The organism is Pantoea sp. E956-1, from assembly GCF_982223955.1.
Genome location: NZ_CEUYZP010000009.1, coordinates 113063 through 170733, shown reverse-complemented (window position 1 = coordinate 170733; position 57671 = coordinate 113063). Strand labels below are relative to the sequence as shown.

General features: G+C 55.8%; 53 protein-coding genes (2 of these 53 running past the window's edge). 36 read left to right on the top strand and 17 right to left on the bottom strand.

What is annotated here, in order from left to right:
- The 3 genes from AC0T7J_RS19610 to pspG form a co-directional block, all read left to right on the top strand.
- On the top strand, positions 1-973 hold the 3' portion of the coding sequence (locus AC0T7J_RS19610) for a conjugal transfer protein TraF (protein ID WP_473796117.1). Its footprint begins 278 nt before the window's first position; only the last 973 of its 1251 coding nucleotides appear in the window; its start codon lies beyond the left edge, outside the window; its stop codon occupies positions 971-973.
- Between the two features lie 107 nt (positions 974-1080).
- A complete protein-coding gene (dusA, locus tag AC0T7J_RS19605; protein ID WP_473796114.1) occupies positions 1081-2073 on the top strand; it encodes a tRNA dihydrouridine(20/20a) synthase DusA in 993 nt (330 codons plus the stop codon).
- A gap of 180 nt (positions 2074-2253) precedes the next feature.
- Positions 2254-2520 (top strand): envelope stress response protein PspG, encoded by a 267-nt coding sequence (pspG, locus tag AC0T7J_RS19600; RefSeq protein ID WP_473796111.1) that lies wholly within the window; start codon positions 2254-2256, stop codon positions 2518-2520.
- Positions 2521-2730: 210 nt separating this feature from the next.
- Here pspG and AC0T7J_RS19595 read toward each other — a convergent pair whose 3' ends face one another.
- On the bottom strand, positions 2731-3714 hold the full coding sequence (locus AC0T7J_RS19595; protein WP_031591790.1) for a quinone oxidoreductase: 984 nt from the start codon (positions 3712-3714) through the stop codon (positions 2731-2733).
- Between the two features lie 96 nt (positions 3715-3810).
- On the opposite strand from AC0T7J_RS19595, the gene dnaB reads away from it, so the two are divergent.
- The 6 genes from dnaB (at position 3811) to AC0T7J_RS19565 (ending at position 8779) form a co-directional block, all read left to right on the top strand.
- The gene (dnaB, locus tag AC0T7J_RS19590) at positions 3811-5217 is read left to right on the top strand and encodes a replicative DNA helicase (RefSeq protein WP_010252197.1); all 1407 of its coding nucleotides are present in this window, start codon (positions 3811-3813) and stop codon (positions 5215-5217) included.
- A 129-nt stretch (positions 5218-5346) separates the two neighbouring features.
- The gene (locus AC0T7J_RS19585) at positions 5347-5826 is read left to right on the top strand and encodes an Lrp/AsnC family transcriptional regulator (RefSeq protein ID WP_010252196.1); all 480 of its coding nucleotides are present in this window, start codon (positions 5347-5349) and stop codon (positions 5824-5826) included.
- A gap of 241 nt (positions 5827-6067) precedes the next feature.
- Positions 6068-6682 carry a YitT family protein gene (locus tag AC0T7J_RS19580; protein WP_473796106.1) on the top strand — a complete coding sequence of 205 codons (615 nt, stop codon included), beginning with the start codon at positions 6068-6070 and terminating at the stop codon, positions 6680-6682.
- 41 nt (positions 6683-6723) lie between these two features.
- Positions 6724-7917 carry an amino acid aminotransferase gene (locus AC0T7J_RS19575; RefSeq protein ID WP_473796201.1) on the top strand — a complete coding sequence of 398 codons (1194 nt, stop codon included), beginning with the start codon at positions 6724-6726 and terminating at the stop codon, positions 7915-7917.
- A gap of 119 nt (positions 7918-8036) precedes the next feature.
- Positions 8037-8456, top strand: coding sequence for a secondary thiamine-phosphate synthase enzyme YjbQ (locus AC0T7J_RS19570; protein ID WP_473796103.1), 420 nt, complete (start codon positions 8037-8039; stop codon positions 8454-8456).
- The gene (locus tag AC0T7J_RS19565; protein WP_473796101.1) at positions 8456-8779 is read left to right on the top strand and encodes an MmcQ/YjbR family DNA-binding protein; all 324 of its coding nucleotides are present in this window, start codon (positions 8456-8458) and stop codon (positions 8777-8779) included. The genes AC0T7J_RS19570 and AC0T7J_RS19565 overlap by 1 nt, the downstream gene beginning before the upstream one ends.
- 51 nt (positions 8780-8830) lie before the next feature.
- Here AC0T7J_RS19565 and AC0T7J_RS19560 read toward each other — a convergent pair whose 3' ends face one another.
- The gene (locus tag AC0T7J_RS19560) at positions 8831-9895 is read right to left on the bottom strand and encodes an NAD(P)-dependent alcohol dehydrogenase (protein ID WP_473796099.1); all 1065 of its coding nucleotides are present in this window, start codon (positions 9893-9895) and stop codon (positions 8831-8833) included.
- A 233-nt stretch (positions 9896-10128) separates the two neighbouring features.
- Positions 10129-12957: an excinuclease ABC subunit UvrA gene (gene uvrA / locus AC0T7J_RS19555; RefSeq protein WP_010252182.1), complete on the bottom strand. Its 2829-nt coding sequence runs from the start codon at positions 12955-12957 to the stop codon at positions 10129-10131.
- A gap of 225 nt (positions 12958-13182) precedes the next feature.
- Between uvrA and ssb1 the strand changes: the two genes are divergently transcribed.
- Positions 13183-13746, top strand: a complete 564-nt coding sequence (gene ssb1, locus AC0T7J_RS19550) for a single-stranded DNA-binding protein SSB1 (RefSeq protein WP_010252180.1) — start codon at positions 13183-13185, stop codon at positions 13744-13746.
- Positions 13747-13816: 70 nt separating this feature from the next.
- On the opposite strand, the gene AC0T7J_RS19545 is transcribed toward ssb1, so the two are convergent.
- Positions 13817-14338 (bottom strand): isochorismatase family protein, encoded by a 522-nt coding sequence (locus AC0T7J_RS19545; RefSeq protein WP_473796094.1) that lies wholly within the window; start codon positions 14336-14338, stop codon positions 13817-13819.
- A gap of 120 nt (positions 14339-14458) precedes the next feature.
- On the opposite strand from AC0T7J_RS19545, the gene AC0T7J_RS19540 reads away from it, so the two are divergent.
- Positions 14459-15286 (top strand): AraC family transcriptional regulator, encoded by an 828-nt coding sequence (locus AC0T7J_RS19540; RefSeq protein ID WP_473796090.1) that lies wholly within the window; start codon positions 14459-14461, stop codon positions 15284-15286.
- A gap of 77 nt (positions 15287-15363) precedes the next feature.
- Positions 15364-16323 (top strand): DMT family transporter, encoded by a 960-nt coding sequence (locus AC0T7J_RS19535; RefSeq protein WP_473796087.1) that lies wholly within the window; start codon positions 15364-15366, stop codon positions 16321-16323.
- A 923-nt stretch (positions 16324-17246) separates the two neighbouring features.
- Here AC0T7J_RS19535 and AC0T7J_RS19530 read toward each other — a convergent pair.
- Complete coding sequence (locus AC0T7J_RS19530) at positions 17247-17642, bottom strand: transposase (RefSeq protein ID WP_473796084.1); 396 nt, start codon at positions 17640-17642, stop codon at positions 17247-17249.
- Positions 17643-18167: 525 nt separating this feature from the next.
- On the opposite strand from AC0T7J_RS19530, the gene AC0T7J_RS19525 reads away from it, so the two are divergent.
- Together AC0T7J_RS19525 and AC0T7J_RS19520 are read left to right on the top strand one after the other, a co-directional pair.
- Complete coding sequence (locus AC0T7J_RS19525; RefSeq protein WP_473796081.1) at positions 18168-19424, top strand: MATE family efflux transporter; 1257 nt, start codon at positions 18168-18170, stop codon at positions 19422-19424.
- Positions 19425-19432: 8 nt separating this feature from the next.
- Positions 19433-20383, top strand: coding sequence for an ATP-grasp fold amidoligase family protein (locus AC0T7J_RS19520; RefSeq protein WP_031591771.1), 951 nt, complete (start codon positions 19433-19435; stop codon positions 20381-20383).
- Positions 20384-20449: 66 nt separating this feature from the next.
- Here AC0T7J_RS19520 and AC0T7J_RS19515 read toward each other — a convergent pair whose 3' ends face one another.
- Complete coding sequence (locus tag AC0T7J_RS19515; protein ID WP_013359796.1) at positions 20450-20731, bottom strand: YjcB family protein; 282 nt, start codon at positions 20729-20731, stop codon at positions 20450-20452.
- A 254-nt stretch (positions 20732-20985) separates the two neighbouring features.
- The gene (gene soxS, locus AC0T7J_RS19510) at positions 20986-21411 is read right to left on the bottom strand and encodes a superoxide response transcriptional regulator SoxS (protein ID WP_283546509.1); all 426 of its coding nucleotides are present in this window, start codon (positions 21409-21411) and stop codon (positions 20986-20988) included.
- Between the two features lie 100 nt (positions 21412-21511).
- On the opposite strand from soxS, the gene soxR reads away from it, so the two are divergent.
- The 4 genes from soxR to AC0T7J_RS19490 all read left to right on the top strand — a co-directional run bounded on the left by soxR (position 21512) and on the right by AC0T7J_RS19490 (position 26203).
- Positions 21512-21997, top strand: coding sequence for a redox-sensitive transcriptional activator SoxR (gene soxR / locus AC0T7J_RS19505; protein WP_473796076.1), 486 nt, complete (start codon positions 21512-21514; stop codon positions 21995-21997).
- 39 nt (positions 21998-22036) lie between these two features.
- Entirely contained in the window at positions 22037-22702 is a 666-nt protein-coding gene (locus tag AC0T7J_RS19500) for a glutathione S-transferase family protein (protein WP_473796198.1), read from the top strand.
- Between the two features lie 357 nt (positions 22703-23059).
- A complete protein-coding gene (locus AC0T7J_RS19495) occupies positions 23060-24409 on the top strand; it encodes an NCS2 family permease (RefSeq protein ID WP_473796073.1) in 1350 nt (449 codons plus the stop codon).
- 144 nt (positions 24410-24553) lie between these two features.
- Positions 24554-26203 (top strand): Na+/H+ antiporter, encoded by a 1650-nt coding sequence (locus tag AC0T7J_RS19490; RefSeq protein WP_473796070.1) that lies wholly within the window; start codon positions 24554-24556, stop codon positions 26201-26203.
- Positions 26204-26247: 44 nt separating this feature from the next.
- Here AC0T7J_RS19490 and AC0T7J_RS19485 read toward each other — a convergent pair whose 3' ends face one another.
- Positions 26248-27150: a LysR family transcriptional regulator gene (locus AC0T7J_RS19485; RefSeq protein WP_010252153.1), complete on the bottom strand. Its 903-nt coding sequence runs from the start codon at positions 27148-27150 to the stop codon at positions 26248-26250.
- A gap of 103 nt (positions 27151-27253) precedes the next feature.
- On the opposite strand from AC0T7J_RS19485, the gene AC0T7J_RS19480 reads away from it, so the two are divergent.
- The 3 genes from AC0T7J_RS19480 (at position 27254) to AC0T7J_RS19470 (ending at position 29049) form a co-directional block, all read left to right on the top strand.
- Positions 27254-27679, top strand: a complete 426-nt coding sequence (locus AC0T7J_RS19480) for a CidA/LrgA family protein (RefSeq protein WP_010672051.1) — start codon at positions 27254-27256, stop codon at positions 27677-27679.
- On the top strand, positions 27672-28367 hold the full coding sequence (locus AC0T7J_RS19475) for an LrgB family protein (RefSeq protein ID WP_473796065.1): 696 nt from the start codon (positions 27672-27674) through the stop codon (positions 28365-28367). The genes AC0T7J_RS19480 and AC0T7J_RS19475 overlap by 8 nt, the downstream gene beginning before the upstream one ends.
- A 136-nt stretch (positions 28368-28503) precedes the next feature.
- A complete protein-coding gene (locus AC0T7J_RS19470; RefSeq protein WP_010252147.1) occupies positions 28504-29049 on the top strand; it encodes a YfaZ family outer membrane protein in 546 nt (181 codons plus the stop codon).
- Positions 29050-29132: 83 nt separating this feature from the next.
- On the opposite strand, the gene AC0T7J_RS19465 is transcribed toward AC0T7J_RS19470, so the two are convergent.
- From AC0T7J_RS19465 to acs, 3 genes are all read right to left on the bottom strand, one after another.
- Positions 29133-30788, bottom strand: coding sequence for a cation acetate symporter (locus AC0T7J_RS19465; RefSeq protein ID WP_022625224.1), 1656 nt, complete (start codon positions 30786-30788; stop codon positions 29133-29135).
- Complete coding sequence (locus AC0T7J_RS19460) at positions 30785-31114, bottom strand: DUF485 domain-containing protein (RefSeq protein ID WP_031591760.1); 330 nt, start codon at positions 31112-31114, stop codon at positions 30785-30787. Before AC0T7J_RS19460 ends, AC0T7J_RS19465 begins: the two co-directional genes overlap by 4 nt.
- Before the next feature lie 140 nt (positions 31115-31254).
- A complete protein-coding gene (acs, locus tag AC0T7J_RS19455; RefSeq protein WP_010252142.1) occupies positions 31255-33210 on the bottom strand; it encodes an acetate--CoA ligase in 1956 nt (651 codons plus the stop codon).
- Positions 33211-33794: 584 nt separating this feature from the next.
- On the opposite strand from acs, the gene gltP reads away from it, so the two are divergent.
- The 6 genes from gltP (at position 33795) to AC0T7J_RS19425 (ending at position 41059) form a co-directional block, all read left to right on the top strand.
- The gene (gene gltP / locus AC0T7J_RS19450) at positions 33795-35096 is read left to right on the top strand and encodes a glutamate/aspartate:proton symporter GltP (protein ID WP_473796060.1); all 1302 of its coding nucleotides are present in this window, start codon (positions 33795-33797) and stop codon (positions 35094-35096) included.
- Between the two features lie 217 nt (positions 35097-35313).
- Positions 35314-35589: a type II toxin-antitoxin system RelE family toxin gene (locus AC0T7J_RS19445; protein WP_010252139.1), complete on the top strand. Its 276-nt coding sequence runs from the start codon at positions 35314-35316 to the stop codon at positions 35587-35589.
- A 119-nt stretch (positions 35590-35708) separates the two neighbouring features.
- A complete protein-coding gene (locus AC0T7J_RS19440; RefSeq protein ID WP_033780420.1) occupies positions 35709-36083 on the top strand; it encodes a helix-turn-helix domain-containing protein in 375 nt (124 codons plus the stop codon).
- 837 nt (positions 36084-36920) lie between these two features.
- On the top strand, positions 36921-37832 hold the full coding sequence (gene murQ, locus AC0T7J_RS19435) for an N-acetylmuramic acid 6-phosphate etherase (protein ID WP_473796055.1): 912 nt from the start codon (positions 36921-36923) through the stop codon (positions 37830-37832).
- A complete protein-coding gene (gene murP / locus AC0T7J_RS19430) occupies positions 37832-39286 on the top strand; it encodes a PTS N-acetylmuramic acid transporter subunit IIBC (RefSeq protein ID WP_473796052.1) in 1455 nt (484 codons plus the stop codon). Before murQ ends, murP begins: the two co-directional genes overlap by 1 nt.
- Before the next feature lie 228 nt (positions 39287-39514).
- A complete protein-coding gene (locus AC0T7J_RS19425; protein WP_473796050.1) occupies positions 39515-41059 on the top strand; it encodes a methyl-accepting chemotaxis protein in 1545 nt (514 codons plus the stop codon).
- Positions 41060-41068: 9 nt separating this feature from the next.
- Here AC0T7J_RS19425 and AC0T7J_RS19420 read toward each other — a convergent pair whose 3' ends face one another.
- On the bottom strand, positions 41069-42046 hold the full coding sequence (locus tag AC0T7J_RS19420) for a cupin domain-containing protein (protein WP_473796047.1): 978 nt from the start codon (positions 42044-42046) through the stop codon (positions 41069-41071).
- Between the two features lie 105 nt (positions 42047-42151).
- On the opposite strand from AC0T7J_RS19420, the gene AC0T7J_RS19415 reads away from it, so the two are divergent.
- The 5 genes from AC0T7J_RS19415 (at position 42152) to AC0T7J_RS19395 (ending at position 45870) form a co-directional block, all read left to right on the top strand.
- A complete protein-coding gene (locus tag AC0T7J_RS19415; RefSeq protein WP_473796044.1) occupies positions 42152-43339 on the top strand; it encodes an MFS transporter in 1188 nt (395 codons plus the stop codon).
- 212 nt (positions 43340-43551) lie between these two features.
- Positions 43552-43761, top strand: coding sequence for a YdgH/BhsA/McbA family protein (locus tag AC0T7J_RS19410; RefSeq protein ID WP_086904998.1), 210 nt, complete (start codon positions 43552-43554; stop codon positions 43759-43761).
- 202 nt (positions 43762-43963) lie between these two features.
- Entirely contained in the window at positions 43964-45016 is a 1053-nt protein-coding gene (gene yncE, locus AC0T7J_RS19405) for a 7-bladed beta-propeller protein YncE (RefSeq protein ID WP_473796040.1), read from the top strand.
- A 208-nt stretch (positions 45017-45224) separates the two neighbouring features.
- Positions 45225-45578 carry a type II toxin-antitoxin system RelE/ParE family toxin gene (locus AC0T7J_RS19400; protein ID WP_473796037.1) on the top strand — a complete coding sequence of 118 codons (354 nt, stop codon included), beginning with the start codon at positions 45225-45227 and terminating at the stop codon, positions 45576-45578.
- Positions 45571-45870 (top strand): helix-turn-helix domain-containing protein, encoded by a 300-nt coding sequence (locus AC0T7J_RS19395; protein WP_022625233.1) that lies wholly within the window; start codon positions 45571-45573, stop codon positions 45868-45870. Before AC0T7J_RS19400 ends, AC0T7J_RS19395 begins: the two co-directional genes overlap by 8 nt.
- A gap of 47 nt (positions 45871-45917) precedes the next feature.
- Here the strand turns inward: AC0T7J_RS19395 and sbmA are convergent, their stop codons facing one another.
- Positions 45918-47159: a peptide antibiotic transporter SbmA gene (gene sbmA, locus AC0T7J_RS19390; RefSeq protein WP_473796034.1), complete on the bottom strand. Its 1242-nt coding sequence runs from the start codon at positions 47157-47159 to the stop codon at positions 45918-45920.
- A 276-nt stretch (positions 47160-47435) separates the two neighbouring features.
- On the opposite strand from sbmA, the gene AC0T7J_RS19385 reads away from it, so the two are divergent.
- The 3 genes from AC0T7J_RS19385 to AC0T7J_RS19375 are packed head-to-tail and all read left to right on the top strand — an operon-like array spanning position 47436 to position 51278.
- Positions 47436-48170, top strand: coding sequence for a gluconate 2-dehydrogenase subunit 3 family protein (locus AC0T7J_RS19385; RefSeq protein WP_473796031.1), 735 nt, complete (start codon positions 47436-47438; stop codon positions 48168-48170).
- A gap of 2 nt (positions 48171-48172) precedes the next feature.
- Entirely contained in the window at positions 48173-49957 is a 1785-nt protein-coding gene (locus AC0T7J_RS19380; protein ID WP_473796028.1) for a GMC family oxidoreductase, read from the top strand.
- 10 nt (positions 49958-49967) lie between these two features.
- The gene (locus AC0T7J_RS19375) at positions 49968-51278 is read left to right on the top strand and encodes a c-type cytochrome (protein WP_473796195.1); all 1311 of its coding nucleotides are present in this window, start codon (positions 49968-49970) and stop codon (positions 51276-51278) included.
- Between the two features lie 46 nt (positions 51279-51324).
- Here the strand turns inward: AC0T7J_RS19375 and AC0T7J_RS19370 are convergent, their stop codons facing one another.
- The 4 genes from AC0T7J_RS19370 to AC0T7J_RS19355 all read right to left on the bottom strand — a co-directional run bounded on the left by AC0T7J_RS19370 (position 51325) and on the right by AC0T7J_RS19355 (position 57349).
- Entirely contained in the window at positions 51325-52734 is a 1410-nt protein-coding gene (locus tag AC0T7J_RS19370) for an MFS transporter (protein ID WP_473796025.1), read from the bottom strand.
- Between the two features lie 183 nt (positions 52735-52917).
- Positions 52918-54435, bottom strand: coding sequence for a p-aminobenzoyl-glutamate transporter (gene abgT / locus AC0T7J_RS19365; RefSeq protein WP_473796022.1), 1518 nt, complete (start codon positions 54433-54435; stop codon positions 52918-52920).
- A gap of 161 nt (positions 54436-54596) precedes the next feature.
- A complete protein-coding gene (locus tag AC0T7J_RS19360) occupies positions 54597-56039 on the bottom strand; it encodes a M20 family metallopeptidase (protein ID WP_137228226.1) in 1443 nt (480 codons plus the stop codon).
- The gene (locus AC0T7J_RS19355) at positions 56036-57349 is read right to left on the bottom strand and encodes a M20 family metallo-hydrolase (RefSeq protein WP_473796018.1); all 1314 of its coding nucleotides are present in this window, start codon (positions 57347-57349) and stop codon (positions 56036-56038) included. The genes AC0T7J_RS19360 and AC0T7J_RS19355 overlap by 4 nt, the downstream gene beginning before the upstream one ends.
- A 114-nt stretch (positions 57350-57463) precedes the next feature.
- Between AC0T7J_RS19355 and AC0T7J_RS19350 the strand changes: the two genes are divergently transcribed.
- Positions 57464-57671 carry the start of a LysR family transcriptional regulator gene (locus AC0T7J_RS19350; protein WP_473796015.1) on the top strand. Its footprint extends 689 nt past the window's final position, so the window shows 208 of its 897 coding nt (coding positions 1-208); it begins with the start codon at positions 57464-57466; its stop codon lies off the right edge, out of view.

Sequence of the window (57671 nt, the reverse complement as noted above, 5' to 3'; positions counted from 1 at the left end):
CATCACCGATACCGTAGATCGCTACCGCGATGTGCTCGGTAATTTAACCTTCGCTGATTATCTGCGTGGCTATCCTGAAGTGCGCGCCGCCTCAGGCGATGTCGCTAATAAGCTAAGCGATTTGCGCGGTAACAAAGCAGACGGTAACGCCGGGCTTGCCCTGGCCGTCACTATCCCTAACGAGACGCTGCCTTTCGCCTTTATCACCAAAGCCTATGGTTCAGCGCACGTGCGTGCCAATGTGGTCCAGAGCGATATCGATTATCTGCGCGGTGTGGCTAACGGCACAGTGCTGCCGCGTCCTGGCGATCAAAATAATCTGCGCTCCAGCGCGAATGGCTTAGCGGCGCTGGTCACCGATTATGGTGTTGCGGTGGCGCATGAGTTCACCATCGGCGGTCAGCCAGTATCGGTAGGCGTGACACCGAAAGTGCAGAAAACCTGGCTCTATAACTACACCGCCAGTATTTACAACTACGACAAAAGTGACATTAATAACAGCCAGTATCGCAGCACCGACACCGGCTTTAACGTTGATGCCGGTCTGGCGACCACCTTTGCTGAAAACTGGACGCTGGGTGTCACCGGACAGAACCTGGTTTCGCGCGATCTGCAGACCAAAGAGGTCAATGGTTTCCGCGACACCTACCAGATTCGCCCGCTGGTCACCACCGGTCTGGCCTGGGATAAAGGTCCGTTTACCGTGACGGGCGATGTGGATCTGACGGAGACCAAACGCTTCAAAACTCAGGAGAACAGCCAGTATGCGGCAGTGGGCGCGGAATACCGCGTACTTGACTGGCTGCAGCTGCGTGCAGGTTATCGTGCGGACATGCGTTCTAACGACGAAAATGTCGCTACGGCCGGTTTTGGTCTGTCACCGTTTAACAAAGCCGTACATCTGGATCTGGCGGGCTCTGTGGGAGCTAACAACACCTGGGGCGCGATGATGCAGCTGGGCTTTAACTTCTAAGCGCGTTATTCAGACTGTTCGGGGGCGGGCGATGCACTATCGCCCGCCCTTGTGTTATCCTTGCACAGAATTACATCACCCCTTAATTACCGGATTGTCTGCGCTTCATGCCTAATTTCTCTTCGCAACGTTTCTCTATCGCCCCTATGCTCGACTGGACCGATCGTCACTGTCGCTATTTTCATCGTCAGCTGACCGGTGACACGCTGCTCTACACCGAAATGGTGACCACGGGCGCAATCATTCATGGCAAAGGGGATTACCTGGCTTACAGTGAGGCTGAGCATCCGGTCTCGTTGCAGCTTGGCGGTAGCGATCCGGCGGCACTGGCGCAGTGCGCGAAGCTGGCAGAGCAGCGCGGCTATGATGAAGTGAACCTTAATGTCGGCTGTCCCTCTGATCGCGTGCAGAATGGCCGTTTCGGCGCCTGCCTGATGGCCGAGGCGAATCTGGTCGCAGATGCCGTTAAAGCAATGCGCGACGTGGTTTCCATTCCGGTCACGGTGAAAACCCGTATCGGTATCGATGAGCTGGACAGCTATGAATTCCTGACCGATTTTATCGGCACGGTGGCGGGACGCGGTGAGTGCGAGACATTTATCATTCATGCGCGTAAAGCCTGGCTCTCCGGCCTCAGCCCGAAAGAGAACCGCGAGATTCCACCGCTGGATTATCCCCGCGTCTATCAGCTGAAACGCGATTTTCCGCAACTGACCATCGCCCTCAATGGCGGCGTGAAAACCCTGGAAGAGGCACAGACCCATCTGCAACACCTTGATGGTGTGATGATGGGACGTGAAGCCTACCAAAACCCTGGCATTCTGGCGCAGGTCGATCAGACATTGTTTGGTCGTCAGCATCCGGCGGCGAATCCGGTTGAAGTGGTGCGCGCCATGTATCCCTATATTGAAGCGGAACTGGCTAAGGGGACTTATCTGGGACATGTCACGCGCCATATGCTGGGTCTGTTCCAGGGGATCCCGGGCGCCCGCCAGTGGCGACGCCACCTGAGCGAAAATGCCCACAAACCCGGTGCCGATGTCCGTGTGCTGGAAGCGGCGCTGGCGCTGGTCGCCGATAAGATCCCGCAGGAAGCCTGACACCTCATCTGAATCCGAAAAAACCCGCTCTGAAGGCTGGTTTTTTTTACGCCACTATGTGGTTTTCCTCACCAGGTCGCGCTCTTCTGTTTATCTCTTATCAGCTGAAAATCAATGAGTTAACTGTTGGCACGTTTTTTGTAATAACTATAACAATCGGAATCAAAAAGGAGCGCTGACGTGGAAATTTTATTCGTATTAGGGTTTTTCCTGATGCTGTTGCTGACCGGCGTTTCGCTGTTTGGCGTGCTGGCGGCACTGGTGGTTGCAACCATCGTGATGTTTGTCGGTGGACTGTTTGCAATTGTTATTAAAGTGTTGCCGTGGCTGGTGCTGGCGGTGATTGCAGTCTGGCTGCATCGTGCCTTTTTTGGCGACAGCGATGAGCGAGCACGTCGCAAGCTGCGGCGCAAGATCAACAGGTTAGACCGCAAAGGCTGGCGCTAAATGCGGTGAAGATCACAGTGTGAGAGATTGGTCAGGGCTGATCTGCAATTAAACATATTTTTTACTTATGTTTTCTGGCAGGATGCCTGTCGTCAAATCGATGTGCCATCGACTCGACATGAATTCATCGCCGCTGTCCCTACACCAGCGCGAACAAAAAATAAAAAAAGAGAAGGGCTTCCCGCGGGAGGCCCTTTTTGTTGCTCACTATTATGGAATTAAGAGACAGGAGCCCTGCGTGGCGCGGCTCTCCAGCATCTGGTGCGCTTTGCTGGCCTCTTTCAGCGCAAACTTCTGCTGCTCCGGCACATCAACTTTAATCGCGCCGCTCGCCAGCAGCGAGAAAAGCTCGGCACTGGCGGTTTCCAGCTCCTGGCGGTTGGTGATATAGCCAAACAGTGAAGGGCGGGTCACAAACAGTGAGCCTTTCTTATTCAGAATGCCGAGATCAATTCCGGTCACCGGACCCGAAGCATTGCCAAAACTGACCATCAGCCCATGACGGCGCAATGAGTCCAGCGATGCTTCCCAGGTATCTTTGCCTACGGAGTCATAAACTACGCCCACTTTTTTCCCGTCGGTCAGTTCGCTGACGCGTTGCGCAATATTCTCTTCACGGTAGTTAATCGTCGCCCAGGCGCCGGCCTTTTTCGCCATCGCTGCCTTTTCTGCTGACCCGACTGTTCCAATCAAATGGGCACCCAGCGCTTTTGCCCACTGACAGGCAATTAACCCGACGCCGCCCGCTGCGGCATGAAACAGGAAGGTCTCACCGGCGCTGATTTTATAGGTCTGGCGCAGCAGATATTGTGTAGTCAGCCCTTTAAGGTAGCTGGCGGCGCCCTGCTCAAAGCTGATCGCCTCCGGGAGATGCATCAGGCGATCTTCCGCCACGTTGTGCACTTCGCTATAGGCCCCCATCGACGCCAGACAGTAGACCACGCGATCGCCGGGCTTAAATAATGTCACGCCACGTCCAACCCGCGACACCACGCCCGCGGCTTCTGTACCCAGGCCAGAGGGAAAAGCGGCGACCGGATAAAGCCCGCTGCGAACATAGGTATCGATGTAATTAATGCCGATAGCGCGATGTTCTACCTGCACTTCATGTTCGGCCGGGTCAGCAGGTTCAAAATCTGTCCACTCTAAAACGTCCGGGCCGCCCTGTGCGCTGAACTGAATACGCTTTGCCATTCTGACTCCTGTGATTGTTTCATCATGAGGGTGAGGCACGCACCCCAACTAAGGTATACTTGCGCGTCCCCACAGAAGATCGGTAATGCATTCACTATGGCAGGAAATAAACCCACCAACAAATCGAACGAAACGCAGGATCGCCAGCTCGCAGGCGTGAAAATGCCCCCGCATTCGCTGGAAGCGGAGCAGTCGGTGCTCGGTGGGTTAATGCTGGATAACGAGCGCTGGGACAATGTCTCTGAGCGCGTCGTCGCGAATGACTTTTTCAACCGCTCGCATCGGCTGATTTTTTCAGAGATGCAGCGGCTGCTGGAAAACAGCAAACCTATTGACCTGATTACGCTCTCCGAATCGCTGGAAACCCGTGGCGAGCTGGAGATGGCGGGCGGCTTCGCCTATCTGGCGGAACTGGCGAAAAACACCCCGAGCGCGGCGAACATCGGCGCCTATGCTGATATCGTGCGCGAACGTGCGGTGGTGCGCGAGATGATCGCCGTCGCTAACCAGATTGCCGATGCCGGTTATGATCCGCAGGGGCGTAACAGCGAAGAGCTGCTCGACTTCGCGGAGTCGAACGTCTTTAAAATAGCGGAAGCGCGCGCGGATAAAGATGCGGGCCCGAAAAACATTGAGCAGATTCTGGAATCGACCGTCTCGCGTATCGAATCGCTCTATCAGACACCGCACGATGGCGTCACTGGCGTCGATACCGGCTATCAGGATCTGAATAAAAAGACCGCGGGCCTGCAAGGCTCTGATCTGATTATTGTCGCCGCACGTCCGTCGATGGGTAAAACCACCTTTGCGATGAACCTGTGCGAAAACGCCGCCATGCTGCAGGAAAAACCGGTGCTGATCTTCAGTCTGGAGATGCCCAGCGAGCAGATCATGATGCGTATGCTGGCGTCACTCTCCCGCGTCGATCAGACCCGCATCCGTACCGGACAATTAGATGATGAAGACTGGGCGCGTATTTCCGGCACCATGGGTATCCTGCTGGAGAAGAAGAACATGTACATTGATGACTCTTCCGGCCTGACGCCCACCGAAGTGCGTTCACGCGCCCGACGCATCTACCGTGAAAACGGTGGATTAAGCATGATCATGATCGACTATCTGCAGCTGATGCGCGTGCCGTCGCTGTCGGACAACCGTACGCTGGAAATTGCCGAGATCTCCCGCTCGCTGAAAGCACTGGCCAAAGAGCTGAATGTGCCGGTTGTAGCGCTGTCGCAGCTTAACCGCTCGCTGGAGCAGCGAGCCGATAAACGTCCGGTCAACTCGGATCTGCGTGAATCGGGCTCGATCGAGCAGGATGCGGATTTGATCATGTTTATCTATCGCGATGAGGTTTACCACGAAAACAGCGATCTTAAAGGGATCGCGGAGATCATTCTGGGTAAACAGCGTAACGGTCCGATCGGTACAGTACGCCTGACCTTTAACGGTCAGTGGTCACGCTTCGACAACTACGCTGGCCCGCAATACGACGACGAATAATCCCCGGTTTGTGCTGTCATGCACGATCTGTGCATGACAGCTCCCATCATCATAAAATAGTGTTGGACAACCTCTCGGGTTATCGGGTTATCTGTAATAAAGCGACGCCCATCACGCTGTGGAAACGGAATGACTCACGTAGACGATTACGACCTTAAAATCCTGACTTTATTACAATCCAACGGCCGTCTGACCAATCAGGAACTCAGCGATCTGGTTGGCCTTTCTGCTTCACAATGTTCCCGCCGCCGCATCAACCTGGAACAGGCTAATCTGATCCTCGGTTATCATGCCCGGCTGTCGCCCGATGCCATCGGGCTTGGCATGGTGGGATTGATTGAGGTGCGCTTAATTAACCACACCGCGGAATATGTCGAGAGCTTTCACCGGATGGTGGAGCAGGAGCAGGCGATCGTAGATGCCTATAAAACCACCGGCGATGCGGACTATCTGCTCAAAGTGGCGGTGGCCGATCTCAATTCCCTTAGTGCGTTAATCAGCCAGTTAGTCGCGGGCCACCAGAGCGTTTCCCATGTGAAAACCTCGGTAGTGCTGGGACGCATGAAAGAAAACGGGCTGATGATGCTGCCTGAGCAGAAGACGCGCTAAAAAGGTGCGCGTTGTGTGCTTTTGGTGCACACTTGCGGCAATTAATGCGAATAACGCGCATCGAAACGGACTTTAACGCATGGGTTGACGGTATAAGCCGGAATTAATGCACAAAGTTCTGTTATAAAGCGCCTTAGATATCAATGAGATATCGCCGGCACCCGGTTTACAGCCGTTCAGTGCTGTGGCGATGGTGCGTTTTTTGCATCGAAACCGCATCATTTGCACTGAGAAAACCCCCATGGATAATATCGCAGAACCCTCCCGCGTCCCGCATTCGCGCATTGAAGATGCGCTGGCGATGGTGCTTGGCACCCTGATGGTCTCGTTTGGCGTGATTATGCTGAAACAGTCGGGGGCGCTGACCGGCAGCACCGCAGGCATCGCCTTTCTGATCAGCTATCTCTCGCCGCTTTCGTTCGGCAGCGCGTTTTTCCTGATCAACATCCCTTTTTACTGGCTGGCGGTAAAACGCATGGGCTGGGAATTTACCCTCAAAACCTTCTGCGCCGTCGGTCTGGTGTCGTTGTTCACCCAGCTGCACCCGCTGTTCGTCCACTTTTCTGACCTTAACCCCTTCTATGCGACATTGTTCGGTAACGTCATCATGGGAATCGGGTTTATAGTGTTATTTCGTCATAAGGCAAGCCTCGGCGGCATCAATATTCTGGCGCTGTGGCTACAGGATCGCTTTGGGATCCGCGCGGGGAAACTGCAAATGGCAGTCGATACCTGTGTCGTGCTGGCGTCACTGTTTGTGGTGAGTGGCCCCATCCTGCTCGCGTCGATTGCGGGTGCGGTGATCCTGAACCTGATTATTGCAATGAACCACCGTCCGGGACGCTATCGGGTTTAATCCCCGCATCTTTTTCTGGACCAATCATGGAGACCTACACCGTGTTTCAAAACGTTGATGCCTATGCTGGCGATCCGATTCTGTCGTTGATGGAAGCCTTCAAACAAGACCCACGCGAACACAAAGTTAACCTGAGTATCGGCCTCTATTACGACGAAAAGGGCATCATCCCGCAGCTGAAGGCTGTAGCCGCTGCCGAAGAGCAGATCTATGCTGAGCCGCATCAGGCATCGCTCTATCTGCCAATGGAAGGGCTGAACAGCTACCGTAGTGCGATTGCACCGCTGCTGTTTGGTGCCGATCATCCGGTGTTAAACGCGGGCCGTATCGCCTCTATTCAGACGCTGGGCGGTTCTGGCGCGCTGAAAGTGGGCGCGGATTTCCTTAAGCGCTACTTCCCGCAGTCTGCGGTCTGGGTCAGCGATCCGACCTGGGAAAACCACGTCGCGATTTTTAATGGTGCAGGTTTTGAGGTCAATACCTATCCCTGGTATGACGCAGAGACGCACGGTGTGCGGTTTGATGCCTTTATCAGCACCCTGAAAACCCTGCCAGCGCAGAGCGTCGTGCTGCTGCATCCCTGCTGTCATAACCCGACCGGCGCTGACCTGACTGATGCGCAGTGGGATCAGACCGTTGAGGTGCTGAAAGCTCAGCAGCTGATTCCTTTCCTGGATATCGCCTATCAGGGCTTTGGTGCCGGCATGCAGCAGGATGCCTATGCGCTGCGTGCGGTCGCGGCGGCGGGCCTGCCAGCCCTGGTGAGCAACTCCTTCTCCAAAATTTTCTCGCTCTATGGCGAGCGCGTGGGCGGTCTCTCTATCGTCTGTGACAGCGCCGAAGAGTCAGCGCGTGTGCTGGGCCAGTTAAAAGCTACCGTTCGCCGCAACTACTCCAGCCCGCCGAATTTCGGTGCGCAGGTTGTCGCGCGCGTCCTTAACGATGAGGCGCTGAAAGCCAGCTGGCTGGCTGAAGTGGAAGCGATGCGCTTACGCATTCTGGACATGCGTCAGTCGCTGGTGGACGTGCTCAGCACTGCGCTGCCAGGTAAAAACTTTGACTACCTGCTGAAGCAGCGTGGCATGTTCAGCTACACCGGCCTGAGTGCGCAGCAGGTCGATCGTCTGCGTAACGAATTTGGCATCTATCTGGTGGGCAGCGGCCGCATGTGTGTCGCCGGACTGAACAGCAAAAATGTGCATCAGGTGGCTGAAGCGTTTGCCGCCGTAATGTAACGGCAGCCATGCTGAAAAAAACCGTCAGGGTGCTCTCTGGCGGTTTTTTTATGGGTCAGGGTTTACCTTTCGGCGACATGCTGCACACTTAAACGGGGTAACCGTTTCAGGAATAAGTTATGTGGCATCAACAAACTATTACGCTAAGCGCGAAGCCGCGCGGATTTCATCTGGTCACCGATGAGGTCGTCAACTCGCTCTCCGGACTGCGTGATATCAAAACCGGTCTGCTGCATCTGCTGTTGCAGCACACTTCGGCGTCGTTAACCTTAAATGAGAATTGCGACCCGACGGTGCGAAGCGACATGGAACAGCATTTCATGCGACACGTGCCGGAGAATGCGCCTTATCAGCACGACTACGAAGGGCGGGATGATATGCCGGCGCATATCAAATCGTCGACCTTAGGGGTTTCGTTGTTATTACCGGTCCAGCGGGGACGTCTGGTGCTGGGCACCTGGCAGGGTATCTGGCTGGGCGAACATCGCATTGAGGGCGGAGCCAGGCGGATTGTCGCCACTTTACAAGGGGAATCGTAATGACTAACTCAGACTTACTGACCTATTGCATGAGCAAGCCGGGCGCGGAACAAAGCGTCCACAGTGACTGGAAGGCCACGCAGATTAAAAGCAACGGCGTACTGTTTGCGATGGTCCATGAGGCGAAAGGGCGACCAGCGGTCTCGCTGAAATCGACGCCTGCGCTGGCCGAATTACTGCGCGAAGAGCATAGCGATATTATTCCCAGCGAGCATCTGAACAAGTCACACTGGAGCACGCTGTTCCTGGACGGTTCGCTGAAAGATTCGCAGATCTACTATCTGGTCGATGCCTCATTCCAGCAGGTTGCAACGGCCCGCTAAACGGCAATAAAAAACCCTCTTACCTGAGCAAGAGGGTTCAGCGGCAGCGGGTTACGCGGCAGGCTGCTCGCGCAGGGTATTAATGTCGATAACGAAGCGGTATTTCACATCGCTTTTCAGCATGCGCTCATAGGCTTCATTGATCTGGTCCATCGCGATCAGTTCAATGTCTGAGGTAATGCCGTGCTCACCACAAAAATCGAGCATCTCCTGGGTCTCTGCGATGCCGCCGATCAGTGAACCGGCGATGCTGCGACGCTTGAAGATCAGGTTAAACACCTGCGGGGCCGGGTGATCGTGTTCCGGAGCCCCCACCAGCGTCATGTTGCCATCCAGCTTCAGCAGGGTGATGAACGGGTTGAGATCGTGCTGAGCCGCCACGGTATTCAGAATGAAGTCGAAGCTGTTGGCGTGCTGAGCCATCTGCTCCGGATCTTTAGAGATCACGACTTCATCGGCACCCAGACGTTTGCCATCTTCAATTTTTGACGGCGAGGTGGTGAACAGCACCACATGTGCGCCCATGGCATGGGCAATTTTCACGCCCATATGGCCGAGGCCGCCTAAACCTACGATACCCACTTTCTTGCCCGGGCCGACATTCCAGTGGCGCAGCGGCGAGTAAGTGGTGATACCGGCACACAGCAGCGGTGCAACGCCCGCCAGCTCCAGGTTCTCAGGAATGCGCAGCACAAAGCTCTCATCAACCACCATTGACGTTGAGTAACCGCCATAGGTAATGGCGCCGGTTTCGCGATCTTCACCGTTATAGGTGCCAACAAAGCCATTTTCACAATACTGCTCCAGACCCTGCTGACAGCTCGGACAGCTGCGGCATGAGTCGACCATGCAGCCTACGCCGACCAGATCGCCGACTTTGTATTTCTGCGTCTGCGGGCCAACGGCCGTGACGCGACCGACAATTTCATGACCCGGAACCACGGGAAAAATGGTGTTTTTCCACTCATTACGGGCCTGATGCAGATCTGAGTGGCAAACGCCACAGAACAGCACCTCAAGCTGAACGTCCTGGGCGCGCAGCTCACGCGGCTTAAAATCGAACGGTGCCAGTTTGGATTTTGCATCCTGAGCAGCATACGCATGCGTAATATTCATGGTGTCTCCAGTTTCGATGTGTCGTGAGTGTTATTCGATGAAGTGCAGCAGCGTGGATGTGCTGCGAAAACAGGGCGACGCCAGGGGCGTGCCAAAGAGGAACCGCTTAAGGATAGTCAGCGTGGGGAAAAGCGTATATGCCTATACATGTCTGAATCTTGCCTGATTCTGCATTTTTCTGGCTGAATCGCCAGGGGAGAGTAAAAGGCCCGCACGCGGCGGGCCTGACAAAATTACTTCTGTAACAGTGGTTTCAGGAAGCGCGCGGTATGTGATTTCTCACACTCCGCCACGGTTTCTGGCGTACCAGCCACCAGGATTTCACCGCCGCCGCTGCCGCCTTCCGGACCCAGGTCGACAATCCAGTCTGCAGTTTTGACCACATCCAGGTTGTGCTCAATCACCACGATGGTGTTGCCCTGATCGCGCAGCTTATGCAGCACTTCCAGCAGCTGCTGGATATCGGCAAAGTGCAGGCCGGTGGTTGGTTCATCCAGAATGTAGAGCGTCTGACCGGTGCCACGCTTCGACAGCTCACGCGCCAGCTTCACGCGCTGGGCTTCACCGCCGGAAAGGGTGGTGGCGGACTGACCGAGGCGGATGTAGGTGAGACCCACATCGATCAGTGTCTGCAACTTACGCGCCAGTGCTGGCACGGCATCGAAGAACTCACGTGCCTCTTCGATGGTCATCTCCAGCACTTCGTGAATGCTCTTGCCTTTGTATTTTACTTCCAGCGTTTCACGGTTATAGCGTTTGCCTTTGCACTGATCGCACGGCACATAAATGTCCGGCAGGAAGTGCATTTCGACTTTCAGCACGCCATCGCCCTGACAGGCTTCACAGCGCCCGCCACGCACGTTAAAGCTGAAGCGGCCCGGGTTGTAACCGCGCGAACGCGCTTCCGGCACGCCCGCAAACAGTTCACGCACCGGGGTGAAAATACCGGTGTAGGTAGCCGGGTTAGAGCGCGGTGTACGACCAATCGGGCTCTGGTCGATATCGATGACTTTGTCGAAGTGCTCCAGTCCCGCCACGTCACGGTAAGGTGCCGGTTCGGCGATGGTCGCGCCGTTCAGTGCCCGCTGGGCAATCGGGAAGAGCGTATCGTTGATCAGGGTCGATTTACCCGAGCCTGAAACACCGGTAATACAGGTGAACAGCCCGACCGGCAGCGTCAGCGTGACATCCTTGAGGTTGTTGCCGCGTGCGCCGGTAATCTTCAGGACTTTAGCCGGGTCGCCTTTGACGCGCTCCTCTGGCACCGCGATGCCACGCTTGCCGCTCAGGAACTGGCCGGTCAGTGACGCTTCCTGCGCCATGATCTGATCAACGGTGCCTTCAGCCACCACCTGGCCGCCATGCACGCCGGCACCCGGACCGATATCGATCACATGGTCAGCGGCACGAATCGCATCTTCATCATGCTCAACCACGATCACCGTGTTACCAAGGTCGCGCAGATGAATCAGGGTGCCAAGCAGACGTTCGTTGTCGCGCTGGTGCAGGCCGATTGAAGGCTCATCCAGCACATACATCACGCCGACCAGACCGGCACCGATCTGGCTGGCCAGACGGATACGCTGTGCTTCACCACCGGACAGGGTCTCGGCGGAACGCGACATCGAGAGATAGTTCAGGCCGACGTTGACCAAAAAGCTCAGGCGATCGCCAATCTCTTTCAGGATTTTCTCGGCGATCTGCGCACGCTGGCCGCTGAGTTTCATGTTTTCAAAGAAGGACATCGCATGACCGATGCTCATCTCAGAGATGGTCGGCAGCGTGGTGTTCTCCACAAAGACATGACGCGCTTCACGACGCAGACGGGTTCCTTCACAGCTGGCACAGGCGCGGTTGCTGATAAATTTCGCCAGCTCTTCGCGTACCGCTGAAGACTCGGTCTCTTTGTAGCGGCGCTCCATATTATTGAGTACGCCTTCAAACGGATGACGGCGTACCGAGGTGTCGCCGCGATCGTTGATGTACTTGAATTCGATGCTCTCTTTGCCTGATCCGTACAGAATCACTTTCTGTACGTTTTCTGGCAGGCTGCCGAACGACGCTTCGATATCAAAATCGAGGTGTTCCGCCAGCGAACGCAGCATCTGGAAGTAGTAGAAATTGCGGCGATCCCAGCCGCGGATGGCACCGCCCGCCAGCGAGAGTTCAGGATTCTGCACCACGCGGTCAGGATCAAAATATTGCTGTACGCCAAGGCCGTCACAGGTTGGACAGGCACCCGCCGGATTGTTAAACGAGAACAGGCGCGGCTCCAGCTCGCTCATGCTGTAACCACAGATCGGGCAGGCGAAGTTAGCCGAGAAGAGCAGCTCTTCTGCGGCGCTGTCATCCATGTCCGCCACGATGGCCGTCCCGCCGGAGAGCTCCAGCGTGGTCTCAAACGATTCCGCCAGACGGGTCGCGAGATCTTCACGCACTTTAAAGCGGTCAATCACCACTTCAATGGTGTGCTTCTTCTGCAGCTCGAGTTTTGGCGGATCGGAAAGGTCACACACTTCGCCATCAATACGCGCACGGATATAGCCCTGGGTCGCCAGATTCTCCAGCGTTTTGGTGTGCTCACCCTTACGATCTTTCACCACCGGCGCCAGCAGCATCAGGCGACGGCCTTCCGGCTGAGAGAGCACCTGATCGACCATCTGGCTGACGGTCTGCGCCGCCAGCGGCACATCATGATCCGGGCAACGCGGTTCGCCAACGCGGGCAAACAGCAGACGCAGGTAATCATGGATCTCGGTGATAGTGCCCACTGTCGAGCGTGGGTTGTGCGAAGTGGATTTCTGTTCGATGGAAATGGCGGGCGACAAACCTTCGATATGATCGACGTCCGGCTTCTCCATTAACGAAAGAAACTGGCGCGCATACGCAGAGAGCGACTCCACATAGCGGCGCTGACCTTCCGCATACAGCGTATCAAACGCCAGTGAGGATTTACCGGAACCTGACAGGCCGGTCACCACAATGAGTTTGTCGCGTGGGATGGTCAGGTTGATGTTTTTCAAATTATGGGTGCGGGCACCACGAACTTCGATCTTATCCATTCACCTTTCCCGGATTAGCAGCACTCACCGCGCCTTGCCGACACGGCCAGAATAAAACATGTCATTATGGCACAAAAAATAGACTGAATAAATATCCAGTACTCTCTGGCTCCGGAGCGGAGCGGATTAAAAATGGAACCCCGCTCTAAAGTGGGAAACACTCCGCAGGACGTGTTAGAATTGATAGATTAGACTGTATGCATTAACTCATCGGGAGACAGCAACATGGCCAGTCGTGGCGTTAACAAAGTGATTCTTGTCGGGAATCTGGGTCAGGATCCGGAAGTACGTTATATGCCAAATGGTGGCGCTGTTGCCAACATTACGCTGGCTACGTCGGAAAGCTGGCGCGACAAGCAGACCGGTGAAAACAAAGAGATCACTGAGTGGCACCGTGTGGTGCTGTTTGGCAAACTGGCTGAAGTCGCGGGTGAATACCTGAAAAAAGGGTCGCAGGTCTATATCGAAGGCCAGCTGCGCACCCGTAAATGGCAGGATCAGGGTGGCCAGGAGCGTTACACCACCGAAGTCGTGGTCAACGTTGGCGGGACCATGCAGATGCTGGGTGGCCGTCAGCAGGGCGGTAACGCCGGTGCAGGCGCTCCAGCCGGTGGCGGCGCGCAGGGTGGTGGCAACAATAATGGCTGGGGTCAGCCGCAGCAGCCGCAGGGCAACAATAACCAGTTCAGTGGCGGTGCGCAGTCTCGTCCGCAGCCGCAGCCACAGAGCGCACCAGCCAGCAACAATAATGAACCACCGATGGATTTTGACGACGATATTCCGTTCTGATCCCGTTAGCTGAAAGAGTGCAAAAAGCCCGCTATGCGGGCTTTTTTTATGCGCGGCGTCTGGCGGCCCGCTAAGACCATTCCGCCAGAATCGCCTCCGTGCTGAGCACGCGCGGCACGTTGCCGGGGATCAGCAGTGAGGCCCACACGTCATTGTGCTGGTTAATCAGTGCTTCGGCGCTGACCCAGCGGCGATCTGCCGTGGTATGCGCATCGGCGGCAACGGTAATGGCATAGCCCGCACTGGCACCGACTTTTATGGTGGTGTCCAGGCAGTAGTCGGTGGCACAGCCACATACTACAAATTCCTCAACCGCCAGCTTCTTTAACAGTGTGTGCAGGTCAGTTTGCCAGAAGCTGTCGCAGGCGGTTTTGGTCACATAGTATGCGCCATCAGGCTGAGTGATTTCCGGCAGCAGATCGAAAGCCGCATTACCCCCACACATCTCGCCTTCCCGGTGCTGGATAAATATTGTGATATCGGCGCGTCCCGTCAGCCGGTTAATCTGCGCAATCCGTCCCGCTTTGTCGAAGCGCGGCGAGCTGAAGACCCCATTCTGCATATCTATAACTAATACCACGCGCTGTGCCATGCTTGATCCCATCCGGTTTGAAAGAAACAGTCTTACCTGAGGCATTGTGGATAGCAATCTTTTGCATTTACACCCCGGTCGCAGGCATGCTAAACCGACTGGTTAAATAAGGAGAGAGAAGTGGAAGGTGTTCCGGCTAGTTTCCCCTGTGAGAAAGACCGCGCCCGGTTTCAGCAACTCGCTGAGCTGCCCGGTGTGGAACTCTATCAGGCCCACATCTCCCGCTACGCCTTTGAACCCCATACCCATGAGGCCTTTGGGATCGGCACGATCGAAGCAGGCGCGCAGCGCTTTCGCTATCGCGGCACCGAATATACTGCGCCGGAGAACTCCCTGGTCATGATGAATCCGGATGAGCTGCATACGGGGGAGTCAGCGTGTGATGAGGGCTGGCGCTACCAGATGATCTACATTCAGCCGCAGCTGATGGATGAACTTACCGGCGATCGCGGCTGGTGGTTCAACGAGGCGCTGTTAACCGATCCGCGCGTAGCGCGGCCGCTCTCCCGCACGCTGGCGACACTCTGGCAGGCGGAATCACCACTGGCGCGCCAGAGCCTGCTCGCTGAACTTCTGTTGCAGATTCGTCCGCTGGCACGCATGTCCTCACAGGGCAGACCGGATGCACGGCATCGTTTTGATCAGGTAAGAGACTTTCTGCGCGCAAACCTCGCAGAACCGGTGCGGCTGGATGAGCTGGCGGCGCTGGCATCGTTATCGCCGTGGCATTTCTTACGCGCCTTTCGCCAGCACTATCACGTTACGCCGCATCAGATGCTGATGGCTTTCCGGCTTTACGACGCCAAGCAAAGGCTGGCACAGGGGGAAGCGGCCGCCAGCGTTGCGGCGGCGGTGGGGTTAACCGATCAGGCCCATCTCACCCGCGCCTTTGCTAACCGTTATGGCATCACGCCGGGCCGCTATCAAAAACAGGTTCGTCAGCCCTGACAGAACCGCAATCTGCTACAAGCATTTCCCGTCCGAACCCGCCACACTGCGCTAAAACACCCTATAAGGAAGAAATCATGTTTGCTGGTGTCATGTTTGCCGTCACGGCCGGGTTGCTGTGGGGATTGATTTTCGTCGGGCCGCTGCTGGTGCCTGACTATCCTGGCGCGCTGCAATCGGCGGGACGTTATGTGGCATTTGGACTGATTGCGCTACCTCTGGCCTGGCACGGTCGTCATCGCCTGCGCAAGCTGGCCCGGGATGACTGGCGTGAGGCGGTAAAGCTCTCGCTGGTGGGAAATCTCTTCTACTATGCGTTTCTGGCGAACGCCATTCAGCGCACTGGCGCGCCGGTCTCCACCATGATTATCGGCACGCTGCCGGTGGTGATCGCCGTCACTGCCAATCTCTGTTACGGCCATCTTGAAGGACGGCTGCCGTGGCGGCGGCTGTTTCCTGCGCTGGTTATGATGGCAGCCGGGTTGCTTTGCGTGAATGTGGCGGAGCTACAGGGCCAGGGTGCGGCGCTGAACCTGAGCCGTTATCTGACCGGTATCGCACTAGCGCTGCTGGCTGTGGTCTGCTGGACCTGGTATCCGCTGCGCAATGCCCGCTGGCTGCGTACACACCCCGAACTGCGACCCTCGACCTGGGCAACAGCGCAGGGCGTCGTGACGCTGCCGATGGCGCTAATCATGTACGCGCTGGTGAGTGTGCAGCTCGCCTGGCAACAGCCCGATTTTTCGTTGCCGTTTGGGCCGCGTCCGGCGGTTTTTATCTCCCTGATGCTGGCAATTGGTCTGCTCTGTTCCTGGCTGGGGACCTTATGCTGGAACGCTGCCAGCCAGCGTCTGCCCACGGTAGTCATGGGGCCGCTGATTGTTTTTGAGATCCTGTTTGGTCTGTTGTGGACTTTTCTCTGGCATCAAAGCTGGCCACCTCTGCTCACCGTGACGGGCATTGTTTGTCTGATGGCCGGTGTTCTGTGGGCCATGCGTATCAAACCGCAACCTCTTGTCGTCCCGATTAAAGAGTAACCCGCGAAAATCACCAAAATACTTCTGCCGCGCGGATGACACGCCGCGCGGCTTTTTAAGATTAAACCCTATCCCGATTTGCTCGCTCTCCGGCAGATTTATGCCGCGAAATCGATTTCATGCCTTTGCGTGATCGTGACTTTACCCTCGGTAGCCTCTCTCATTCCCCGTTTGTCAGTGTAAAAACGGTACTTATGGTCACCTGTACACCGTCATTTTCACCCCTGCCGGGGGCTCACTGTTCAGATATCGGCCTTTAACCAGCAAAAATAGGGCAGCATTATGGACGTTACGCTTTTATCAGCGGCTTTTTATTGCGGTATGGCCCTGAGAAAGGAAGGCTAAAAACCACCATTAACTTCACTCAGTGATAAATGAGTAAGAAAATTCCGCCGCTGCGTTAATAATTAAAGATTAATCTCTGGCATCAATGATGCGCAATGAAGAGTGCGAAAAGATAGACACATAACGTTAGTGTTAAGGAGCAATAAACTATTTATCCTGGATTAATCCTGGAGTAAGTATATGCAATTAACCCATAGCCCGGAATTAAACCGCAGCCGCAAAATTTGAGTTAGTGCCACCATTTACTTAAAAAAGCAGTGATTATTTTTCGGGTGATGTTTATAGTGGCTTAAGGATATTGAGACGATTTAGTTCCGACGATTAGCTGGGCTTACGTAACAAAGGGAGGGCCCAATCCCGCGTAAACGAGATTGGGAAGGGAAGATTAGGCGTAGAATGCGAGACGTTTGCTGTTGTGAATCAATTTTACCGCAAAAAAAGAAGCTTAGCTGTGAAGCCATTCATTAGTTATAAATGGAGCGGAAAAGGGTGCCGCAATTGTCCTGTTAAATGATCTTCATCTCTTCTGGTAAGAACAAATCTCAGCGTTAAGTCTAAAAAGCGCGGTAGCATTGGGTTTAGCGGTTCTCCGTGCCTGACGGATAATGGTATACGCTGCGACTGATATCTAATAAGCGGCAGCTACGGCGCGTGCCGATGTCGAAGGTGGCTTGCAGGAAATCCACAGCCTGACGTTTTTCATTCGTGGTAAAGAAGTGCTTCAGAACGCTCTGCAGCATCTCTTTGTCCGAATTGAGCGTCTGCAGTTCACGCGTGACATTCTGCAGTTTTTCTTCCAACTCTTTGATTTTTCTGCCTTCTTCTGAAGACAACCCAGAAAACTTCTTCTTCCAGCTATAGAACGTGGCTTCAGAGATGCCTAACTCTTCACAAATCTCTCTGACTTTCACGCCCGATTCAGAAGCTTTAATGGCATTTGTGATTTGATCTTCGCTGTATCGTGACTTTCTCATAAATGCTCTTACCTTTCTTATCGATTAATGGATGAGAATGACTTTAATAATTTCTGGCACTGTAAGATTCTATTAAGGCAGTATTAAAGTGCGCGAATTGAATTGCGAAGCTTAAATTAAGATATTTAGAATAAATATCATCATGGGATAAATCTTATTTTATTCTTATCCGGTGGGCGTGCCTTCCTGGAGGGGGATTTTTGTTATAAATTCACCGCATCCAAAATACGAAAAAATTCTACGTACATTGGATATTTAGCCTGTCCGACTTGATTAATATGCCGGGTCTGGCTCTTGAAGGTGATTTTATTTTCAGCCTGAAATCGTTTCCATCTGAAGTGATTCGCGCCATTTATAATAAGAATTATCCTGAATTCACTCTCCGGATTATGATTTACATCTCAATTTTCGGACCAGCCTGGTCTGAAGTCTTACATTTTCGGCAGGCCCACTGAGCGCTTATTAATTCGTTACAGGGATGTTGTACCGAAGCGGTTGTAGTTGAGTAATACTAAGGAAGAGTCGATGAAATTGAGCGTAATGTCTAATGCCGCCTGGATGATGTCTGAGAAGATCATCTCTGTTTTTGGCGTCATTTTTGTGACGTCTTACGTGGCGAAGTCCTTTGGCCCAACAGTGTTTGGCCAGATGGCGTTTTCTACCTCACTATTTGCGATGGTGCAAACCGTTGCAATCTTTGGCACCGAAACCATTCTGTTTAAGCGCGTCAGCAAAAATGCGTCAGCAGGCCTGCGCCTGATGACCATCGCCCGTACGATGAGAATGGTGCTGTTGCTGGCCACTTCGGTGCCAGTCTTAATCTGGGTCTGGTACAACATGCAGGAAAATTTCCTGGCATTTGCACTGGCCTCATTTGTTGCCTCGGTTTTTGTCACCCAGGACACTTTCAGCGTTTATAACAACGCGCGTCTTGCCTCGCGTCTGAATACCATCGCCAACGCCGTGGGCATGCTGCTGAGTTTTGGTATCAGCTTCACCGTGGCCTGGCTGCGTCTTAATCCGCTGTGGCTGACGCTATCGATTGTCGCTGTGACCCTGGTGCCCTATCTGATTAAGCGTCACAACTTCTATCAGGACCATCAGGATCAGATGCCTCCGCGCGAAAAGCGCACTGCCTATCTGCGTTATCTGATGTATGCCGGTTTGCCGCTGGCGATCTCCAGCATCTTTATCTCTGTACAGGTAAAAGCGGCGCAGATGTTCCTTGCGGGCACAGCACCTGCGCGCGACCTCGGGCTGTTTGCAGCGGCGAATACGATTTCTGCCTCCTGGATTTTTATCCCGGTGGCGCTCATCACTTCCTGCTTCACTGAAATCTTCAGGGAGCGCGGCGAGGTCGCTATTAAACTGGCTGCGCGGCTCAATGGCTATGTTATGGCTGTTTCATTGCTGATGTTGCTGGTCATTTCACTTTACGGCGAGCGGATCATCATTGCGTTGTACGGCCCTGAATTCACACAGTCAGGAAGTCTCATTACGTTGCTGTCGATAGCGACCAGCTTTTCGGCAATGGGGACCGTAGCGTATCGCTACATGGTCAAAGAGGGAGGATTTAACTACTTGCTGAGGAAAATCATCTGCCTGATGGTCATCAGTTTGCCGCTCTCCTGGTGGTTGATCCAGGGTCACGGCATCATGGGGGCCGCGTGGAGCGTTTTCCTTTCAGAACTTTTGTCCCTGACCGTAATGAATTACTTCTTTAAAAACGGCGTTATTCAAAAGATTCAGGTTTCCTCACTCAACTACAAAACATACAAATGAGGTCAGATATGCTCAAGTTGAAAGAAGAACTCAGAAGAAGTGTGCAGTACTTTATTAAGAAGATGCCCTGGGCTTATCAGGACCGCATTTACTACTTCCATAAGTTCAGAAAGCTGCCCAATCTGCGTCAGCCAAAAGTGTTCAACGAGAAGGTGTTGTACCGTAAGTTTATCTTCGGCGATTACCAGAACTATGGTCGTCTGTCAGATAAGTACTCGGTGCGCGAATTCATTGCTGAAAAAATCGGTAATGAATACCTGATCCCGCTGGTACACGAAACCACTGACCCGACCACGCTCAACAGCTTACCCTGCTGGAAGGGGACGGTGATCAAGCCGAACCACGCCTCCAACATGGTAGAGATTCTGCTGGAGGAGCCGGACGCACTGCGCAAGCAGCAGATCATTCATGACTGCTATCGCTGGCTGAAGACCGACTTCGCCAACGAAGCGCGTGAGATTCACTATCGCTATATCAAGCCACGCATTCTGGTTGAGAAGTACATTGGTGATGGCAAAAGCGCGCCGATTGATTACAAGTTCCATATGTTCAACAAGCGTGATGGCAAGTTCGAATATGTGCTGCAGGTGATCTACAACCGCTGCCAGCCGCTGCTGTCGATGAATTTCTACGTGAATAACCTCAATGAGGCCTATCACAAGATTCGCGATACCGGTCTGGATGTGTCACCGATTATGCCGTCACTGGAACATGCGCTCGAACTGAGCAAGAAGCTGGCCAGTGATTTCGACTACGTGCGTGTGGACTGGTATATCCATGACGAGCGGATCTACTTTGGCGAACTGACCTTCACCCCGGGTGCAGGACTGGTCACCGGATTAGATCGTGGTTTAAATCAGATGATGGGAGATATGTGGATTCAGGACCGCCGCGGAACGCAGAGCCCGGGCGTTACAGTGCAGGATGTTAATATCCCTGCCATGTTGAAGAAAATTTAAGTACACACAGCAATATAAAAAACCCCGCTAAGCGGGGTTTTTTATGCGCAAAATTCAGGGAATCAATCAGGGCATTGGCCAGTCAGCAGGCGCCTGGCTCATCGCATCGATAAAGGCATGTTTTGATATTTCCACGAAGTTATGCACGTTTTCCATGCTCAGGGTAATGCCCATCAGACCGGTAACAAACCAGCAGGTCATGCCTAAACCAATTCCACCACACATAAATGCCATCACGTGACGGCTATCCTGACGAAGTTTGGTTTTCAGGGTGCTGGCAAAAAACATCATGATTGCGCTCAGCAATTCCCAACGCATAACAAGAAAACTGGCGGTTAATGTAGCCATCGGCCGGACCTCAATATCAGTAAGTATTCCTGACAATCTGCGGACATCACCGGCGGCGGAAAAGTGTGTCAGGGAGGGCTTTTTCGCCGTCAACTCAGGTTCAAAGTGTGACTTGGGTCACATTATATCACCCGATTTTAAATTTTGAACAAAATTTGGCTCTGGTATGGTAGCGGCGTAAGGGAATAGTGAGCAGTAGAAGAAGAACGGCGGAGAAATCAGTCAGATGCGCCCGGCGAGGGCGCAGCAGAGAATTAACGAACCGGGCAGCACTCGCCGGTGGTGCGCTGGGTGAAGCTATTAATCGGGTCGTTACAGCCAAAACTCAGCAGGCGGGGGCGCTGAATCGCCTGGCGACGCATGGTGTGGCGATATGCAGTAGGCGTCTGTGCAAACTGACGACGAAATACGCGGGAGAAGGTCTGCTGCGAGTCATAGCCATACTGCATCGCAATATCAAATACCGGGCGCTGTGTCTGCGACAGGGCTTCTGCTGCCAGCGTCAGACGGCGCTCGCGAATATAGCCACCCAGCGTCTGTTTCGTTACCGAACGGAACATACGCTGCAGGTGCCATTTCGAATAGCCCGATTTTGCCGCAACCTCATCGATCGACAGGCTCTTATCCAGGTTCTGGTCAATCCAGTGCGTCAGGGAATGAATGATCTCTTCTTGCATCATGGCCTCATCCTTCTGGTGCTTAATAAGCGGTAATAGGAGTTTAGTGGTTTTGATGGAGAGCGAGTATAATTCCTCAAGTTAACTTGAGGTAAAGAGCCTGATGAAAAAAGAACGCAACTATCCCAAACCGGTTTTAACACCGGGTGAAGTGGCGCGCCGCAGCGGTGTGACGGTCTCGGCGCTGCACTTCTATGAGACCAAAGGGTTGATTTCCAGCACCCGCAACAGCGGCAATCAGCGGCGATATAGTCGTGATGTGCTGCGACGCGTCGCGATTATTAAGATTGCGCAGCGCATCGGCATTCCGCTGGCGACGGTCAGTAACAGTCTTGATCACATTCCGGCGAACACGCGCATGTCGGCACCAGAATGGGATGCGCTGACCCGGCACTGGCGCGAAGAGCTGGATAAGCGCATTGAAACGCTGACCCGCCTGCGTAATGACCTGGATGGCTGTATCGGCTGCGGCTGTTTGTCGATGCGCGACTGCCCGCTGCGCAATCCCGGCGACCGGCTGGGTCAGCAGGGCTCGGGTGCGGTGCTGCTCGACCCGGAACAGGATGATAAACATCCGGATACAGAGTGACGTCTATACTTGGTGAAGGTCAAAACACAGGGAATCATGATGATCACCGTTCACCATCTTGAAAAATCGCGCTCACATCGGGTGCTGTGGCTGCTGGAAGAGCTGGAAGTGCCGTATCAGATTAAACACTATCAACGCGAACCGACCATGCTGGCCCCGGAGGCGCTGAAAAAAGTGCATCCCCTGGGAAAATCGCCGGTGATTACCGACGGGAATCAGGTCGTGGCAGAATCAGGTGCCATTCTCGAATACCTCGAAGAGAAACATGATCACGCGTTCCGTCTGAAAGTCAGTGATGAGGCGTCACGGCTGCAGTGCCGCTACTGGCTGCACTATGCCGAAGGCTCGCTGATGCCGCTGCTGGTGATGAAGCTGATCTTCGGTCAGATGGGTAAAGCGCCGGTGCCGTGGCTGCTGCGCCCGGTCGGGGCGGCATTCGGTAAAGGGGTACAGAAGGCGTTCCTGGATAAACAGCTTAAGCCGCACATGCAGATGATCGAACAGCATCTGGCTGCGAATCCCTGGTTTGCCGGTCAGCGCTTCAGTATTGCAGACATCCAGATGAGCTTTCCGCTGCTGGCGCTGGCGCAACGTGCCGGACTCGATCAGATGCCTGCCACCCAGACATGGCTGCAGACTGTGCAGCAGCGAGCCGCCTGGCAGCGCGCGATTGCGCAGGGCGGAGAGCTTTCACTGCCCGGTTAATCCCTCTCTCTACCGGCGGGTCGTGCCTCTTCACGGCTGCGCCGGTGCACATTTCCCTGAAAACCGCTTTAACTTCAGGAAGTCAGCATTTAAGGCCGATTTTCGCCGCGCGCCAGCTGACGGCTTAAGCCTGATCTTTATGCTGAAGAATCTCCCTCTGACAGTTGAAAATGTGCCGCTAAACGCCGGATAATCGCATGCCTTTTTAACTGGTCGCTTCTGGCGGCCAACTATCTGCGGCAAGGTAAACGTTTGCCTGGCGGATTAATCCCGACAGTGATGCCGTTTACCCGCTTATTCCAGGGACAGCGATGGTCGCAGAGCGATCCACACAACAAAAATTTTTGAGGCTCAATTATGTCAACTGAATCACGCCCGGCCAGTGGAAAACTGGACGCCTGGTTCTCGATCTCGGCGCGCGGCAGCAGCGTGCGTCAGGAAATTCTGGCCGGACTCACCACCTTTTTGGCGATGGTTTACTCCGTCATCGTGGTGCCAGGAATGCTGGGTAAAGCCGGTTTTCCCCCCACTGCCGTGTTTGTCGCCACCTGTCTGGTCGCCAGCTTTGGTTCCATCATCATGGGGCTGTGGGCTAATCTGCCGATGGCCATCGGCTGTGCTATCTCCTTAACTGCCTTTACCGCTTTCAGCCTCGTGCTGGGCCAGCACATCAGCGTGCCGGTGGCGCTGGGCGCGGTTTTCCTGATGGGGCTGCTGTTTACCCTGATCTCGGTTACCGGCATTCGTGCCTGGATCCTGCGTAACCTGCCGATGGGCGTGGCGCATGGTACCGGTGTCGGGATTGGCCTGTTTTTGCTGCTGATTGCGGCTGATGGCGTAGGCCTGGTAGTAAAAAATCCGGCACCGGGCCTGCCAGTGGCGCTGGGGCATTTCACCACCTTTCCGGTCATGATGACGTTGCTGGGACTGGCAGCGATTATTGGACTGGAGAAGCGCCGGATGCCGGGTGGCATCCTGCTGACGATTATCGCCATTTCGCTGCTGGGGCTGATATTTGATCCGGCGGTGAGCTACAAGGGATTGTTTGCGCTGCCGAGCCTGCGTGATGCCAGCGGTCAGTCACTGCTGTTCAGTCTCGACATTGTGGGCGCGATGCAGCCGGTCGTGCTGCCAAGCGTGCTGGCACTGGTGATGACGGCGGTCTTTGACGCCACCGGCACCATTCGGGCAGTCGCAGGTCAGGCAAATCTGCTGGATAAACAGGGCCAGATAATTAATGGTGGCCGTGCGCTGACTACCGATTCCGTCAGCAGCCTGTTCGCGGGTCTGGTGGGCGCGTCACCGGCTGCGGTCTATATCGAATCAGCGGCAGGAACGGCGGCGGGGGGGAAAACCGGTCTTACCGCGATTGTGGTCGGCCTGCTGTTCCTTGCCATTCTGTTTATGTCACCGCTGGCATATCTGGTGCCGGCTTACGCTACCGCGCCTGCATTAATGTATGTGGGTCTGCTGATGCTGAGCAACGTAGCGAAAGTCGACTTTAATGATTTTGTCGATGCGATGTCGGGCCTGTTAACGGCAGTGATTATCGTGCTCACCTGTAACATTGTAACCGGCATTATGATCGGCTTCGCCAGCCTGGTGGTGGGGCGTGTCTTCGCGGGTGAATGGCGTAAGCTTAACGTCGGCACCGTGATTATTGCTATCGCACTGGTGGCATTTTACGCCGGTGGCTGGGCGATCTGACTGTACAACCGGGCGTGCGGCTGCACGTCCGGAATTTTTCACTTTTTCCCGCCTGGCGCACGCGTAGCTGACAATCTTTACTGCTGTTTGTTTTACACTTCAGCGCTTAACCAATGATTGAAAGAAACGACGCCTAAGGAAAGCATGGAAATCTTTTTTACTATTCTCATTATGACGCTGGTCGTGTCGCTCTCTGGCGTCGCGGCCCGCATTCTCCCTTTTCAGATCCCGTTGCCGCTGGTTCAGATCGCCGTGGGTGCGATGCTGGCCTGGCCAACGTTTGGTCTGCATGTCGACTTTGACCCGGAGCTGTTTCTGGTGCTGTTCATTCCGCCGCTGTTGTTCGCGGATGGCTGGAAGACGCCAATCAGTGAGTTCCTGCATCATGGTCGCGAGATAATTGGCTTAGCACTGGCGCTGGTCCTGATTACCGTGTTCGGCATTGGCTATCTGATCTACTGGCTGGTACCGGGTATCCCGCTGATCCCTGCCTTTGCGCTGGCGGCGGTGCTGTCACCGACCGATGCCGTGGCGCTTTCCGGCATTGTCGGCGAGGGACGCATTCCCAAGAAGATTATGTCGATCGTGCAGGGCGAAGCCCTGATGAATGACGCATCGGGCCTGGTATCACTGAAGTTTGCCGTGGCAGTCGCCATGGGCACCATGGTATTTACCTGGGGCGGTGCCAGCGTGGAGTTCCTGAAGGTTGCGGTGGGCGGCCTGATTGCCGGTGTTGCTATCTGCTGGCTCTACGGTAAGTCGTTGCGCCTGCTCAGCCGCTGGAGCGGTGATGATCCGGCCACCCAGACCGTACTGCTGCTGCTGCTGCCGTTTGCCTCTTACCTGATTGCTGAACATCTGGGTGTCTCAGGCATTCTGGCGGCCGTGGCGGCCGGTATGACCATCACCCGTTCCGGTATTATACGTCAGGCTCCGCTGGCGATGCGCCTGCGCGCCAACAGCGTCTGGCAGATGCTGGAGTTCGTCTTTAACGGCATGGTCTTCCTGATGCTGGGCCTGCAGTTGCCGGATATTCTGCAGACCTCTGTCGATCAGGCGCAGGCCGATCCGAACGTCGAACTCTGGATGCTGTTTGCCGATATCGGGCTGGTCTATGCCGCGCTGATGATCGTGCGTTTTGGCTGGCTGTGGATTATGCAGCGCTTCAGCAAACGCCTGCTGAAGAAGAAGCCGCTGGAGTTTTCTAACTACTCGTTGCGTGAACTGCTGATCGCCTCGTTCGCGGGTGTGCGCGGCGCAATTACCCTGGCCGGTGTCCTGTCGATTCCGCTGTTTATGACCAACGGCGAGCCTTTCCCGGCACGTTATGAGCTGGTCTTTATCGCCACCGGCGTGATTCTGTTCTCGTTGCTGGTCGGTGTTGTGCTCCTGCCGATTCTGCTGCGCGGCATTGATACCATCGATAAAGGCGCACACCGTCGCGAGTTGCAGAATGCGCGTGCGGTAATGGCAGGCGCAGCCATTGAGAGCCTGCACAAGATGGAAGAACGGCTGGAAAATGAGTCGGAAGAGAACATCGATCCGGAGCTGCTTAAAGAGGTGAGCCTGCGGGTGATTGGCAACTTACGTCGTCGCGCCGAAGGGAAGAATGATCTTGAACACGCGCTGTTCGCTGAGAACCTTGAGCGCCGCTTCCGCCTGACCGGGCTACGTGCCGAACGCGCTGAGCTCTATCATCTGCGCGCCACCCAGCAAATCTCCAATGAAACGATGCAAAAGTTACTGCACGACCTGGATCTGCTGGAAGCGCTGCTGATCGAAAAAGAGGAGTAAATCCTGACTGGCACGCCTGCGCATTAATGCGGCGTGCCAGCCTTTCACACCGACAGGCGCGGTGGCTCATCCGGCCAATGCTCGCGACAACAGGCTATCCACGCCTGTGCACTGCGCGACAGATAACTCCCTTCCCGCCAGATCAATCCCAGACTCCACTTCAGCTCCGATTCCAGCGGCAGCCACAGCAGTGATTGCTTATCCAGTCGCTGACAGATCGGCTCCGGCAGAATCGCCAGCCCCATCTCTGCCTGCACCATCGCCGCCAGAAAATCCCACTGACCGCTACGAACCGCCACCGTTGGCGTCAGGTTGAGCCGCTGAAACGCCTGCATCAGCTGTCGATTCAGCGAGAATTCTTCATTGAAAATCAGCAGCGGATGCTCAGCCAGTTCTGCCAGTCCAATCTGCTGGCGGCTGAGCCACTCCGGGCGACGCGGCAGCAGTACGCAGAGCGGATGATGCATCAGGGGCAGGGTGTTCAGCGGCAGCTCGGCATCGACCGGTAGCGCGGTCAGGGCGATATCCAGACTGCCCGCCAGCACCGCCTGTTGGACGGTCAGACCGCCGAATTCAGAGATTTTCAGCTTCACGCCGGGATAGCGGCGGCGAAATGCAGAAATCGATCCGGCGATCTGCATACCCACCATCGGCGGAATACCCAGTCGCAGCTCACCGGTTTTGAGCTGGTTGATGTCACCAATCTCCGCTTCCAGCTGATGAAACTCCTGCAGGATCGCCAGGCCGCGCTGATAGACCGCCTGGCCGCTGTCGGTGAGGTGCAGACGGCGACCATCGCGCAGGATCAGCGTGCAGCCCAGCTCCTCCTCCAGCTGGCGTAGCATTTTGCTGATGGTCGGTTGCGTCACAAACAGCTTTTGCGCCGCACGGGTAAAGCTCTGCTGGCGTACCACTTCAGTAAAATAACGCAGGGCGCGGACATCCATAACTATTCCTTTCAGGCATGATTTCGATAATTTTAATTCATTTTTTTCACCATCTGTTGACGATTTATACTGGTGTCATCAATTTAATCGGGGAGACAAGGTGATGGCGTTAGCGCTCACTTTACGCAGCAACCGCGCAGTGCAATGGCTCAGCCTGCCACTGCAGCTGGGTTTCTATATCGGCCTGTTTATCGCCTGCGACCGGCTGGTGAGCTGGTTGCACCTGCCGCTGCCCGCCAATATTGTCGGGATGCTGCTGCTGCTGGCGTTAATCGTGACGCGGATTGTGCCGCTGAACTGGGTGAAAGCCGGGTCACGCTGGCTGCTGGCTGAGATGCTGCTGTTCTTTATTCCGGCGGTGGTGGCGGTGGTGAACTATGGCGATCTGCTGCGGGTCGATGGCTGGCGCATCTGTGTGGTGATCGGCGTCAGTACGCTGCTGGTGCTGGCCTCGACTGCCTGGGTGGTAGACCGGCTTTATCAGTACGAAGTCGCGCGCGCCGCGCGTAAGCAGGATCCGCATGCGTGATTTTCTGCTGAGCCTGCTGTGTGTGGCGGTCACGCTGCTGGTTTATGCGCTGAATAAACGGCTTTACCGCCGCTGGCGGACACTGCTGCTGATGCCTCTGGTGATGACGCCGCTGGTGCTGGTGGCACTGCTGCTACTGACGCATATCAGCTGGCAGGATTACATCGCAGAAAACCACTGGCTGCTCTGGCTGCTGGGACCGGCGACGCTGGCGTTTGCCGTGCCGGTTTATGAGAACGTAGCGATTATCAAGCGCCACTGGCTGTCCCTGAGCGCGGGCGTAGTGACCGCGACGCTGGTTGCCGTCTGCAGTTCCGTCTGGCTGGCGCGGCTGTTAACCCTGCCGGAGTCGATTCAACGCAGCCTGGCGGTGCGTTCTATCACCACGCCATTTGCGCTGGCAGCGGCGGGGCCGATTGGCGGTCAGCCCGATCTGGTCGCATTGTTTGTGGTGATCACGGGCGTGTTTGGCATGGCAATCGGCGACGTGCTTTTTCTGCGGCTCGCCATTAAACAGGGCGTGGCGAAAGGCGCGGGATTCGGTGCAGCGTCACACGGCGCCGGCACGGCACGCGCTTATCAGATTGGCGAGCAGGAGGGCGTGGTCGCCAGCCTGGTGATGATGCTCTCTGGCGTGGTGACCGTGGTGCTGGCCCCGCTGATTGGGCACCTGATGTGGACAATATAGGCTACACTCCGTCGCACAGACGCTGGTCTGCGCTGAGACACGTATTTTTACGTAAAGTTTTCCGGATTTTGTTGTCTCCTCATTTCAGGCTGTTAACCTTGCGGCCGAATTAATTGTCCTTTCATGGAGTGGAATCATGTTTAAGCAACTTGTTGCCGGGAGCGCCCTCGGGCTGGTTTTAATGAGCGGTGCCGCTCAGGCGATTGAAGGCAGTGTTGATGTCAGCGAACACAACACCAACCTGAATGTGGGTCTGGGCACCACAACACCCGGTCTGTTTCTGAAAGGTAACTGGCTGCGTAGCGACCATGACGGCAGCACCTACGGTGCCGGTCTGGGTTACAACGTTGATTTCGGGCCGCTGCGTCTGGCGCCGACCGCAAAAGCGATCTTCACCCATCCTGAAGATGGAAAAGATGGATTTGCGGTGGCGCTGGGTGGTGCAGCACACTACAGCTTCAACAGCATGTGGGGCCTGTATGGCGAGTATTATTACGCGCCGGAGTCTTTCACCGATCAGCTCGACAGCTATCAGGAAGCCGGTGGCGGCCTGAGCTTCACGCCGGTTTCACTGCTTAACCTGCGTGTGGGTTATCAGTACATCGAACTGAACAACAAAGATGGACGCAAAGATAACGTGCTGGTCGATGGCCCGTACGTGGGTGCATCGCTGCGCTTCTGATTCTGCTGCGCGAAAGAAGAGGGCGACTACTTCAGTAGTCGCCCTCTTTTTATTGCCTGCTCGTTATGAACGAAAAGTCACGATCAGTGCGCTTTGCCCTGTTCTATACCGGTGCCGGTCTGCGAGCGGATAAACTGTGCACGGAAGCGTGAACGTTCTTCTGCGCCCTGCTGCGAATGGTCGGTAATCGAGAAAAGCCAGATGCCCACAAAGGCCACCGCCATGGAGAACAGCGCCGGATACTCATAGGGGAAAATCGCCTTCGCGTTGCCCAGCACCTGTACCCACACCGTCGGGCCAAGGATCATCAGGATAACGGCGGTCAGCAGACCGAGCCAGCCGCCTACCATTGCGCCGCGCGTCGTGAGTTTTGACCAGTACATCGACAGCAGGATGATCGGGAAGTTACAGCTGGCCGCAATCGAGAAGGCCAGCCCGACCATAAAGGCGATGTTCTGTTTCTCAAACAGAATACCCAGCGCAATCGCTACCACGCCCAGCGCCAGCACGGTAATTTTTGAAACCCGCAGCTCATCTTTCTCGCTCGCCTGACCTTTACGGTAGACGCTGGCGTAGAGGTCGTGAGACACCGCCGACGCACCCGCCAGGGTTAAGCCTGCGACAACGGCCAGAATCGTGGCGAAGGCAACCGCAGAGATAAAGCCCAGGAAGGTGCTGCCGCCCACGGCGTTCGCCAGATGTACCGCCGCCATATTGGTGCCGCCAATCAGCGCGCCGCTGGCATCTTTGAAGGCCGGGTTAGCGCCCACCAGCAGGATGGCACCGAAGCCGATAATAAAGGTCAGGAAGTAGAAGTAACCCATAAAGCCGGTGGCCCAGAAGACACTTTTACGTGCCTCTTTAGCATCCGCTACGGTAAAGAAGCGCATCAGGATATGCGGCAATCCGGCCGTACCAAACATCAGCCCCAGCCCCAGCGACAGCGCCGAGATAGGATCTTTGACCAGTCCGCCAGGCTGCATAATCGCGATGCCTTTTGGATGGACCGCCATCGCTTCGGTGAACAGCGTATTAAAACTGAATCCGGTCGCCTTCATTACCATGACCGCCATGAAGGTGGCACCAAACAGCAGCAGCACGGCTTTGATGATCTGCACCCAGGTGGTGGCCAGCATGCCGCCAAACAGCACATACATCACCATCAGAATGCCGACCAGGACTACCGCAACATGGTAGTTAAGGCCAAACAGCAGCTGGATCAGTTTACCGGCCCCGACCATCTGCGCGATCAGGTAGAGCGCCACGACCACCAGCGAGCCGCAGGCTGACAGGGTGCGGATCGGCATCTGCTTCAGACGATACGAGGCGACATCGGCAAACGTGTAGCGACCCAGGTTGCGCAGTCGCTCGGCGATTAAAAACAGAATCATCGGCCAGCCGACCAGGAAGCCGAGCGAGTAAATCAGTCCGTCATAACCGGAGGTGTAAACCAGCGCTGAAATGCCCAGGAACGAGGCGGCCGACATGAAGTCACCCGCCATCGCCAGGCCATTCTGGAAGCCGGTGATATTGCCGCCCGCGGTATAGTAGTCATTGCGCGAACGGGTACGCTTTGAGGCCCAGTAAGTAATCCCCAGCGTGGCTCCGACGAAAATCGTAAACATGATGATCGCCTGATAGTTGGTCGCCTGGCGCTGCACAGCACCGGTTATCGCATCGGCAGCCAGCGCTGAAAACGGTAGCATTAAGGCCAGCAGCCATAAGGTGAGACGGGTCATGATTTCACCTCGCGGAGGATCGCTTTGGTTAAACGGTCAAACTCACCGTTGGCGCGCCAGACATAGACGCCGGTCAGCACAAATGACATCACAATCAGCCCGACACCAATCGGGATACCACGTGTGACATTGGTGCCGGCATGCAGCGGCGTGCCGAGCCAGCCGGGTGCAAACGCGATCAGCAGGATAAAGCCGACATAGAGCACCAGCATGATCAGCGACAGCAGCGTCGCGAACGCCTGGCGCTTACGGACTAACTCATGAAAAAGGGGATTACGCTCAATCTGTTGATTGATTGCATCCTGATTCGAAAGGGCGTCATTCATCACATTTTCTCCAGAGGGCTTGCAGGCGAGAACCTCGCGACAGGGCGCGGATTCAGCTGGTTATAATAGTTGTGACTACCGAAACAGACTGCGTAGGGCGGGTGTGGCGGGAAGCGATCTTCCCGCCGGACAGCGTGCGCTTAAGGCATTTTGATCGACTGTTTCTCCTCAAGCAGTTTTTCTACTACGCCAGGATCGGCGAGCGTAGAAGTATCACCAAGGTTACTGGTATCCCCGGTGGCAATTTTGCGCAGAATACGCCGCATGATTTTGCCGGAGCGGGTTTTCGGCAGTGAGTCGGTCCAGTGCAGCACATCCGGTGTGGCTATCGGGCCAATTTCTTTACGGACCCACTGGCGCACTTCGGTGTACAACTCCGGCGACGGCTCTTCGCCATGATTCAGCGTGATATAGGCATAAATCGCCTGGCCTTTGATGCTGTGCGGAATCCCCACTACCGCCGCTTCGGCGATTTTAGGGTGCGAGACTAGCGCCGATTCAATTTCGGCGGTGCCGAGTCGGTGACCGGAGACATTGAGCACGTCATCGACGCGTCCGGTGATCCAGTAGTAGCCATCTTCATCACGACGGGCACCATCACCACTGAAGTAGACGTTTTTAAAGGTAGAGAAGTAGGTTTGCTCGAAACGGTCGTGATCGCCATAGAGGGTACGCGCCTGACCCGGCCACGACTCGGTGATCACCAGATTGCCTTCACAGGCGCCTTCCTGTGGCTGACCTTCGTTATCCACCAGTGCGGGCTGCACGCCAAAGAACGGTCGGGTAGCGGAACCCGCTTTCAGTTCGGTCGCACCCGGCAGCGGCGTGATCATGAAGCCGCCGGTTTCTGTCTGCCACCAGGTATCAACAATCGGGCAGCGGCTGTTGCCGATTTTCTTGTAGTACCACTCCCAGGCTTCCGGGTTAATTGGCTCACCGACCGATCCCATAATGCGCAGGCTGCTGCGGTCGGTGCCGGCAATCGCCTTATCACCTTCCGCCATCAGCGCACGGATGGCGGTGGGCGCGGTGTAGAGCAGTGTGACTTTATGTTTATCGACCACTTCTGCCATACGGCTCGGCGTTGGCCAGTTCGGCACCCCTTCAAACATCAGTGTGGTGGCGCCACAGGCCAGCGGGCCATAAACCAGATAGCTGTGGCCCGTCACCCAGCCAACATCGGCGGTGCACCAGTAGATATCATCCTGATGGTAATCGAAGACGAACTTAAAGGTCGTGGCGGCATAGACCAGATACCCGCCGGTGGAGTGCAACACGCCTTTGGGTTTGCCGGTTGAGCCAGAGGTATAAAGGATAAACAGCGGATCTTCCGCGCCGACTTCTGCGGCAGCGTGGTTGGTGCTCGCGTTCAGCATCAGGTCGTGCCACCACTGATCGCGGCCTTCAACCCAGCCCACATCTTTACCGGTGCGCTGGAAAACCACCACGTTTTTCACGCTGGTGACATTAGGATTTTTTAACGCGTCATCGACATTTTTCTTCAGCGGAATGCTGCGACCGGCGCGGATCCCTTCATCGGCCGTGATCACCAGCGAGGCGCTGGAATCGACGATGCGGCCAGCGACAGCCTCTGGTGAGAAACCGCCAAAGATCACCGAGTGAACGGCACCGATACGCGCACAGGCCAGCATCGCTACTGCGGCTTCCGGCACCATCGGCATATAGATCGCCACCACGTCGCCTTTTTTCACTTCCAGCAGCTCCAGCACGTTGGCGAAGCGACAGACTTCGGCATGCAGCTGGCGGAAGGTCAGGGTTTTGCTTTCGCTGGCGTCGTCGCCTTCCCAGATAATCGCCGGGTGATCGCCGCGCGTGGCTAAATGACGGTCAAGGCAGTTTGCCGCCAGGTTGAGCGTGCCATCTTCGTACCAGCGAATGTTAATGTTACCTGGTGCAAACGAGCAGTTTTTCACTTTGCTATAAGGCTTAATCCAGTCAAGGATTTTGCCCTGTTCACCCCAGAAACTGTCTGGATCGTCGACAGATTGCTGATACATCGCCTGATACTGTTCTGCCGTAATCAGGGTGTTTGCTGCAATATTCTCTGGAACGGGATGTTTGTGTATTTGGCTCATGGCGGATCTCCTTGAAGATGTTAATGATATGTCAATCAATGGTTAATTAAAGCCTGCGCCAAAGCTTTGTTTCTTTTTTGCGCCACAGATCACGTGATAAACATCCCGCAGAGAAGCGTTAACCCGTTCTGATATATCCGGATAACGCGCTGGCAGCGAGGGAGAAGTCAGGCATCGCTTTTGCGCTTTCACGCTGAATAAAAAGCGAGCAAACGCGCCGGATCAGTTTTTAATCGTTTCTGCATAGCTATGCGTAAATTCATCGAAGTAATACTTTTCATAACAGCAGGTTAGGGTTTTTTAGCTCTGGCAGCACTTTATGCTGCTTAGATGGTGAACTTTTAATCGGATCCGCCAGGGGTTGCATTTACCACAGTGAAAATGGTACTTATCTCGCCCCTGTTCTGCAGGTATCAACTCAGACCGCGTCTGAAAATGGGTATGGAAATCATCAGATTTTTATACGAGGCGCTGTTTCAAGACACCCTCTAATTTACCGGGCTTTTTGCTCACTCCCTGTGTGTATTGTCTTCTGCACCTTCGCAGTAGAGAGAAACGGGTTTTGACTGAGGAAATTATACGTTATGAAAGGTTTTAAAATCAGCCTGGCCTGGCAGATTCTGACAGCCCTGGTGCTTGGCATCATTGTGGGTGCTGTGTTGCATAATCAGCCAGACAATCGTGAATGGTTAGTCACCAACATTCTCAGCCCGGCAGGCGATATCTTCATTCATCTTATCAAGATGATTGTGGTACCGATTGTGATTTCATCCCTGATTGTCGGCATTGCTGGCGTGGGTGATGCAAAGAAGCTGGGACGCATCGGCGTCAAAACGATTCTCTACTTTGAAGTGATCACCACCATTGCCATTGTGGTCGGTATTACGCTGGCCAACGTATTTCAACCCGGCACCGGCATTGATATGTCAACGCTGGCAACGGTGGACATCTCTAAATATGAAGCGACAACGGCAGAGGTACAGGGCGGTCCACACAGCCTGGTCACCACCATTCTGTCGCTGATCCCGCAGAATATTTTCGCCTCAATGGCGAAGGGCGACATGCTGCCGATTATCTTTTTCTCGGTGCTGTTTGGCTTAGGTCTCTCGTCACTGCCGTCAGAACAGCGCGATCCGCTGGTGAACCTGTTCCGTGGCATTTCTGAAGCGATGTTTAAAGTGACGCACATGATCATGCGCTATGCACCTGTAGGTGTGTTTGCGCTGATTGCGGTGACGATTGCTAACTTCGGCTTTGCCTCGCTCTGGCCACTGGCTAAGCTGGTGCTGTTGGTTTACGCGGCAATTCTGTTCTTCGCCTTTGTGGTGCTGGGCGGGGTGGCGCGCTTCTGTCAGCTGCGGATTACCACGCTGATGCGTATCCTGAAGGATGAGCTGATTCTCTCTTACTCTACTTCCAGCTCGGAAACGGTGCTGCCGCGTATCATGGAGAAGATGGAAGCCTACGGTGCGCCGAAAGCGATCACCAGCTTCGTGGTGCCGACCGGTTACTCGTTTAATCTGGATGGTTCAACGCTTTATCAGAGTATCGCGGCGATCTTTATTGCGCAGCTGTATGGCATTGACCTGTCGCTGACTGACGAGATTGTGCTGGTACTGACGCTGATGGTGACCTCGAAAGGTATCGCTGGCGTGCCAGGCGTCTCCTTCGTGGTGCTGCTGGCCACACTGGGCAGCGTCGGCATTCCTCTGGAAGGTCTGGCGTTTATCGCCGGTGTTGACCGCATCATGGATATGGCGCGTACCGCGCTGAACGTGGTCGGTAATGCGCTGGCGGTGCTGGTGATTGCCCGCTGGGAAAACCAGTTCGACGCTGAAAAGGCGAAAGAATATGAGTTGCAGTGGCGGACGCAGGCTGCAAGCTGAGAACAGCGTTAACGCAAAAAAGGGCTCAACGAAAGTTGGGCCTTTTTTTATGAGATTTTTAATGGCAGATATACAGGTTGACTGAAAATTAAAAGGTTATAATTTTATAACCAAAAGCCACGATTATACGACAGTGATATTGTCATTATGATTTATTATGGTTATATTTCGTTGCGGTGAGTTGACTGTGTTCTTTGACAACATGGAGTGTTGACGGATGCCAGAAATTAACTGGACGAAGAAGGCATTAAAACAGCTTTATGGGCTGCCTCAGAAAGAGGGCAACGCTATTGAAGATGCTGTAGAGGCGCTGGCTAAATGGCCGGATATTCCTCATCTGAAAGTCGAAAAGCTGACTGATGATAAACAGAAGCGAATGAAGCTGGTAGTAGGTCACTACCGCGTACTCTGGAAGATAGAGAAAGGTCAGCCAGTAGTGATAGATATACTTGAAGTCGTAAGAAGAACATCGACCACGTACAAAAAGCGCTAGCAGTGTGGTGGGAGCAATGTGCGTCATCAATAAGTTCTGTGCAGCCGGGTTTAGCGTTCCGCAGCACAGGCAGACGATCAGACAGTGTTGCCTGCCGTACCACTAAGGAGTGATTACCCATGAATGCTATACAGTTTCTGACGGACGAACGCGGGAACCGCACTGGTGCTGTCATCCCTATAGAGCTGTTTAATAAGCTCATGGCTGAACGTCATTTAGATGATGTGTTTGAGTCTGTCCCTTATGAAGTGGGTCCAGACGATGATGAAACGATTCCTCACGATGTAATGAAAATCAGCCGACGGCAATCCGTTCCTTTGCATGTTGCCTGGCGTTTGCATCGTCACCTGTCACAGGAAGAGGTGGCGAATAAACTGGGCATCACGCAGGCTGGCGTGTCGAAGTTAGAGTCGAGAAAGAAACCTCAAAAACAAACGCTTGAGAAGCTGGCTGCTTTATATGGCTGCAGAACGTCACAACTTTATATTGATTAAATGGATGCGCTTTTAACCCGTGATTCGTGGGTTTTTATTGTCTTTTGGATGAGTGACATAGGATGGGAGGCGAGGTCTTTGCAGGGAAAACAGTGCTCCGTTCAGTCGGATACCAGCAGTGACTGCGTAAAGTCGTCGTAAACCCATCCCTGGGGCCTCGGCCGCCGGTTCACTCACCTCATCTATAAGGCTCGCCCGCAAGCGGGCCAACGCTTTGCGTTGTTCAAAAACGCTCCCGACGTTTTTGTCCATGCGGCGGACGCCTTACTTTGCTACTGCTGGTTTCCGCCTTCACAACTCACTTTGTGTGCTGATATGTCAGAAGGGCAAAAAACAGGAAAGGACATCTTACTCCAGCAGGCCTTTTTCAACGTTTATGTCCGACTCAAGCCTCTTTTTAAGCAGCCATAAAAAAGCCTGAGGGAAGAAAAGGTTCACCTGAAGAGTAAAGCGCCCACGCAAGGGACAAAAACGCCGGGAGCGTTATTGAACAACGCAGAGCGTTGGCCCGGCAACGGGCGCACCTCATGGATGAGGTGCGTAATCGCGTGGGCCGAGCGTCATGGATGACGAATGCGTCTTTACGATCAGGTGAACCTATTCTGACCTGCACCGGTCTCTCAGCGATTCCTCTCACATGCACCGCACCCAGGCCGTAATGCGGAGCGATTAAGCTCCGAATTCCTGGCGTCATGCTTATACTCATCACTCACCCAATCTGATCCCCCCGCAACATGACTCACCCCACATCCATCGAAAAAAGATCTCACCCAATGAATTAATCATTCGTTATGATAGTTAGTAATTTGAATAATTTATTCCTTTGCGGAGTCCGCCATGAAACTCGACCTCAGCCAGATGATCACCGAAGGCCGCAACCCGGCCAGCCAGAATATTGACGAACTCTCCACCGAAGCGATGCTGCGCGTCATCAATGATGAAGATAAAAAGGTGGCGCTGGCGGTAGAGGCCATCGTGCCGCAGATTGCCGCCGCCGTTGACGCCATCTGCGCCGCGTTCCAGGCCGGTGGACGACTGATCTATTGCGGCGCAGGCACCTCCGGTCGGCTGGGCATACTGGATGCCAGCGAATGCCCACCAACCTTTGGCACACCCCGCGGGCAGGTGATCGGCCTGATTGCAGGAGGCCATACCGCCATACTCCAGGCGGTAGAAAACGCGGAAGACAACCGGGAGCAGGGCGCGCAGGATCTGAAAGATATCCACTTCAGCCGCCACGATGTGCTGGTTGGCATCGCCGCCAGCGGCCGGACACCTTATGTGCTGGGCGCGCTGGCTTACGCGAACGAACTTGGCGCGACTACCGTAGCGCTCACCTGTAATCCAGGCAGCGCCATGTCGCAGATTGCCGCGATTGCGCTCACGCCGGTGGTCGGCCCGGAAGTGGTCACCGGGTCCTCCCGCATGAAAGCGGGCACGGCGCAAAAACTGGTGCTCAACATGCTCACCACCGGATCGATGATCCGCAGCGGAAAAGTGTACGGCAACCTGATGGTCGATGTGGAAGCCACCAATCAGAAACTGGTGCAGCGTCAGGTTAATATTGTCATGCAGGCCACGGACTGTGATGACGCGACGGCCAGCGCCGCGCTCACCGCCTGTGGCGGACACTGCAAAACCGCCATCCTGATGGTACTGGCTGACCTGGCTGCTGATGAGGCGAAAGCGCTGCTCCGTCAGCATCAGGGCTTTATCCGTCAGGCTTTACAGGCAGCGGGAGCACGCTAATGGCTAAAATCACCGAGGCACTGTTGCGCGACATCCTGCAGGCGGTCGGTGGCGCGCAAAATATCGCGGCCTGTGGTCACTGCATGACGCGGCTCCGCCTGACGCTGAATCAGCCGGGAGTAGTTGATCCGTTAAGGTTAAAAAGCCTGCCGGGTGTCTTAGGCGTTATCGACAGCGAGGCACAGTTGCAGATTGTGCTGGGACCTGGCAAGGCGCAAACCGCCGCTGAGGGGATGCAGAACCTGCTGGCTCAGGGGGATGCCGCGCTGGCACCGCAGGGCGAAACAGCGGAACTTCGCGTGCTGGCGCAGCAGCAGAAGCAGCAGCTAAAGGCGAAACAGACCAGCGGCGTGCATCAGTTCCTGTCGCGCTTCGCCACCATCTTCACTCCGCTGATTCCGGGCTTTATCGGCGCGGGTCTGCTGCTGGGGTTTGCCACGCTGATTGAACAGAGTCTCCACCTCAATGCACCCGGGGACCACGCGCCCTGGCTGCTGCATACCGTGGCGTACATGAAAGTCTTCGGTAAAGGGTTGTTCACCTTTCTCAGCATCCTGATTGGCTACAACGCGCAGAAAGCGTTTGGCGGCAGCGGCGTCAATGGCGCAATCATCGCCTCGCTGTTTGTGCTCGGCTATGTGCCCACGGCCACCACCGGCTACTACAGCGGCATGGAAAACTTCTTTGGCCTGGCGATCGACCCGCGCGGCAATATTATTGGCGTGCTGATGGCGGCGATTATCGGGGCATGGATTGAAAAACAGCTGCGTAAAATCATTCCCGATAATCTCGATATGATCCTCACCTCGCTGTTTACGCTGGTGATCACCGGCGCCATCACCTATCTGTTGATCATGCCGCTGGGCGGCGAACTGTTTAAAGGGATGTCGTGGCTGTTTATCCATCTCAATAACAATCCCTTTGGCTGTGCGCTGCTGGCCGGGCTGTTCCTGATCGCGGTGATGTTCGGCATCCATCAGGGCTTTATTCCGGTCTACTTTGCGCTGATGGAAACCCAGGGTTTTAACTCGCTCTTCCCGATTCTGGCGATGGCGGGAGCAGGCCAGGTCGGCGCATCTCTGGCGTTGTGGTGCAAGGCAGAAAAAGGGGCGCTGCTGCGGGCGCAGATCAAAGGCGCTATCGTGCCGGGGCTGCTTGGCGTCGGTGAACCACTGATCTACGGCGTCACACTGCCGCGCCTCAAGCCCTTTATTACCGCCTGTGGCGGCGGGGCGCTGGGCGGGTTCTTTATCGGGCTGGTGGCGTGGCTGGGTTTGCCGGTCGGGATGAACACGGTATTCGGCCCCTCCGGCCTGGTCACGCTGCCACTGATGACCTCCAGCCAGGGGATCTTCGCTGGCATGGCGGTCTATCTGGCCGGGCTGATGGTGGCCTGGATCGGCGGATTCCTGCTCACCTGGTGGTTTGGCACCCGGAATGTCGACCTCAGCTGACCCGCTGCTGGCATTCTCCAGTCCGGCTAACGGATGGATAATCAACCAAAAATGTGAAAGCCGCTACAAAGCGGCTTTATTATTGCCATTAATTTAACTTAAACGCTAAAGAGTAGGCAGAAGCATGCCGAAAACTTAAAAAAAGGTAATCGTTATCTCTCAGCCCACCGTTTTCATGCCGACACTCAGACCGTCGCGTGCAGGACGTCGGGTCTTCAAGGAATTTTGATGCGTAACAACCAGCCCGTCTCTCAGCGTGAATATCTGTTCGACGATAATGCGACACTGATGTCGACCACCGATCTTAACAGCCACATCACCTACGCTAACGACGCGTTTATCGAGGCGAGCGGCTTCACCGCCGACGAGATCAATGGCCAGCCGCATAACATGGTGCGTCATCCCGATATGCCATCAGAAGCGTTTGCCGACATGTGGGCGACGCTGAAGCAGGGGGAGCCCTGGACGGCACTGGTCAAGAACCGCCGTAAAAATGGCGATCACTACTGGGTGCGGGCCAACGCCATTCCGGTAGTCCGCGACGGTAAAGTGCAGGGCTATATGTCGGTACGCACCAAACCCACGGCAGAGGAAGTGCGTCAGACCGAGGTGCTCTATCAGGATTTTCGTGAAGGCCGCGCCAGAGGGCGACGTTTTCACAAAGGCCTGCTGGTTCGCAGCGGCTGGCGTCGTCCCGCCTCAATCCTGAAGACGCTGCCCCTTCGCTGGCGGATCCGCAGCACACTGCTGACGTTACTGCCCCTCTCGGTGGCGGGCGTCTGGGCGCTGGGCATGACGCCCGCGGCACTGGCAGGCTTTACCGCGGGAATGGCTGCGTTGCTTCTGCTCTGCAGCCTGTGGCTGGAGCAGCAGATTTCACGCCCTATTGAGCGGATGTGCAAACAGGCGCTGAGCGTGGCGACCGGTGCCAGCCATAAAGTAGAGCCGATGGATCGCGTTGATGAGGTGGGTGTGACGCTGCGCGCTATCGGTCAGCTCGGATTGATGTTCCGCTGGCTGGTGGATGATGTCAGCGGCCAGGCGATCAACGTGCTGAGCGCCAGCGACGCCATCGCCCGCAGCAACAATGAGTTGAGTCGCCGTACCGAGCAGGCCGCTGCCAACGTGCAGCAGACCGCGGCGACCATGAACGAAATGACCGCCACGGTGAAGAGCAACACTGAAACCGCGCATGAGGTGAATACGCTGTCAGCCGATACCAGCAGCGCTGCCAGCAAAGGCGGTGAGGTGATGACCGAGATGATGGGCATGATGGGCGAAATTGCTGACAGTTCAAAGCGGATTGCCAATATTACCAGCGTCATCGACGGGATTGCCTTCCAGACCAATATCCTGGCACTGAACGCCGCCGTGGAAGCGGCACGGGCCGGTGAGCAGGGCAAAGGTTTTGCGGTAGTCGCGGGAGAAGTCCGCAGTCTGGCGCAGCGCAGCGCCAAAGCCGCGAGCGAAATCAAAATGCTGGTTGAAACCAGCGCCAGCCGGGTCAAATCGGGCAATGATCACGCCAGCGCGGCAGGCAGAACGATGCAGGATATCGTGTCGCAGGTGCAGAATGTTACCGCACTGATCGCCCAGATCAGCGCCGCCACGGCCGAACAGGCGACCGCGCTCAGCGAAGTCAGTTCAGCGGTGGAAGATCTCGATGATATCACCCACCAGAACGCCGCCCGCGTGACAGAAAGCGCCGAGGCTTCAGGTCGCATGACTCATCAGGCTAACCGTCTGGTCGAAGCGATCAGCGTCTTTCGTTAAGAGAAGAGATTAAGCGGCCGGATAAGAGGCCAGCGCCTGCGTGCCGTCGCGTCCGGCACGCAGTGCGCCTGGTGACTGACCGACAATTCGTTTAAAGGCGCGACTGAATGCCGCAATCGAGCCGTAGCCGAGATGATAAGCCACGGCTTCCACCGCTTCACCGTTGTTCACAATTCGCTGCACCGCCAGCCGCATCCGCAACTCCGTCAGATAGCGCAGCGGCGTCATGCCGGTGGCATTGAGAAAACGTCCGGCAAACACCGAGCGCGAACAGCCTGCCACGCTGGCCAGCCGCGCCACCGTCCAGTTTTCGCCTGGCTCCCGATGCATCGCGGCAATCGCCTGACTCAGACGTGGATCGCGCATCGCCTGCACCAGGCCACTGCGCTCGCCGCAGCCGTTCTCTACCCAACCGCGCACAATCAGCGCGGCAACCACGTCTGCCAGACGCGACAGAATCCCGGCGAATCCTGCCTGGCGGGTACGCGACTCCCGCTCCATCGCTGCCAGAATCGGCTGAATCTCCGGGTATTGCGACAGCAGGGTACTCACCAGCATCACATCGGGCATGGTGTTGATCAGCGGCTGCATGCCGCCGAGCTCAAACGCCATGCAGGCGCTGAACAGCAGCACGCTGTGTTCGTCATCACAGGCATCTTCCGGAGCGGCAATGGCGCAGACGCTGTCGCAGATCGGCTTGCTCGCCATGTTTTTAATACACTGGCAACTGGCTTCCTCACTGGAGATCAGGCTGTGCGGCTTACCGTGCGGCACCAGCAGCGCATCGCCACTGTTAAGCTGAAACACCTCGCCGGAGGCACTGCGCACCATCAGTGAGCCGCGTCCGACAAAATGGAACTGTGCCCGGCCCGGTGCGTGCTCATAACGTAGCCCGAACGGCGCGCTCACTGCGATACGCTGATAGTTCACGCCATAGAGGCGCATCCCCATCAGCAGCTCACTGGTCAGATCTCCATAGTGGCTCATGTGATTCCAGACGAATTATCAAAAATGAAGGTGTAAGCATCATAGATCGTCCTGACGCGGCGCTCTATGCTCACACTCACTTTTTTTATCTTCCGGAGAAGCAGCATGAGTCTGACAACCGAAGTGGCTGATGAGGTTTCCTCGCCGACCCGTCCCGCGTGGGGCGCGGTATTTGCTATGGCATTTGGGGTGTTCAGCCTCATCACCGCCGAATTTTTACCCGTGAGCCTGCTGACGCCGATGGCCCACAGCCTGGGCGTATCAGAAGGGCAGGCGGGACAGACCGTCACCATCACCGCGCTGGTGGCGCTGTTTACCAGTCTGGTCACCGGCAGCGTCACGCGGCGCATTGACCGCCGCATCGTCATGCTGGTCTTTTCGCTGTTGCTGATCGCTTCGGCACTGATGGTGGCGTTTGCAGCTGACCTGACGGTGATCCTGCTGGCGCGGGTGCTGCTGGGTATGGCCATTGGCGGCTTCTGGACACTCTCAACCGCTATCACCATGCGTCTGGTTCCCACCGATCAGGTGCCGCGTGCACTCTCTATCGTCTTCAGCGGTATCTCGCTGGCGACGATTATCGCTACGCCACTGGGCAGCTATCTCGGCGGACTGGTGGGCTGGCGCAACATCTTTATGCTGACCGCCGGACTGGGTGCAGTGGCGCTGCTGTGGCAGTTCTTTACCCTGCCCGCCATGCCGGCAGAGAACAAAGCCCGCAATGGCGGGGTGCTGTCACTGCTGCGTATAGGTGTGATGCGCTGGGGGATGCTGGCGGTAATCATGATGTTTACCGGTCACTTCGCCTTCTTTACCTATCTGCGTCCGTTCCTGGAAGGCGTTGCACAGCTCAACCTCAATCAGCTGTCGCTGGTGCTGCTGGCCTTTGGTGTGGCGAACTTCTTTGGCACCTCGCTGGCCGGTTTCCTGGTCACCCGCAGCGTATCACTGACCCTGAGTGGCATGGCGCTGTTGATGAGTGTCACCGCGCTGTTGCTGGTGAGTTTTGGTGATGTCAGCTGGATGGTAGGCGCAGGCGTGGCGATCTGGGGGATGGCGTTTGGTTCGATGCCAACCGGCTGGTCAACCTGGATTTCGCGCGCGGTGCCGGATGATGCGGAGTCGGGCGGGGGGTTACTGGTTGCCACCATCCAGCTGGCGATTACTGTCGGTGCAGCGGCGGGCGGCTGGATGTTTGACCTGCGCGGCGCAGGCGGTGTGTTCGTTGCCAGCGGTGTGCTGATGCTGCTGGCCGCGCTGACCATCTTCACGCGGGTACGACATCACGGTTAAATTCTCAAGGGCAGCAATATATGCTGCCTTTTTTAATGGGGGTAGATTATTAACCTTTTGAGTGATAACTGTGCGAAATGTGCTTTTTAACATCAGTTTTTCTGAACGAGTTAAGCAAAACCCTCCGCTTTTTCCTGATCAACTTCCGGATTAATATATCTATCAACAAGGCAACACGCCTTACCTGATTAAAATTAACCGAGGAATTGACCATGAAATCTATCAAAACTTTTGCAGCTGTTATCGCGCTTTCTGTCCTGCCATTCGCCAGCTTCGCCCAATCTGTGACCGCCATCGACTCTACGCTGGATGGTGCTGAAGCGAAAATTGCTGCGCAGGCTCAGGAAGCTGGTACTTCATATAAAATCACTGAAGCTTACACCAACAACGGCGTTCACATGACCGCTGAGCTGCTGAAATAAGCTAAGTTTTACCCTCTTGTGCTGACAGGACGCCTTTGGGCGTCCTGGCGGCGTTTATCCGCGAATAATCCTGTCCCTTTCCCCCCGAAATAATTATTATTCTCAAAAACAATTCCGCATCTGACTGCTGGTCAGCTATTTCTGGTTGCAATGTCGGGCTTTCTTTTCACTGCGTTTGCAGTGGATTAACTATGGAGAAGTTATGAAAGCGATTATCAATACGCGCCGGACCCTGCGTCCGCTGTTACTGGCTACGGCCCTGTTCTCTGCCTCAGGATGGCTGGCGGTGCAGGCTGAGGATCTCAATCAGGCCGTGGGTAAAGGCGTCTATGAACTGGCAGTCAGCCCGAAAGATAACGCGCTGTTCGTAGCGACAGCGCAGAACAGCAGCGGTGACGGCGGCACCGTTTTCCGTCTCGACCCGGCTACGCTGGCAGTTCAGCAGTCAATTAACACAGAGCTGAAATCGTTTGGCGCGGCGATCAACCCGCAAACCAACGTGCTCTATATCGGTAACACCGTAAACGGCTCGGTCACCGCCATTGACGCCAGCAGCGGCAAAGTACTCAACACGCTGGTGCTGGATAGCCGTAAGCGCAGTGAGACAGTGCGTCCATTGCAGCCACGTCAGGTGGCGGTCGATGTTAAAACTAACCGGGTTTATATCACGGGGCTGGGACCGCAAAGCGTGGTCTGGGTGGTGGATGGCAGCACGCTGAAGCTTGTCAGCACCATCCCGAATACCGGTAAAATGGGCACCGGCCTGGCGGTAGATTCAGACGCGCAGAAGGTCTACGTCACCAACGCAGATGGCGAACTGGTGACGATCAATGCGCGCACCAATGCCATTGAGAAAAAGCAGAAGATTGATGGAGATAAAGAGCACTTCTTCCTGAACATCGCGCTGGATACGCGCGGTCAGCGCGCCTTCCTGACGGATTCAAAGCAGGCGCAGGTGCTGGTGGTAGATCTGCGTAATCAGCAGGTGATTCAGCGGATTGCTGTGCCGGAATCGCTGGCGGTGCTGTTTAATGGTGATCGCGATGAGCTTTATGTTACTCATCGCAAAGCGGGTGAAGTCAGCATCATCGACGCCAGCAGCTATAAGGTGAAGCGCACGGTGAAAACCCCGGCGTTGCCTAACAGTCTGGCGCTCTCGGCAGACGGCAAGGTGCTTTATGTCAGCGTGAAGCAGCCTGGCTCGCGCAAGGCGCCGCCAAAAAATCCTGACAGCGTGATGCGTATTGCACTGTAAGGCGTGACGTCCCGGACACTGCTGTGTTAAAGCTGTTTGACATCCGGTCCTGTAAACGAGAAAGCCACTCTGACGAGTGGCTTTTTTATTTTCAAAGCCGGTTTGAGGTCTGGGATATCCCTTTGCACTGGCGGCCCGCGAGACACTTGCCTTTATAGCGAACAGGCTATAGCATCATTTATAGCTTATTCGCTATAAGGATGTTGCGATGTGGGATGTGGATACAACCAAAAGATTTGATCAGTGGTTCAAGGCTCAGACTGAGGAACTGAAGGAGGATATGCTCGCCGCGATAGTTATCCTGTCTGAGTATGGGCCGCAGTTAGCGAGGCCGTTTGCTGATACCGTAGACGGCTCTGATTTTCCGAATATGAAAGAATTAAGAGTACAGCATCAAGGCAAACCGATACGGGCCTTCTTTGCTTTTGATCCTTCTCGCCGCGGCATTGTGTTGTGTGCAGGCGATAAAACCGGGTTTAAGGAAAAGAAATTCTATAAAGACATGATCAAATTGGCAGATGCTGAATTCCGCAAATATTTGAATGGAGGGGATAATGGCTAATTTAAAAGAGCTGATGGCAAATCAAAGTCCGGAGAGTCGCGAACGCATTGCCAAAAAAGTCGATGCAATGCGGCAGGTTATCGCGCTACACATGTTGCGCGAAGAACTTAACCTGTCACAGACAGAGATGGCGCACGCAATGGGTGTGAAACAGCCAACTATCGCCAGAATGGAACAGGCTGATAATGATCCCCGCCTTTCTACGCTGAAGCGTTACGTTACGGCTCTGGGAGGAGAGATAAGTATCGATGTCAAATTGCCGACAGGCAAAAGAATAGCTTTTGATCTGTGATTAAAAGAGAGAAGCCACATTATCCTGGCTTCTCTCTTTCCAACCCGTTACACCTCTTCCGACGCTTCGCGCATCATCTCATCGTGCGGAACATCATCCAGAATCTGCTCAAAGCTGCGCAGACGCTTATAGATCGACATCAGTTCGATCAGCGTCGACCAGGAGGCGATCAGATACTGGAACGAGCCGCGCACCTGATCAAACACGTTGGTGATCTGGTTGAGTAAGCCCAGCGTGATGGTGCCCGCCACAATGGATGGAAACAGCAGAAACAGACCAAACACGTTATCGACCTGCAGATAGAGAATGCGGGTGATGTTGAAGTAGAGATAGTGAAAGTAGAGACGGAAGTAGTTAACCCGCACCCGACTGAACAACTCCTGAACCGTCTGCGGTCTGGCGCGATCGGCATTGTCTTCGCCGTAGACCAGCTCTTTACGGTAAGCGGCTTCAACCCGCTGATTGCGGAACTCCAGCCCCGGCAGCTTAATCCCCACCAGCGCCAGCAAGCCAGTACCAAACACTGACCAGAGCACTGCGGCGATCACCAGTGCGTAAGGAATATTGCCGAGGATGGGAATATCTTTCACGTGATGGGAAAGTGTGACCAGCACCGGTAAAAACGCCACCAGCGTCATAATTGCCTGAATAAAACTGACACCCCAGTTTTCCAGCGTGGTCGCAAACCGCATGGTGTCTTCCTGCACACGCTGTGCGGCACCTTCGACATGACGCAGACGCTGCCAGTTGTGCATGTAGTAGTTATTCATGGCGCTACGCCAGCGGAAAACCCAGTGGCTGATAAAGAAGGAGTTGAGTACGCCAATCACCACCGCGATTAATGCGATGCCGAGAAAAGAGAAAACCTCATGGTAAAACTCCGCAATCTGCACCGATCCCGCTTTGGTTAACGCTTTCTGAATCAGATCATAAAACGGTCCATACCAGGCGTTAATGGCCACCCCGACCTGCACGCCAAACCAGGTGACAAAGATGATCAGCGCGGAACCCCAGACTGACCAGCGTTGCCATGGATGTGCATCAATCAACCGCCAGGCTCCGGCAAAAATGGCTACCATGATCCAGTAATAGAGGTAGAACCAGAGCTGACTCACGGCGATAAAACGCGCTGCTGTGGTCGGCAGGGGCTGTTTCATTGCTGTTTCAAAGGTGGGCCAGATGCCGGGCAGATGCGCGGCAAAGCCGAACCACGCAAAAATCGCGACTAAGCTCCAGACAGCCGCAGAGCTGAAAAACAGCGCTGGCCGCGGAAAAAAGGACTTAAACATAGGCACTCCGCTGTTGTGTGTTGCCTGTTATAACGTTTTTGACGGGTCGCTGTCTGTAGTCTGTTGTTTCTGCTAATGACAGGAAGGGGCTAGATGTTAATGAAATTGTGCGGTTTTGTTTCGTGGAACTAAATCTTTGTGAATGGCAGTGTTACAATGTGCTGGTTTGTTACCGGTAACAATCAGGCTGCTGGTCTGTATCTGCTGATAAAAACCATAAAAACACAATCACCAATTTTTTCATACCGCCGGTCAGCGCGGGAATGAGGCAATGTCATGTCAGAACAAAAAAAGGGTCATTCACGCAGGGATTTTTTGCTGAAGACAATCACCCTGGCGCCTGCAATGGCGGTAGGTTCCACAGCGATGGGTGCACTCTCCCTGCCGCTGACCACACAGGCGGCTGAAACCCCGGCCACGCCACAGCAGGCGCGCGACTACCAGCCGAACTGGTTCACCGCCGAAGAGTTTGCTTTTATTATCGCCGCCGTGGCACGGCTTATCCCCAGCGATGAACGCGGGCCTGGTGCGCTGGAAGCGGGCGTGCCTGAGTTTATCGACCGTCAGATGAATACGCCGTATGCCACGGGGTCGAACTGGTATATGCAGGGGCCGTTTAACCCCGACCTGCCCAAAGAGCTGGGCTATCAGCTGCCGCTGGTGCCACAGCAGATCTACCGACTCGGTCTGGCCGATGCCGATAATTACAGCAAAAAGCAGCACGGCAAGGTGTTCGCCCAGCTCAGTGGCGAGCAGCAGGATGCCTTACTGCAGGCGATGGAAAGTGGCAGTGCTGAATTCAGCCAGCTGCCGGCAAAAGTTTTCTTTAGCTTCCTGTTGCAGAATACCCGTGAAGGCTTCTTCAGCGATCCTGTACACGGCGGAAATCAGGGCATGGTCGGCTGGAAGCTGATTAACTTCCCTGGCGCACGCGCCGACTTTATGGACTGGGTAGAGCGCGGCGAACGTTATCCGTTCCCGTCAGTGTCGATTCGCGGGGAGAGAAGCTAAGCATGGCAAACGAAATGAAAAAAGTGGATGCGGTGATTGTCGGCTTCGGCTGGGCGGGTGCCATTATGGCGAAAGAGCTGACCGAAGCGGGCCTGAACGTGCTGGCGCTGGAGCGCGGACCGCACCGCGATACCTATCCCGATGGCTCCTATCCGCAGTCCATTGATGAGCTGACCTATAACGTCCGCAAAAAGCTTTTCCAGGATCTCTCCAAAAGCACCGTGACCATTCGGCATGATGCGTCGCAGACCGCAGTGCCCTATCGTCAGCTGGCAGCGTTTCTGCCCGGTACCGGCACCGGTGGCGCAGGGCTTCACTGGTCCGGCGTTCATTTCCGTGTCAATCCGGTTGAGTTGCGGATGCGCAGCCATTACGAAGAGCGCTACGGCAAGCACTTCATTCCGGAAGGCATGACGATTCAGGATTTTGGCGTCAGCTACGATGAGCTGGAGCCGTTCTTCGACAAAGCGGAAAAGGTTTTTGGCACCTCAGGCAGCGCCTGGAGTATCAAAGGCAAAGTGGTCGGCAAAGATACAGGCGGCAACCCGTTTGCGCCCGATCGCTCAGATAACTTCCCGCTGCCCGCGCAGAAGCGCACTTACTCGGCGCAGCTGTTTGCTCAGGCGGCAGAGTCGGTCGGCTATCACCCTTACGATCTGCCATCCGCCAATACTTCGGGTCCGTATACCAACCCCTACGGCGCACAGATGGGGCCGTGCAACTTCTGCGGTTATTGCAGCGGCTACGCCTGCTACATGTATTCCAAGGCGTCGCCTAACGTCAATATCCTGCCTGCGCTGCGTCAGGAGCCGAAGTTTGAGCTGCGTAATAACTCTTATGTGCTGCGGGTCAATCTCAGCGATGACAAAACGCGTGCGACCGGCGTGACCTATGTGGATGGACAGGGCCGCGAGCAGGTTCAGCCCGCTGACCTGGTGATCCTCTCCGCCTTCCAGTTCCACAATGTTCACCTGATGCTGCTGTCGGGTATCGGCAAACCCTATAACCCGATTACCAACGAAGGGACCGTGGGCCGTAACTTTGCCTATCAGAACCTCTCTACGCTGAAGGCGCTGTTTGATAAGAACACCACCACTAATCCGTTTATCGGTGCGGGTGGCGCAGGCGTTGCGGTTGATGATTTCAACGCGGATAACTTCGACCATGGGCCGCTGGGCTTTGTTGGTGGTTCGCCATTCTGGGTTAACCAGGCGGGCACCAAACCGATCTCCGGCCTGCCGGTGCCGGCGGGTACGCCCAACTGGGGCAGCAAATGGAAAGCGGCGGTGGCGGATACCTACACCCATCATCTGTCGATGGATGCGCACGGCGCCCATCAGTCTTATCGTGCCAACTACCTTGATCTCGATCCCAACTACAAAGATGCCTATGGACAGCCGCTGCTGCGCATGACCTTTGACTGGCAGGAGAACGACATCAAAATGGCGCAGTTCATGGTCGGTAAGATGCGCAATATCGCGGAAGCGATGAATCCGAAGATGATCATCGGCGGCGCGAAAAAGCCGGGCACCCATTTCGACTCCACGGTGTATCAGACTACCCACATCAGTGGCGGGGCGATCATGGGCGACGATCCAAAAACCAGTGCGGTTAACCGTTATCTGCAAAGCTGGGACGTGCCGAATGTGTTTGTACCGGGCGCATCAGCTTTCCCGCAGGGACTGGGCTACAACCCGACCGGCATGGTGGCGGCGCTGACCTACTGGTCAGCCAAAGCGATTCGCGAACACTACCTGAAAAACCCAGGCCCACTGGTGCAGGCATAAGGACATGGCGATGAAAAATGGCATTCTGGCTCTGATTCTTGGCTCCCTGACGTTCTCCGCCCTGGCGGAGAGCAGCCAGGACGATCTGGTTAAACGGGGTGAGTATCTGGCGCGAGCCGGTGACTGTGTAGCCTGCCACACCAGCAAAGGCGGCGCGGCGTTTGCCGGTGGTCTGCCGATGGCAACACCGATCGGCACCATCTATTCCACCAACATTACGCCCGATCCCGCGACTGGCATTGGCGAATACAGCTACGACGACTTCCAGAAAGCGGTGCGTCAGGGCGTGGCGAAAAATGGCGATACGCTCTATCCGGCGATGCCATATCCCTCTTACGCCGTGGTCAGCGATGAAGACATGAAGGCGCTTTACGCCTACTTCATGCATGGCGTCGCGCCGGTCGGGCAGCCAAACCGGGAGAGCGACATTCCCTGGCCGCTGTCGATGCGCTGGCCGCTGGCGATCTGGCGCGGGATTTTTGCGCCCGACGTGAAAGCGTTCCAGCCTGCAGCCCAGGAAGATCCGGTGCTGGCACGTGGTCGCTATCTGGTTGAAGGACTGGGTCACTGCGGGGCCTGTCACACACCGCGCAGCATCACGATGCAGGAGAAGGCGCTGACCAACGAGGAGGGCAGCGACTATCTGGCGGGCAGCAGCGCACCGATTGATGGCTGGACCGCCAGCAACCTGCGTGGCGACAACCGCGATGGACTGGGGCGCTGGAGTGAAGAGGACCTGCGTCAGTTCCTGCGTTATGGCCGCAACGATCAGACCGCCGCTTTTGGTGGCATGACCGATGTGATTGAACACAGCCTGCAGCACCTGAGCGAGTCCGATATCACGGCGATTGCGCGCTACCTGAAGTCGCTGGGCGCGAAAGATCCCCATCAGGCAGCCTTCAGCGTCGATGACGCCACCGCCAAAGCGTTGTGGAAAGGTGACGACAGTGCGACGGGTGCAGCCACCTACGTCGACAGCTGTGCGGCGTGCCATAAAACCGATGGTAGCGGCTACAAACGTTTCTATCCGGCGCTGCGCGGTAATCCGGTAGTACTGGCGGACGATCCGACCTCACTGATTCATATCGTGCTGGTGGGCGGACAGTTGCCTGGCGTTAATGGCGCGCCGTCGACGATTACCATGCCAGCATTTGGCTGGCGTCTTGACGATCAACAGGTGGCGGACGTGGTCAACTTCGTGCGTAACAGCTGGGGCAACAAGGCGTCGGAGCCGGTCAGCGCGAAACAGGTCGCTGAGCTGCGTAAAGATGAGAAAGATCGGCTGGGCAGTGCAGATATCCGGGTACTGGAAGGCAAATAATCGGCAGTAAAAAAGGCCGTCATCATCAGGATGACGGCCTTTTCTTTTAGATATTCTCCAGATCGATACCGCGCGTTTTCGGCCCGTAAATCCCTACCGACAGCATCACCATCACCATGCTCAGCACGATAAAGGTAATCACGCCTGGCGTACCGGCGTACTGCAGGATCACCCCGATCAAAATACTGCTGAATACCGTAGAGAGGCGGCTGAAGGAGTAGCAGAAGCCGACTGCCCGCGCCCGAATATGGGTCGGGAAAATCTCGGTCTGATAGGCGTGGAAGCTGAAGGTCAGCCAGGCGTTGGACCAGGTAATCAGGAAGCCGCAGAGAATCAGCAACACCGGCTGCGTCTGGAAGGCGAACAGCGTACCGAACACCACCGTCATCAACGACGACAGGACGATCTGCCACTTATTTTCCAGCTTATCGGCGTAGCGGCTACAGATCAGCGATCCCAGCGGATAGGCCAGCGTGATGAAGAAGGCATAAAGCAAACTGTGCGTCACCGTGGCACCGTTTCCTGACAGCAGCGCAGGCAGCCAGTTACCAAAGCCGAAAAAGCCGATCGCCTGGAAAAAGTTCATCACCACCAGCATCAGGGTGCGCTTGCGGTAAGCGGGTGACCAGATCTCGCTGAAACGCCCCCGTTTTGGCAGCTGTGCCGCGGCGTCATCGGCTGAAAAAGCGGGTCCGGCCGGGATGCCACAGCGTTGCTCCATCGTGGACAGCACCTGATGCGCCTCCTGATGACGACCCTGCTGCGCCAGCCAGCGCGCCGACTCCGGTAGGTTCCTGCGCACCAGCCAGATCACCAGCGAGCAGACCGCGCCCGCAATGACCACCCAGCGCCAGCCTTCAAGGCTGAACAGCGTTTGCGGAATCAGCCACCACGACATCAGCGCCACGGCCGGCACCGATAAAAACTGCACGAAAAAAGAGAAGGCAAAGGCGCGGCTGCGCAGATGGGTCGGCACCCATTCCGACAGATAGGTGTCGATGGTCACCAGCTCGACGCCCAGCCCGATCCCCACCAGAAAGCGGAACAGAATAATCATCTCCGCGCTCTGCTGGAACGCCATCAGCAGCGAAAACAGCCCGTACCACAGCAGCGCACACATAAAGGTGAGACGGCGACCAAAGCGATCAGCGTAGGGTGCCAGCAGGCTGGCACCGAAAAACAGACCGAGAAAAGTGGCCGAGGCAAAGGCCGCCTGATCGGAGAAGCCCAGCACGCCTGCCGCACCCGTGTGAAAAACGCCCGCCGACAGCAGGCCGGTACTGATATAGCCGGTTTCAAACAGGTCATAAAGTTCAAAAAAGCCGCCCAGTGCCAGCAGCGTAATAAAACGCCACAATCCGGCAGAGGAGGGCAGTGCATCAACCCGTGCGGCTAAGCTGTTGCGGGCCGCCGATGAAGCGTGCATCGGCGGCAGGCTGGTGGAGGAGGTGGTCATGTCAGCGTGAACCTCAGGCAGTGTGGAGACGACTCGCAGCCGGTCGGAGGCTTATTAAAATAGGTAACCGTTAGCAAGCGAAGAAATAGCAGAATAATCAATTCATCCGCCGTTGCCGAGAGGGTCGTTGCTGACTATTTAGCAACGTACGTTGCAGGTTTTGCCATCCGTGGCGCTCTGCTTTTACGGCAGTTTCGGCCAGACGCCTGGCCCGATCGGCAGACCCAGCAGATACCACACCATCAGCAGCGCTATCCAGCTGATAAAGAACACCAGCGGATAGGGGAAGATCAGCACGTAATAGGTGCCGAGCTGCGCATCCTTCTGGTAACGCTGCAAAAAGGCGAGAAACAGCGGCAGAAAGGGCGACATCGGTGCCAGTGGCAGTACGGCGGAGTCGGCGATGCGGAAAATCATCTGGGCAAAGGCGGGATGGAAGCCGAGCAGCATAAACATCGGCACAAAGACCGGCGCCAGAATCGACCAGATGGCTGAGCCGCTGGCGATAAACATGCAGAGAAACGCCGACAGGAACATCAGGCCAAGAAACGCGGGCGCGCCGCTGACGCCTGCGCTCTCCAGCACATCGGTCAGCCCAATCGCCATGAATTTGCCCATGTTGCTCCAGTTGAAGAACGCCACGAACTGTGACAGCGGAAACACCATCACGATAAAACCCGCCATGCCCTTCATCGGATCGACCAGCAGCTGCGGGATATCATCCGGACGGCGGATCTGTCGGGTGACCACGCCATAAGCAATCGCCACCACAAAGAAAAACAGAATGATGATTGGCACGATGCCCTGAATAAAAGGCGAGGGAATAATGGCGCCGGTGGCGGGATTGCGCAGCGGTGCATTTTCCGGCACCACCAGCAGCGCCATCAGGGCGATAAACAGCAGCGCGGCAATCCCGGCAGCCCGCAGACCGCGGTTCTCCAGCGGCGTCAGTGCCGCCAGCTTCTCACCATTGCCCTGCCATTTTGGCAGGCGTGGTTCGACAAATTTATCGGTCAGCAGCGCGCCCACAATCGTCAGCACAATCACCGACGTGGCCATAAAGAACCAGTTATCGATCACGCTGACATGCACCGTGTCGCTGACCGCTTTAGCCGCTTCAGTGCTGATGCCCGAGAGCAGCACATCGGTGGTGACAATCAGCAGGTTGGCGGTAAAGCCGGAGGCCACACCGGCAATGGCGGCCAGCAGGCCCGCCACCGGATGACGGCCCACCGCCAGAAAGATCAGTGCGCCCAGCGGCGGCATCACTACCAGTGCGGCATCCGAGGAGATATGGCTGAAAAAGGCGATAAACAGCACCATGTAGCTGGCATAACGGCGGCTGACGCGTGACGCCATCTTCACCATCAGCGACTGGAGCAGGCCAACCTTTTCCGCCAGTCCGGCACCAATCACCAGCGCCAGAATCGATCCCAGCGGGGTAAAGCTGCTGAAGTTTTTGATGATATTTGGCAGGATCCACTGAATGCCTGCGACGCTCAGCAGGTTATTCACCCGCACGATTTCGCCGTTGCTCGGGTTCTTCACCGCCAGATCCAGCGCGCTGATAATGGCGGTCGCCACCATCAGCACCACGATCAGATAGACAAACAGTAAAAACGGGTTGGGGACTTTATTCCCCACGCGCTCGATCCAGCTGAAGAGCCGGCCAGGACTGCGGTTCTCGGATGTTGCTTCCATGGTATTGGTTCTCGTCTTGTGTCCCTTTTATCGGCGGTAGCAAGGCCTGACGCCGGTCGCGTTGTGCGACAGGCGGTGAGTTCAGTTCCGGCACCGCTGAATCAGGGAAGTGTTTGCAATATTTTTTTATAGTGGTCCGTGTCAGAGACACGGCCGTTGGCTCATTCGGCCAGTTTTGTTGGTGTGATCCCCGCCGGGATCGGGCAGTGATAGGGCTGCGCGGCGCGTACCCGGTCAAACTCGGCCCGGCAGCCAGCCAGCGCCTGCCGATCCGTTAACAGCGTTAACACCGTGGCCGCCATCACTTTGCCCGCCAGAAACATCCCCTTATGCCCGATACTGGTGCGTCCCTGCGCCACCAGTTGCCAGGTGTGCAGCGGCGTGCCGAAGGTAAAGCAGGGCGCAAAACACTGTGCAGTCGGCGTCACCCAACTGACATCGCCGACGTCGGTGGAGCCATAAAGCAGCTCACGCGTGACCGCATAGGGCGCGACCTCATCCATAAACAGCTTGTCGCCCAGTTGTTCAGCCCAGGCGTGACCGGCTTCACCACCGGTTCGGGCGGCATTGAGCCGGGCATTGCGCAGATCGTCATCAGTGAGCGTGGCACGCAGTTCAGCCGCAAACGCGCGCTCTTCGTCGCTGTAGTCGGGCAAACCAAACTGATGCAAATAACGCTCCATGACCGCTTCCAGCGCGCGATTCGGCACGTAATCTGAGCAGGCTTTGTCAAAACGTACGGTCAGCGTGGTGTCGGTCATCAGCGCTGCACCCCGGGCGATATTGATCACCCGTTCATAAATCGCCTGCGCCTGTGGCAGTTCCGGGGCGCGGATCAGGTAGAGCACCTCCGCATCGGCCTGCACCACGTTCGGCGATACACCGCCGCTGTTGGTGATGGCGTAGTGCAGACGCGCCTCCTGGACGATATGCTCGCGCAGAAAGTTGGCTCCGGTATTCATCAGCGTGACGGCATCCAGCGCGCTTCGGCCCAGATGGGGAGAATTGGCCGCGTGCGCCGCAACGCCTTTGAAGCTGAACGCCGCCTGAATATTGGCGAGGGTGCGCAGATTGAACATGCCGCTGAACCCCTCCGGATGCCAGGTCACGGCGGCATCAACGTCGTCAAACAGCCCTTCGCGCACCATAAACGTCTTGCCCGAACCGCCTTCTTCGCCAGGGCAGCCATAAAAGCGAACTGTGCCGCCCGTGTGATGCTGTTCCATCCAGGCTTTCACGGCGCAGGCCGCCGCAACGCCCGCCGTGCCGAGCAGGTTGTGGCCGCAGCCGTGTCCGTTGCCGTTGGCTTCCAGCGGTTGCGGCCGGGCGCAGCCCGCCTGCTGGCTAAGACCCGCCAGCGCATCGAACTCGCCAAGAATGGCAATCACCGGCTTGCCGCTGCCCGCACTGGCGATAAACGCCGTATCGATGCCACCCACGCCGCGTTCCACTCTGAATCCCTCTTCTGCCAGCGCATCAGAAAGCAGGGCTGACGAGCGGGTTTCGGCAAAGCGGGTCTCCGGCGTGTCCCAGATGGCATCGCTGAGCGTGCTGAAACGAAGCTGATGGCGATCGATATAGTCGGTAATAAAGTCTTCCATCATCGTGAGCCCCTATACTGCGCCTGATTCAGTGCCAGCGTCGCCAGCAGCGTGATGGCGTCCGGCATCACCCGCTCATCGAAGTCGAATTTCGCATTGTGGTGCCCCGCCGCCAGCTCACAGCCAAAAATGACGTAAGAGGCCTGACCGCCGCGCTGCTTTACCCGTTCCATCATGTAGGTCGCATCTTCCGAACCCGCTGCCTGCGCTTTACGATCGACCACGGAGTCGAAGATACCGAGCGCGTCCGCCTGCTGATGGATGAAATCAACCCATGGCTGCGTCGGGGTACAGCTGCGCGCGGCCCCCATCAGCGAGACCTGCTGCTCAACGCCATACATTGCCGCCGCACCGGCAATCACCCGCAGCGCCTGCTGATAAATATCGTCATTAACCTGGTTGGTCACGCCACGGGTTTCGACTTTCAGCAGGGCGCAGTCGGCTACCACGTTGCGGCCGGTTCCTGCCTGCAGCACGCCCACGTTGACCCGCGCCACGCCACCGCTGTGCTGGGTTAAACCATGCAGCGCCAGCGTTGCCTGTGCGGCGGCCAGCAGGGCATTGCGCCCCTCTTCAGGACGACCGCCCGCATGGGCACCGACGCCGGTGAAGTGAACATCCAGCTTGGTGGTGGCGAGGAAACTGTCGCTGCCGCACACCACTTCGCCTGCCGGCACGCCAGTGCCGATATGAATCGCGGTGAAGCGATCAACGTCATCGACCACGCCCGCCGCAACCATCGCTTTTGCGCCGCGCACCCCCTCTTCGGCGGGCTGGAAGATCAGTTTAATCGTACCGCTGAGCTGATCTTTCATCGCCATCAGCACTGAGGCGAGACCCAGCCCGATAGTGGTGTGGCCGTCATGCCCGCAGGCGTGCATCATGCCTGCGTTGCAGGAGGCAAACCCTTCTCGCTGCGGCAGATGATCGTCAGCCTGGCTCTCGTTGAGATCCAGGGCATCCATATCGACGCGGAAGCCCATCACCGGGCCAGGGCGGCCGGTCTCAAGCGTTGCCACGATGCCGCAGAATCCGCCGGAGAAGTGGCTGATCCACTGCGGCAGCGCGCCCTGTTGCAGCGCACGCGACTCCTGCTGCTTCAGCACCGCCTCGTCGGGCAAGCCCATCCGCGCGTCGGCGTCGATGACCTCACGGCCCAGCTTTAGTTGATAACCGAGCTTATGCAGCTCTTCAGCAACTAAGGTGGCGGTGCGGAACTCCAGCCAGCCCGATTCGGCATAGTGATGGAAGTCACGACGCCACTGTTGCAGCTGTAGCAGCCGGGCGCTGACGTGTTCTGAAAGGGGTTTCATCGGCTCTCTCCTCGTTGTTGATTTTTTATGCACTGCTCCGAATCTACACAATGGTATTGACCGGCATAAGATGCGAATATCTTGTGACTGATAAACAACGGTTATCGCAAAATTATGTCTGCCAATCTCAAGCTCCATCAGCTGCGCGCCTTCGTTGACGTGGCGCGACAGGGCAGTATCCGGGCGGCAAGCCGTCTTTCCGGGCTGTCACAACCGGCGTTAACCAAAGCGATTCAGGAACTGGAGCGCGAACTGGGGGCAAAGCTGTTTGTCCGCCGTCAGCAGGGCGTAGTGTTAACCGATATCGGTGATAACTTTTTTC

Excerpts from the sequence above, each read along its gene's own strand:
- uvrA (WP_010252182.1), bottom strand. The coding sequence starts at position 12,957 with ATGGATAAGATCGAAGTTCGTGGTGCCCGCACCCATAATTTGAAAAAC.
- AC0T7J_RS19560 (WP_473796099.1), bottom strand. The coding sequence starts at position 9,895 with ATGAATATTACGCATGCGTATGCTGCTCAGGATGCAAAATCCAAACTG.
- AC0T7J_RS19500 (WP_473796198.1), top strand. The coding sequence starts at position 22,037 with ATGATCACCGTTCACCATCTTGAAAAATCGCGCTCACATCGGGTGCTG.
- AC0T7J_RS19545 (WP_473796094.1), bottom strand. The coding sequence starts at position 14,338 with ATGGCACAGCGCGTGGTATTAGTTATAGATATGCAGAATGGGGTCTTC.
- AC0T7J_RS19410 (WP_086904998.1), top strand. The coding sequence starts at position 43,552 with ATGAAATCTATCAAAACTTTTGCAGCTGTTATCGCGCTTTCTGTCCTG.
- AC0T7J_RS19535 (WP_473796087.1), top strand. The coding sequence starts at position 15,364 with ATGTTTGCTGGTGTCATGTTTGCCGTCACGGCCGGGTTGCTGTGGGGA.
- AC0T7J_RS19385 (WP_473796031.1), top strand. The coding sequence starts at position 47,436 with ATGTCAGAACAAAAAAAGGGTCATTCACGCAGGGATTTTTTGCTGAAG.
- AC0T7J_RS19465 (WP_022625224.1), bottom strand. The coding sequence starts at position 30,788 with ATGACCCGTCTCACCTTATGGCTGCTGGCCTTAATGCTACCGTTTTCA.
- sbmA (WP_473796034.1), bottom strand. The coding sequence starts at position 47,159 with ATGTTTAAGTCCTTTTTTCCGCGGCCAGCGCTGTTTTTCAGCTCTGCG.
- AC0T7J_RS19480 (WP_010672051.1), top strand. The coding sequence starts at position 27,254 with ATGGCGTTAGCGCTCACTTTACGCAGCAACCGCGCAGTGCAATGGCTC.
- AC0T7J_RS19355 (WP_473796018.1), bottom strand. The coding sequence starts at position 57,349 with ATGAAACCCCTTTCAGAACACGTCAGCGCCCGGCTGCTACAGCTGCAA.
- AC0T7J_RS19595 (WP_031591790.1), bottom strand. The coding sequence starts at position 3,714 with ATGGCAAAGCGTATTCAGTTCAGCGCACAGGGCGGCCCGGACGTTTTA.
- AC0T7J_RS19370 (WP_473796025.1), bottom strand. The coding sequence starts at position 52,734 with ATGACCACCTCCTCCACCAGCCTGCCGCCGATGCACGCTTCATCGGCG.
- murP (WP_473796052.1), top strand. The coding sequence starts at position 37,832 with ATGGCTAAAATCACCGAGGCACTGTTGCGCGACATCCTGCAGGCGGTC.
- AC0T7J_RS19375 (WP_473796195.1), top strand. The coding sequence starts at position 49,968 with ATGAAAAATGGCATTCTGGCTCTGATTCTTGGCTCCCTGACGTTCTCC.
- AC0T7J_RS19470 (WP_010252147.1), top strand. The coding sequence starts at position 28,504 with ATGTTTAAGCAACTTGTTGCCGGGAGCGCCCTCGGGCTGGTTTTAATG.
- murQ (WP_473796055.1), top strand. The coding sequence starts at position 36,921 with ATGAAACTCGACCTCAGCCAGATGATCACCGAAGGCCGCAACCCGGCC.
- AC0T7J_RS19570 (WP_473796103.1), top strand. The coding sequence starts at position 8,037 with ATGTGGCATCAACAAACTATTACGCTAAGCGCGAAGCCGCGCGGATTT.
- AC0T7J_RS19415 (WP_473796044.1), top strand. The coding sequence starts at position 42,152 with ATGAGTCTGACAACCGAAGTGGCTGATGAGGTTTCCTCGCCGACCCGT.
- AC0T7J_RS19360 (WP_137228226.1), bottom strand. The coding sequence starts at position 56,039 with ATGATGGAAGACTTTATTACCGACTATATCGATCGCCATCAGCTTCGT.
- AC0T7J_RS19425 (WP_473796050.1), top strand. The coding sequence starts at position 39,515 with ATGCGTAACAACCAGCCCGTCTCTCAGCGTGAATATCTGTTCGACGAT.
- AC0T7J_RS19515 (WP_013359796.1), bottom strand. The coding sequence starts at position 20,731 with ATGGCTACATTAACCGCCAGTTTTCTTGTTATGCGTTGGGAATTGCTG.
- abgT (WP_473796022.1), bottom strand. The coding sequence starts at position 54,435 with ATGGAAGCAACATCCGAGAACCGCAGTCCTGGCCGGCTCTTCAGCTGG.
- AC0T7J_RS19400 (WP_473796037.1), top strand. The coding sequence starts at position 45,225 with ATGTGGGATGTGGATACAACCAAAAGATTTGATCAGTGGTTCAAGGCT.
- ssb1 (WP_010252180.1), top strand. The coding sequence starts at position 13,183 with ATGGCCAGTCGTGGCGTTAACAAAGTGATTCTTGTCGGGAATCTGGGT.
- AC0T7J_RS19445 (WP_010252139.1), top strand. The coding sequence starts at position 35,314 with ATGCCAGAAATTAACTGGACGAAGAAGGCATTAAAACAGCTTTATGGG.
- acs (WP_010252142.1), bottom strand. The coding sequence starts at position 33,210 with ATGAGCCAAATACACAAACATCCCGTTCCAGAGAATATTGCAGCAAAC.
- AC0T7J_RS19520 (WP_031591771.1), top strand. The coding sequence starts at position 19,433 with ATGCTCAAGTTGAAAGAAGAACTCAGAAGAAGTGTGCAGTACTTTATT.
- gltP (WP_473796060.1), top strand. The coding sequence starts at position 33,795 with ATGAAAGGTTTTAAAATCAGCCTGGCCTGGCAGATTCTGACAGCCCTG.
- AC0T7J_RS19580 (WP_473796106.1), top strand. The coding sequence starts at position 6,068 with ATGGATAATATCGCAGAACCCTCCCGCGTCCCGCATTCGCGCATTGAA.
- soxR (WP_473796076.1), top strand. The coding sequence starts at position 21,512 with ATGAAAAAAGAACGCAACTATCCCAAACCGGTTTTAACACCGGGTGAA.
- AC0T7J_RS19585 (WP_010252196.1), top strand. The coding sequence starts at position 5,347 with ATGACTCACGTAGACGATTACGACCTTAAAATCCTGACTTTATTACAA.
- soxS (WP_283546509.1), bottom strand. The coding sequence starts at position 21,411 with ATGATGCAAGAAGAGATCATTCATTCCCTGACGCACTGGATTGACCAG.
- dusA (WP_473796114.1), top strand. The coding sequence starts at position 1,081 with ATGCCTAATTTCTCTTCGCAACGTTTCTCTATCGCCCCTATGCTCGAC.
- AC0T7J_RS19490 (WP_473796070.1), top strand. The coding sequence starts at position 24,554 with ATGGAAATCTTTTTTACTATTCTCATTATGACGCTGGTCGTGTCGCTC.
- AC0T7J_RS19475 (WP_473796065.1), top strand. The coding sequence starts at position 27,672 with ATGCGTGATTTTCTGCTGAGCCTGCTGTGTGTGGCGGTCACGCTGCTG.
- AC0T7J_RS19440 (WP_033780420.1), top strand. The coding sequence starts at position 35,709 with ATGAATGCTATACAGTTTCTGACGGACGAACGCGGGAACCGCACTGGT.
- AC0T7J_RS19380 (WP_473796028.1), top strand. The coding sequence starts at position 48,173 with ATGGCAAACGAAATGAAAAAAGTGGATGCGGTGATTGTCGGCTTCGGC.
- AC0T7J_RS19485 (WP_010252153.1), bottom strand. The coding sequence starts at position 27,150 with ATGGATGTCCGCGCCCTGCGTTATTTTACTGAAGTGGTACGCCAGCAG.
- AC0T7J_RS19460 (WP_031591760.1), bottom strand. The coding sequence starts at position 31,114 with ATGAATGACGCCCTTTCGAATCAGGATGCAATCAATCAACAGATTGAG.
- AC0T7J_RS19530 (WP_473796084.1), bottom strand. The coding sequence starts at position 17,642 with ATGAGAAAGTCACGATACAGCGAAGATCAAATCACAAATGCCATTAAA.
- yncE (WP_473796040.1), top strand. The coding sequence starts at position 43,964 with ATGAAAGCGATTATCAATACGCGCCGGACCCTGCGTCCGCTGTTACTG.
- AC0T7J_RS19395 (WP_022625233.1), top strand. The coding sequence starts at position 45,571 with ATGGCTAATTTAAAAGAGCTGATGGCAAATCAAAGTCCGGAGAGTCGC.
- AC0T7J_RS19420 (WP_473796047.1), bottom strand. The coding sequence starts at position 42,046 with ATGAGCCACTATGGAGATCTGACCAGTGAGCTGCTGATGGGGATGCGC.
- AC0T7J_RS19525 (WP_473796081.1), top strand. The coding sequence starts at position 18,168 with ATGAAATTGAGCGTAATGTCTAATGCCGCCTGGATGATGTCTGAGAAG.
- AC0T7J_RS19495 (WP_473796073.1), top strand. The coding sequence starts at position 23,060 with ATGTCAACTGAATCACGCCCGGCCAGTGGAAAACTGGACGCCTGGTTC.
- AC0T7J_RS19565 (WP_473796101.1), top strand. The coding sequence starts at position 8,456 with ATGACTAACTCAGACTTACTGACCTATTGCATGAGCAAGCCGGGCGCG.
- dnaB (WP_010252197.1), top strand. The coding sequence starts at position 3,811 with ATGGCAGGAAATAAACCCACCAACAAATCGAACGAAACGCAGGATCGC.